This is a genomic window from Streptomyces sp. LN549 (assembly GCF_043203805.1).
In the GTDB taxonomy this organism is placed as follows: Bacteria; Actinomycetota; Actinomycetes; order Streptomycetales; family Streptomycetaceae; genus Streptomyces.
Window position 1 is genome coordinate 5200764 of sequence record NZ_JAZHRI010000002.1, and the last position, 56507, is coordinate 5257270.

Sequence of the window (56507 nt, forward strand, 5' to 3'; positions counted from 1 at the left end):
GGAGGCGATCCCGAGTGAACGACGTACTGGACGTCGCCCTTCGCCTCGTCATCGTCTTCGCCGTGTTCATGGTCGTCCCCCTCGTCGTGGGCCAGGCCGAGCACAAGGTGATGGCCCACATGCAGGGCCGCCTCGGCCCCATGTACGCCGGTGGCTTCCACGGCTGGGCCCAGCTCGTCGCGGACGGCGTGAAGTTCGCGCAGAAGGAAGACATCGTCCCGGCCGAGGCCGACCGCCGGGTCTTCCAGATCGCGCCCGCCGTCGCGCTGCTTCCGTACCTCCTCGTACTCGTCGTGATCCCGATCGGGCCCGGTGAGGGCGCGGTCGGCCAGGTCGTCGACGCGGGCATCTTCTTCGTGCTCGCCGTGATGGGCGTCGGCGTGCTCGGCTCCCTGATGGCGGGCTGGGCATCCGCCAACAAGTTCTCGCTGCTCGGCGGCCTCCGTACCGCCGCGCAACTGCTCGCGTACGAACTGCCGATGCTGCTCGCCGCCGCCTCCGTGGCGATGGCGGCCGGCACCGTCTCCCTCCCCGGCATCCTCAACGCCTTCGAGTGGTGGTGGCTGCCCTGGCAGATCGTCGGCGCCCTGGTCTTCTTCGTGGCCGGACTCGCCGAACTCCAGCGCCCGCCCTTCGACATGCCGGTCGCCGACTCGGAGATCATCTTCGGCGCGTACACCGAGTACACCGGCCTCCGCTTCGCGCTCTTCCTGCTCGCCGAGTACGCGGGCATCGTCGTGCTGTGCGGACTCACCACCGTCCTCTTCCTGGGCGGCTGGCACGGACCGCTGGGCGCCGACGGACTCGGCTGGGTCTGGACGCTCCTGAAGACCGGCATCCTCGCCTTCGTCGTCATCTGGCTGCGCGTGAGCTATCCGCGGCTGCGCGAGGACCAGCTCCAGAAGCTCGCCTGGACCACACTCATCCCGCTCGCTCTCGCGCAGATCGCGCTCACCGGCATCGTGAAGGTGGCGATCAACTAGTGCCCCCGATCCCCGGCTCAGGCCTGGCCAAGGGCCTCGCCGTCACCCTGCGGACGATGACGAAGAAGACCGTCACCGCGCAGTACCCGGACGTGCAGCCCGAACTCCCGCCCCGCTCCCGTGGCGTCATCGCGTTGTTCGAGGAGAACTGCACGGTCTGCATGCTCTGCGCACGCGAGTGCCCGGACTGGTGCATCTACATCGACTCCCACAAGGAGACCGTGCCCGCAGCGGTCCCGGGCGGCCGCGAGCGCAGCCGCAACGTACTGGACCGCTTCGCGATCGACTTCTCCCTCTGTATGTACTGCGGTATCTGCATCGAGGTGTGCCCGTTCGACGCGCTGTTCTGGTCGCCGGAGTTCGAGTACGCGGAGACGGACATCCTGGAACTCACCCATGAGCGCGACAAACTGCGCGACTGGATGTGGACGGTTCCGGAACCGCCGGCCCTCGACCCGGCCGCCGAGGAGCCGAAAGAGATCGCCGCCGCCCGCAAGACGGCGGACAAGCTCCGTACCCAGCGCGAACAGGAAGCAGCGGCCGAGGCCGCTCCGCCCGCCCCGACGGACCAGGAAGGACAGGCGTGATCACCGCCGCCGGCACCGCACTGGGCGCCAACTCCGGCCCCGTCCTCGCCGCCGTGAGCCACCCCGGCTTCCTCTCCCCGACGGGGGTCGAGATCGCCTTCGTCCTCGTCGGCATCGCCACCCTCGGCGCGGCCCTCGTGACTGTCACGACCAGGCAGCTGGTGCATGCCGCCCTCTGGCTCATCGTGGCGCTCGGCGGTCTCGCCGTCGAGTACCTCCTGCTCACCGCGGAGTTCATCGCCTGGGTGCAGGTACTGATCTACGTCGGTTCCGTGGTCGTCCTCCTCCTGTTCGGCCTGATGCTCACCCGGGCCCCCATCGGCCGCTCCCCGGACGCCGATTCGGAGAACCGGTGGGCCGCCCTCGCGGTCGCCGTAGCCGCGGCCGGCACCCTCGTCTGGGTCGTCGTGGACGCCTTCCGGACCACCTGGATCAAGCTTGACGGGCCGGCCCAGGGCTCCACCGAGGCCACCGGCTCCTTCCTCTTCCGGCACTGGGTGCTCCCCTTCGAAGCGCTCTCCGTTCTCCTGCTCGCCGCCCTCGTCGGCGCGATCGTCATGTCCCGCAAGGGCCGCGAGAACGCGGGCCGAGACAACACGAGCCCCGAAATCCCGAGCCGTGAAACCACGGGCCGCGAGACCACGAGCCGAGAGGACAAGAGCTGATGCACCTCGCCTATCCCGCCGTGCTCGCCGCCCTCCTCTTCTGCACCGGGCTGTACGGAGTGCTCGCCCGCCGCAACGCGATCCTCGTCCTGATGTCCGTCGAGCTGATGCTCAACGCCGTCAACCTCAACCTCGTCGCCTTCGACGTCTGGCTCCGCGACGCCCTGCACTCCGGCCAGGCCCTCACCCTGTTCACCATCGCCATCGCGGCGGCGGAGATCGGCATCGGCCTGGCGATCGTCCTCGCCGTGTACCGCAACCGCGGCAGCTCCGACATCGACCGCCTCCGCGACACCGCCGAGACCGACGACGCCGAGACGGTCCCGGCCGGCGACAGCGACGACCACACAGGCACCGGCAACGGCACCGCAGACCAGGCCACTGCTCCGGCAGGGAAGGCAAAGAAGGCAGAGGCCACCGCGTGACCACCACGACCCTCGCCGTCCTCGTCCCCCTTCTCCCGTTCCTGGGCGCGGCGGCCGGCCTTCTCCTCGGCCGCACCGCGCCGGGCTTCGTCCGGCCGCTGGCCGTGCTGCCCTCTCTCGTCTCCCTCGTCGCCGCCGCCGTCGTCGCCGCGCGCCAGGGCGGCGGGCCGGCCATCGACGCCGCGACCCAGCTCACCCCCACCGGCTCGGTCCCGATCGACCTCGCGCTGCACCTCGACGGCTTCGCCGTCCTCGTCGCCGTCCTGGTCGCCCTCGTCGCGAGCTGCGTGCAGATCTACTCGACCGCGTATCTGCGTGACGACCCGCGCTACCCCTCGTACGCGGCCCTCGTCTCCCTCTTCACCTCCGCGATGCTGCTCGTCGTCTACTCCGGCGACCTGATGGTGCTTCTGGTCGGCTGGGAGATCATGGGCATCTGCTCGTACTTCCTGGTCGGCCACTACTGGGAGACGCCCGAGGCACGCGCCGCCTCCCTCAAGGCCTTCCTGGTCACCAAGCTCGGCGACGTCCCCTTCCTCATCGGCCTGTTCGCCCTCGCCGCCGACACCGGCACCTTCCGGATCACCGGCATCCTGGGTGCCGTCGCCCACGGCGGCCTCGATCACCCCACCCTGATCGCCCTGCTCCTCCTCGCCGGTGTCGCCGGCAAGTCCGCGCAGTTCCCGCTCCACACCTGGCTGCCCGATGCCATGGCCGGCCCCACCCCCGTCTCCGCGCTGATCCACGCGGCGACGATGGTCGCCGCCGGTATCTACTTCGTGGCCCGGCTCCTCCCCGTCTTCGCCGAATCCGGCGCCGCCCTCGTCGTCCTCGCCGTGATGGCAGCCGTCACGATGATCGGCTCCGGACTCGCAGCCCTCGCCCAGGACGACATCAAACGCGTCCTCGCGTACTCGACCATCGGTCAGCTCGGCTACATGGCCGGCGCCCTGGCCGTAGGGGACCGCGGCGCCGCCGTCTTCCACCTCATCTCGCACGGTGCGTTCAAAGCCGTCCTCTTCCTCGCCGCGGGCGTCGTCATCCACGCCGCCGGCACCAACTCGCTGGCCGCCATGTCCCGTATGGGAGGCCTGGCCAAGCGCATCCCCGACGCCTACTGGACGATGACGGTCGCCCTGCTCGCGCTGGCCGCCATCCCGCCGTTCGCCGGCTTCTTCTCCAAGGAAGCCGTCCTCGTCGCCGCCGAGCACACCGCCCTCGGCGACCGGCACGTCGCCCCGGCCGCCGCCGGCTGGACGGTCCTCGTCGCCGGCCTCCTGGCCGCTGTGCTCACCGCCGCGTACGCCACCCGCCTGTGGCTTCTCGCCTTCCGCGGCCGCGGCGCCGAGGCCCCCGACCACGGCAGGCAGCCCGTCGCCATGACCTCGGTCCTGTGGGTGCTGGCCGTCCCCACCATGGCCTTCGGCCTGACCGTCGGCGTGATCACCGACTGGTTCGACGGCCACAGCCTCACCCCGTCGCTGACCACCGCCGTGCTGTCCACCGGTGTCGGACTCGTCGGCGGCCTCGTCACCTACGGAGCCTGGCGTCACACCACGGCACTCGCCGCCCGCACCCCCATGGGTTCGGTCGTCGCCCACCCCGACGCGGAACCCGCCCTCGTCGAGGTCGAAGCCATGGAGAGCCACACCGCCGCCTACGGAACCGCCGGTGACGCCCCCGACCCGGCCGACCCCGGCCGTCTGCTGCTCGGCCCGCTCCACCGCCACGCGGCCACCGGCTTCCACCTGGACGCCCTGTACGCGGCCCTGTTCGTCCGCCCCGTCCAGGCCGCGGCGAGCCTCGTCCGCTTCCTGGACCGCGAGGTCGTCGACACCTACGTACGTGGCTCCGCCACCGGCGCACGCTGGCTCGGCACAGCCGTCCGCCGCGCGCAGACCGGCAACGTGCAGACCTACCTCAGCGCACTGCTCGCCGGTTCGCTGGTCCTGGCGGTCGCCGCCGTCGTCTTCGCCAACGTCAACGCCGGGTCGTGAGCCGTGATCGATATCAGCGCATCCGTGATGCAGTTCCTTCTGGCGTTCATCGTCGTCGCCCCGCTCGTCGGGGCCGTCGCCGCCCTGCTCCCGGCCCCGCCCGGGCTGAAGGGCAGGAACCCGGACCAGGCCGTGCTCCGCCACGGCGTGACCGTCAGCGGCGTGATCCTCCTCGCCGCGATCGTGCTGGCCCTGGGCTTCGACCACGACCACCCGTCGAAGATGCAGGCCACCACCGACATCAGCTGGATCCCGGCGCTCGACGTCCGCATCCATCTCGGCATCGACGGCATCTCGCTCCCCCTCCTCGTGCTGACCGCGCTGCTGACCTTCCTCTGCGCGCTCTACAGCTACTTCAAAATGCCTGAGGGCCCCTCCCCGAAGGCCTTCGTCGCACTGATCCTCGTCCTCGAGTCCGGCACCCTCGCGACCTTCGCCGTCCTCGACCTGCTGCTGTTCTTCCTGGCGTTCGAGATGGTGCTCATCCCGATGTACTTCCTCATCGCCCGCTGGGGCGGTGCGCAGAAGCAGGCAGCCGCCTGGAAGTTCATCCTCTACACACTGCTCGGCTCGGTCGTCATGCTGCTGGGCCTGCTCCTCATCGGACTGAAGAGCGGCACCTTCGACATGGTGGCACTCGCCACTGACAACGGCCGCGGCCTCACCTCGTCCGTGCAGGTCATCGCCGTTCTCGCGATCGGCATCGGGCTCGCGGTGAAGACGCCGATGTGGCCGCTGCACAGCTGGCTCCCCGACGCCCACACCGCCGCCCCGACCGTCGGTTCCGTCCTCCTCGCGGGCGTCCTGCTGAAGATGGGCACGTACGGATTCGTCCGGATCCTGCTCCCCGTCGCCCCCGACGGCATGCACACCTTCGCGCCCTACCTCGCGGCGTTCGCGGTCGTCGGCATCATCTACGGATCGCTCGCCTGCCTGGCCCTCGCCCGGCCCGGCGCCAAGGGCGACCTGAAGCGGCTGATCGCGTACTCCTCCGTCGGCCACATGGGCTTCGTCCTCCTCGGCATCGCGAGCATGACCCCCACCGGCGTCAACGGCGCGCTCTTCGCCAACATCGCCCACGGACTCATCACCGGCCTGCTGTTCTTCCTGGTCGGCGCGGTCAAGGACCGGTACGGCACCGCAGACCTCGACACCCTCGCCGGAGCGACCGGCGCCGCCCTCTACGGCCGCGTGCCCCGCCTCGGCGGCCTGCTCGCGTTCGCCGCGGTCGCCTCGCTCGGCCTGCCCGGCCTGGCCGGCTTCTGGGGCGAGATGCTCGCCCTGTTCGGCGCCTTCGACCCCGCCGCAGGACTGAGCCGCCCGGCCTTCCTGACCTTCATGTCCATCGCCGCGTTCGGCACCCTGCTCACGGCCGCGTATCTGCTCATCGTGGTCCGCCGCGTCTGCATGGGCGCCAAGCGTGAGGACCCGCACCCGGTCGCCGACATCCAGAGCTACGAATTCGCCGCCTGGACCCCCCTCGCGGCCCTCACCGTCCTCGCCGGCCTGTGGCCCGCCGTCCTCCTCGGCCTCACCGACCCGGCCGTGCAGAAGCTCCTCGCAGGAGGCAAGTCGTGACCACAGCGGCCGAGAGCACCACCAGCCTCGTCCAGTCCGTCGACTGGCTCGCGATCGCGCCCCCGGTCACCGTCGCGGCCGTCGCCCTCGCCGTCCTGGTCGCCGACCTCTTCGTCCCCGCAGCGCGCAAGCCGCTCCTCGGCTACGGCGCCGTCGCCGGACTCGTCGCCGCGCTCGCGCTCATCATTCCGCTGCACGAAGGCGACCGCTCCACCTTCTGCCTCACCACCGGCACCCGCGCCTGCAGCTACACCGCCGACCACTTCACCCTGGTCATCCAGGCCCTCGTACTCGGCGGCGCTCTGCTCACCGCGCTGCTCTCGATCGGCGACACCCGCAAGCTGCCGGCCGGCGAGTTCTGGTTCCTGCTGCTGTCCTCCGCCGCAGGCGCCGCACTCCTGCCCGCGGCCCGCGACCTCGCCACGCTCGTCGTCGCCCTCGAAGTCGCCTCGCTGCCCGCCTTCGCCCTCGTCGGCATCAAGCGCGGCGACCGGCGCTCCTCCGAGGCCGCACTGAAGTTCTTCCTCTCCTCGGTCGTCGCGACCGCCGTGATGCTCCTCGGCGTCAGCTTCGTGTACGCGGCAACCGGCACCCTCCACCTCACGGAGATCGCCGCCCGCCTCGACGACGTGCCCGGACAGCTCTCCACCCTTGCCGAGGCGGGCGTCGCCCTCACCCTCGTCGGCTTCGCCTTCAAGACCGCCGCCGCACCGTTCCACTTCTGGGTCCCCGACACCTACGTCGGCGCCCCCCTGCCGATCGCCGCCTACCTCTCGGTCGTCGGCAAGGCGGTCGGCTTCTCCGGTCTCATCCTCGTCACCGTGGTCGCCTTCCCCTCGTACGCGGACGTCTGGGGCCCCGCCCTCGCCGTCCTCGCCGCACTGACCATGACCGTCGGCAACGTCGCAGCGCTGCGCCAGAGCGCCACCCGCGCCCGCAGCGCCGTACGCCTGCTCGCCTGGTCGTCCGTCGCTCAGGCCGGCTACCTCCTGGTGCCGATCGCCGCGGCCGCGTACGCCGGAGACCGCCAGATCGGCTCCACCGTCGCGTACGCCCTGATGTACGCCGTCGTGAACCTCGGCGCGTTCGCGGTGGCCGCACTGGTCGCCCGTACCCACCCCGGCAACCGCATCGCCGATTACCGGGGTCTGTACGCCACCCGCCCGCTCGCCGCCCTCGCGATGGGCTTCTTCCTGCTCTGCCTGGCCGGACTCCCGCCGGGCATCATCGGACTCTTCGCCAAGGTCACGGTCTTCTCCTCGGCCGTCGACGCCGGACTCGGCTGGCTCGCCGTGGTCATGGCAGTCAACGTCGTGATCGCGCTGTACTACTACCTCAAGTGGACCGCGGCCCTGTTCCGCAGCCCCGCCGAGGACGGTACGGAACAGCCCGTCACCCGCCACGGCACCCCGGCACCGCTCACCGTCGCGATCGTCCTCACCGCCGTCGCCGGCATCGCCCTGTCGGGCGCCCCGCAGACCGTGCTCAGGTTCGCCGGCGTCAACCTGTTCTGACGACCGGTTCCGACGACTTCAAGATCGGTTTGCCCCCGGCGGTCCGCACAGGGCAGGGTCATGCCCGCGCACGGCGCATACAACCTTCACATCACAACAGAGGAGCCAGAAGCAGTGCTGAACGGGTTCAAGGACTTCATCCTTCGCGGAAACGTGATCTCCATGGCGATCGGCCTCGCCGTCGGAGCGGCGTTCACCGCGGTCGTCACCGGGTTCAGCAACGCGTTCATCGTGCCGCTGATCGGCATCATCACCCGCGGTACGGGCGACTTCAGCAAGGCGCACTTCAAGTTCGACGGTGTGACGTTCCCCTACGGTCTCTTCGTCAGCGCCGCGATCGCCTTCCTCATCACGGCCGCGGTCCTCTACTTCTGTGTCGTCGTGCCCATGGCCAAGGTTCAGGACCGCTTCACCGCCAAGAAGGACCAGGAGCAGATCGACATCAAGGCCGCCCTGCGCGACTGCCCCCGCTGCTACACGGCGATCCCGGCCATCGCCTCCCGCTGCGGCCACTGCACCAGTGACGTCGAGCCCGAGCCCGCAGCCCTGGAGCTCGCGAAACTCCCCGTCCAGCGCTGACCCGGCGGCACGCCTCCACCCGTACGGCCCAGGGCCCACTCCGGTGCGAACACCCGGAGCGGGCCGGGCCCCGCGGCGGCAAGCACAAGGGAACTAGCTCTCCTCGCCTGGCGTTGACCAGTACGGGAGGCTCCACTGGGGAGTGGAGCACCACCAAGCAAGGGTTCCCCTGCTGCACCACTTGGAGGGCGTACCGTGCACCGCCGGCACAACGGGCTGAGAACTGCCGTCCTCCTGGGCGGCCTGTCCGCGCTCATCATCGTCATCGGCAGCTTCTTCGGACGTACGGGCCTGATCGTCGCGCTCCTCGTAGCCCTCGGCACCAACGCCTACGCCTACTGGAACAGCGACAAGCTGGCGCTGCGGGCCATGCGCGCCCGCCCGGTGAGCGAGTTCGAGGCGCCCCAGCTCTACCGCATGGTCCGTGAGCTCTCCACCGCGGCCCGCCAGCCCATGCCGCGGCTCTACATCTCCCCGACCCAGGCACCCAACGCCTTCGCGACCGGCCGCAACCCGCGCAACGCCGCGGTCTGCTGCACCGAAGGCATCCTCCAGATCCTGGACGAACGGGAACTGCGCGGCGTCCTCGGCCATGAGCTCAGCCATGTCTACAACCGCGACATCCTGATCTCGTCCGTCGCCGGGGCGCTCGCCTCCGTCGTCATGTTCCTGGTCAACTTCGCCTGGCTGATCCCGGTCGGCCGCTCCAACGACGACGAGGGCCCCGGCATCCTCGGCATGCTGCTGATCATGATCCTGGGCCCGCTCGCCGCATCCGTGATCCAATTGGCCGTGAGCCGCTCCCGTGAGTACGAGGCGGACGCCTCGGGCGCTCAGCTGACCGGCGACCCGCTGGCCCTGGCCAGCGCCCTGCGGAAGCTGGACGCCGGCACCAAACAGCTTCCGCTGCCCCCCGAGCCCCGGATCGAGACCGCGAGCCACATGATGATCGCGAACCCGTTCCGCCCCGGACAGGGCATGTCCAAGATGTTCTCGACCCATCCGCCCATGGCGGAGCGTATTGCCCGACTCGAGCAGATGGCAGGTCATCGCCCGTGAAGACGATTCTGAACGTCATTTGGCTGGTCCTGTGCGGCTTCTGGATGTTCCTCGGCTACATCCTCGCGGGACTCCTGCTGTGCATCACGATCATCGGTATCCCGTTCGGCCTGGCGGCCTTCCGCATCGGCCTCTACGCGCTGTGGCCCTTCGGCCACCGCGTCGTCGACCGCCGGGACGCGGGCGCGCCCTCCTGCGTGGGCAACGTGCTCTGGCTGGTCCTCGCGGGCTGGTGGCTGGCGCTCGGTCACATCACCACCGGCATCGCCCTGTGCCTCACGATCATCGGCATCCCCCTGGGCATCGCCAACTTCAAGCTGATCCCGGTCTCGCTCATGCCCTTCGGCAAGGAGATCGTCAGCACGGACGATCAGTTCGCCGGCTGGTGACGCACCCGTACGGCGGGCGGAGCACAGGCAGTTCACAGCCCGCGCTCCGCAACCGCCCGACCGCCACGAACGTCTTGGGTTCCAGGACCGAGTGACGGGTAGGTTGGCGCGCATGACCATTATTGGCTGGATCATTCTCGGACTTGTCGCCGGCGTCATCGCCAAGATCCTGCTGCCGGGCCGTGACCCGGGCGGCCTCGTGGGGACCACCCTCATCGGGATCGTGGGCGCCTTCCTGGGCGGCTGGATAGCGACGCGTTTCCTGGACCGCACGATCGACAACGAGGACTTCTTCGACCCGGCGACCTGGGTCTCCGCCATCGGCGGTTCCCTCGTCCTGCTGATCGGTTACCGGCTGCTGTTCGGGAACTCCCGCGAACGCCGCTGACGTCCGTCGTCCCCCGGGACGCCGAGCCCCGTCTCGCGCAGCGTCAGATTGAGCCGGCCACCGCGCATCCCCGTCCCGGGACCGGCCGTTCCGGGACGGATCCTCGGCACTCCGTGGAACGCGTGACGCGACGGCCCGCCGAAGACGAACAGATCCCCGGAGGACAGCTCCACGTCTGTGTAGGGCTGCCCCCGGCTCTCCGTGTTGCCGAAGCGGAAGACACAGGTGTCGCCGATGCTGAGTGACACGACGGGGGCACCGGACCGTTCCTCCTTGTCCTGGTGCATGCCCATCCGGGCCGCGTCGTCATAGAAGTTGATCAGCGCCGCGTCGGGCGCGTACGTCCGTACCGGGGACTCCGGCCCGTACGCCTCCGCCACCGCGGCCCGCCCCAACTCCGCGAGCCACTCCGGGAACGGGGCGACCGGTGCACCGTTCACGTCGTCCGCCGTGCGTGTGTACCGGTACGGCTGCCAGTGCCACCCCAGGCACACGGTCCGCACGGACATCACCCCGCCGCCCGGCAACGCCGTGTGCCGCAGCGGAACGGGCCCGCGCGCCCACTCACGGCACGCCGCCACCAACTCCCGCTGCTGTGCGACCGACAGCCACTCGGGTACGTGTACGGCGCCCGGTGCGACCACGGCCCGCGGCCTCGGGAACAGCCCGGTCATCAGCCTGCCGCCAGGGCACCCTCAAGCCCCAGGAGCTGCTCCTTGCGCTCCAGTCCGCCGGCGTAACCCCGCAGCGCCCCGTCCGCGCCGATCACCCGGTGGCACGGCCGCACGACGAGCAGCGGGTTGCGCCCGATCGCCGTACCCACGGCCCGGACCCCCGCCCCCGAGGAGCCGACCCGCTCGGCGATCTGTCCGTACGACACCGTCTCCCCGTACGGCACACCGTCCAGCGCGGCCCACACCCGGCGCTGGAAGTCCGTGCCGCGGCCGTCGGCGTACAGGAGATCGAAGCGGGTGCGCCGCCCCTCGAAGTACTCCCGCAGTTGCGTGGCGATCCCGTCGAAGGCCGCGGGCTCATGGACCCAGCCGTCCTGGACGACCGCCGCGCCCTTCTGGCCCGGTAGCGAGAGCGAGACGAGCGCGATCCCCGCCGAGGTTCCGGCCGGTCCCGCAACCTCTTCGCCGACCAGGAGCAGCTCACCCAGCGGGCTGTCGACCGTCGCGTACATGGTCATGGCTCGTCCCTCTCCTCGTCCGTCGGCCCGCCGGATCACCGGCTGCCACGGACCAGTCTGCGTCGCCCGAACCGCCACGACCGGCGGTATTCGGACATGCAGTCCGGGCGCGGAGCGGAGCATTCCGCCCTGCACCCGGACCGCCGTTTCCTGCCGGCAGTTCCCGGACCACCGGCAGTTCACGGACTACCGGTAGTTGGCGAACTGGACGTCGAAGTCGAAGTCCTGGCCCTTCAGCAGCGCCTGCACGGCCTGCAGGTCGTCCCGGCTCTTCGAGCTGACCCGCAGCTCGTCGCCCTGGACCTGCGCCTTGACGCCCTTGGGGCCCTCGTCGCGAATGATCTTGGCGACCTTCTTGGCGTTCTCCTGGGAGATGCCTTCCTCGATCGTGCAGAACAGCTTGTACTCCTTGCCGGACAGCTGCGGCTCGCCCGCGTCCAGCGACTTCAGGGAGATGCCGCGCTTGATCAGCTTGGACTGGAAGATGTCGAGGATCGCCTTGACCCGCTCCTCGCCGTTCGCCTCCATCAGGATCTTCTCGCCGGACCAGGAGATCGAGGCTCCCGTGCCCTTGAAGTCGTAACGCTGGGAGATCTCCTTGGCGGCCTGGTTGAGGGCGTTGTCGACCTCCTGCCGCTCGACCTTCGAGACGATGTCGAAACTGGAGTCGGCCATGACGTGTGGCTCCTTGTATCGGGGTGCTGGAAAGGAAGTGCTTGCAGGGGCGGTCACGGCGCCCGCAGGCACCACGCCGCCACCAAAGCCTAGCCACCCGCGCCCGTCCCGGCCGCTGGTCAATCCAGTGGCGTAGCACCCCCGGGCATCAGGTATCGTTTACGTCGTTGCCACAGAGCGCCGCCGCAAGGCGGATCTCACGGCAGCATCCCTTGGCGGTGTGCCCGAGTGGCCAAAGGGAGCAGACTGTAAATCTGCCGGCTCAGCCTACCCAGGTTCGAACCCTGGCGCCGCCACTGGAAAAGAAGGGCCCGTGAACAGCGGAAACGCTGATCGCGGGCCCTTTCTGCGTGCCCGGTCATGGCTAGCCGCAAATCGGCACTATGTGCCGGTATGTCTCACCCTGTTTCGCGTGCTGACCAGGTTGCCCTCAGCGTTGCTTCGATCCGAGCGTTAGCCGTCGCTGCGGCCCCCTCCAGGCATTTGGCGTAGACGCGGAAGAGAACGGCCACACTGTGGCCGGCACGTTGCGCAACCACCTGTGGCTCCACCCCTGAACTGAGCCAGGTTGAGACAGCCGCGTGACGCAAGTCATACGGACGCTTCGCAAGCTGGGAAGCGCGCTGGAGCGGCGTGAGGGCACGCGAGCGGGCTTCCGCCCACACCTCTCCGTATCCCGTGTCCTGGATGAGACCGCCACGCTGGGTGCGGAAGAGGCGGCCATCGTCGGCTGATCCGTAAGCGGTGACATGCCACCGGAGCAGGGCGACCAGGTCAGGCGGGATCGGGACCGTGCGGACGGCTTTCCGGGGGCGGTGCTTGAGCCCACGCTGATCGTGCGCCTCGCCACTGTCGGTCCACGCCGATCCGGACCGGGGGCGAGTCTCCCGCAACAGCAGCACGCCCCATCTGCGACGGGGCAGGTCGCAGTCCTGGATGCGCAACCCGATCACTTCGGCGGGGCGCGCTGCCGCGTAGTACATGCACCCGAAGAAGGCGACCAGCCGGCGGCCTCTGGCGCTCTGAGTGAGCTTGTTCCGCTTTGACGGACACCATTGGTGTGGTGGTCAGGCTGCGAGTGCGGTCTCGTACTCGGCGGGGCTGAGGTAGCCGAGGCTGCTGTGCAGTCGGTGCAAGTTGTACCAGCCCTCGATGAAATCGAAGATCGCGGTGCGGGCGGCGGCCCGGCTGGGCCAGGCGGAGGTGCCGAGCTGGCCGCACCCGGCACCCTCGCGCTTGAGCACGGCATGCACGCGCGGGGACCCGTAGGTTCCGCGTGATTTCGCATGAACCTCGGTGATCTGCTCGGTCAGCTCGGCATCCCGCACCGCACGAGGACCGGGCAGGCCGGAGCGACGGGTATAGAAGGCGGTCCGGGAGACCTTCATCAGCTCACACGCCCGTTTGACGCTGTGACCTGCGCGCTTCTCCGCCTCGATGAACGGTGCACCGTCACCGGGTCTCCTTCGCGAAGAAAGCTGTGGCCCGCTTGAGGACGTCGACATCCTCACGCAGTCGGCGGTTCTCCCGCCGCAACGCGGCCAGTTCCCCGCGCTCACTGCTGGTCAGCCCGTTGCGCTCGCCCGCGTCGACCTCGGCCTGCTTCACCCAGTCCCGCACCGCGGTCTCGGTCAGTTCGAAGTCTCTGGCGACCTGCCCGACCGAGCGGTCACCTCGTCGGCACAGACCTACGATCTCGGCCTTGAACACCGGCGTGAACGAACGACGAGGGCGGCGAGGCTTCTTCTTCCCCATGCTCTCCATGATGGACATCCTCCCGGGGCTGAACCCCAGATCTTGAATGTCCGTCAAAGCGGATCAAGCCAGACACCAACAGGTGACATCAACATCGGCGTACACGGGGACACTCCGACGCACATGAGTCGCATGGTCAACGGGTCGACACGGCCGCGGCAGGCCGAATGATTCGTGTGCGACCCGCCTGCAATCTGCCGTCATCTGGCGCCCTCCCAGCCTGGGAGGGCGCCAGATGAGCGAAGGCGGCGTACTCCGCCGGCCGATAGCTCGGTGCAGCACTCGTGGATCGGCTCTCCACTCCGCCGAGTAGAGGCAATCGACTGGGTCAGCAGCAGGATGGGGTGAATGAAAGTTTGGCTTCAGGCCAGCTCTCCCCGCAGAGGAGAGGGTGTGCCGTGTGCCTCCAAATGTTGACCTCGCTGCTCTGGAATTGATAGGGCGGGCTCGACGTGATGAATGATTAGGCCATCTGACAGTCCTGGCCTGCGGAGCAATGAAAGAAGATCAGGGAAAGCAGCGAAGAGCAGCTCTGACGCTGGATGTTGAGCCTGCCTGAGCATTGCCTGGCAAACATCTGAGAACGGTTGTTCACGAACGGCTGCGGTGAAGTCTTTCGCTCGACTTTCATCTCCGTTATCGATAGCGCATGCCCAGCCCTCTAGATGTAAGATAATATCTCGCCGCGCCCGCATTCGCGCATCTGGGAGTCGGCGTTCGTTCAGCCCGCACACCTTGATGGTGTACTCCCCGCGCGCAGTCAGCCCCTCGTAGAGGCCAGTATCGAGGTTTAAATGCAGATGGGTAAATGGGTCCTCGCGTGTCGGATCAACCAAACTCGGAGTCCCGAACGCGTTTTTCTCATACTTGTCCAACTTGTAGCGACTGTTGCAAGTGGAGCAGGCTAGAAGATGATTAGACCAACAGAAAGTGCGCACCGGGTTCTCGGAAACCGGCACATAGTGGTCAATGGTGTCTGCCATGTGATGCCCGCAATACATGCAGGACGAGATCCCGTGAGCCATATTCTGTAAAGCGGCAAAAATTCCATCGCGCACCGGTGAAGACTTCCAAAGTGAACGCGCGCGACTCGCTCGTGTTGCGGGGTCATGGTCGACGATCTTACGAGTCAGCTCGCCGGCGCGGCCGCTGAGCGACTCCGGAAGTGGAGGTCGATGGATTGGGATCATTCCGCCTGAGGGTCCTCGCCTAGGACTCGAGCCGATACCTCGTCAGCTCTGGATACGGGTGAACTGGATAGTTGCATTTTCAGCGTCCGAATGCGCTCCATGTCCTCCCTCTCGGCCGTGCCGCGCACCAGGCGTCTTTCCAGGGATGCCAATTCACTACGAAGCTCCTGGGCCGGTTCCGAGTACGCCGTATCCAGGCCAAAAAGTTCTGAAAGCACGGCATCGTCCCCCGTGCCGTACACGACCCGTCGGTACAACTCTCCAGTGATCCGCTCCGGAGGTTCAGGGTCGTACGGCCCGGGAAGCCTGATTAGCCCCCCCTCATCTGCGGCTTGACAAATGTACGGACTGTGGCTTGTGACAATAAATTGCACTTCAGGGAAATGTTCCTTAAGCCAGGGTCCAATCCTCTGTTGCCATGAAACATGCAAGTGCGCGTCGACTTCATCGATAAGGACTACTCCAGGATATGGAATGACCACCCTTCCCTCGCGCTGATCCATCCTCAACTCGCCGAAGGATGCATGCATTCGGCGAATGATATCCAGAACTAGTGCCACGACTGCGCGTTGCCCATGACTCATCTGTCGGAGATGGAAGACCATATCTGTCTGCCTGCCTTTTGCAAGCCAGAGACCCTCCGCGTCGATATCATGGACAGTGTAATCGTCAGGCAATAGTCCATCATCCATGATGGCCGTCACATTTTCCAGCAGATTCGAAGCTGCTGCATCTCCGTCCAGCTTGAAGTGATGCAGCTGCGTAATCCAGGCGACCGCCTCTGTTAGTGCGCCATCTTCCTGGAAAAGCGTTCGAACGCTCTCCACTCCGTTGAGGCGGCTAGTGAACCGGTGATCTCTACGGGCAGAGTTTCTACTGGGAGCCCATTCAGAGCCCGTCGTGGAGAGCCGACGGAACGGACCGTAGCCAATCAGAAACCAGCCACGCGGAGGCTTACTGCTATACAGGGAGCGTGCGATGGCGCTGCTATCAAATACGACTTCGGTAGCAGCCGTAGATTCTTTATAGTCATCATCGAACAAAGTGGGTTGTTCTGGCCGCCAATGCACGGAAATATCCGGCTGTTCGGCAAATAGGGACTCTTGACCGGTTTCCAACTCAAGCCACAGTGAAATCCGCCCATAGGTGCAGCCGAGCGACAGCCATTCCTCCAGTTGACCATCCAGTAGCGCTGCACGTTTCTCGCCGATTACGCCCAGCGCAATGGCCTGCAGCAAAGCTGTTTTGCCTGAGCCATTTCGTCCAGCGATAACAGTCCAGCCTGCGTGGCCACCGTCAGGCCTGGTGAAATCGAGATCGACTGCGCGAGAGTCGTGGAAGCTTCGCACGCCGTCAATACGCACTTTTTTAAGGTACATTCCCAAAACCCTTTCGGTGCGGAGCGTAAGCATCGTGTGTCTAGCTACCCGCTCTTGCCGCGCAGTTGTGACGAGCTCCATCCGCTGGCGCCGGGTTTACAGACACGGTCTCAACCTACGCAAGCGCCACGTCCAAGACAGGCCTATCGATCTGAACCGATGTGAGGGGAGGGCCTCCGCGGGCGGTTCTCTTTGGGGCAGCAGCTTCCCTCGCTGTCCTCACTCTTTGGCCAGTGCGCAGACGGCCGCTGTAGACCGCCGAGGCGTACGTTCCCCTCCAGCCACATCCGGTCGCGCCAGGACGTGCCCGTGCAGAGCGGCCCGAAGCAGACGACATTCCAGACGATCAGCAGTGCGATCGGCGGTTGCCGTTGAGAGCGGTCCGCGCCGCACGTCGACGGCACGACTCCGCTTCGGACCAGCTTGCGGGACCGAGCGAGCTCGCGAACATCCCGTGGCAGGTCGTCCGTGCCATCGGATCGGCACTGGCTGCGGGGGCTGGCGGGGGAAGTGGCAGGCGGACTGGCCTTGGCCGGGCCGCAGGCCGGATCAGTCGAACTGCATTCGTATGGGTGCCGGTTCGGTTGTAAAGCTGCTACCTATGCGCAGGAGTCACAGACGCCTGTCACCGGAAGCTCAACGAAGCAGCTAGTACACACAGGAGGTGGCGCCTCGCTATGGCCTCGCCGGCGCTCGATGGCAGCCTGGTGCTTCGGAGCGAGGGCGGCGATCCCTCCGCCAGCAGGAAGAGTTGCGCCGAAGTGCCGGTAGCAAGCGAGCCGTGCTTCGGCAGCATGCCGTTCGCGCTCCTCCACCCCGTCCACCGGCGGATGTCCTGCGGTCTCCAAAACTTCCTTGTAGCCCGCGCCCACCATGCCATCGTCGGTGTGCACGACTAGGGCGGTCAGTGGCGGATCTCCTCGTCGGTGCGCTTCATGGACCACCCTTCCGAGGACCGGGCCGATCCAGTTGTGGAGCAGGATCCGGGTGCGGATGCCTGACCGGTCCTGTATCTCCTCTGCTAGCTCCTTGTAGGTGATGACCGCGTGATATTTGCGAGCCACATCCACCAGCACCGAGTAAGCCTCTTCTGCCCATCTCTTGCGGGCGTCCTGTGCGTCGAGCTGTCCCACTGTGCCCCCATGCCCCTGCTCGCCCGACAGTCGGGCCGCCACGACACGCGCGCGGCGGCCTAATCTTGCCCGTTTGGATGGCCGGACGTCATGGGGCGGAGCAAGCATGCGAGACATGTACATACGCGCCAGCGTCGAGGTCTGTACTGGCGGGGCGCTGGGGTAGCTATGGGGCGTGGCCGTGCACACCGCGTGTTTGCCCAGGTCACCTAAGGCGCAGAGCGCAGACTGTAAATCTGCCGGCTCAGCCTACCCAGGTTCGAACCCTGGCGCCGCCACATAGCAAGGCCCCCGTTCTTTGGACGGGGGCCTTCTCTGTTGTGCCGTGACGAGGCGAGTGAACATGGAATCCGTACTGGTCAGCGCGTGCCTGCGGGGTGTTCCCTGCCGGTTCGACGGACGTGGCAAGGCATCCGCGGAGATGGCCGCCGCGCTCGGCGGGCGACGGCCGGTGGCCTTCTGCCCCGAGGTCGCCGCAGGGCTGCCCACGCCCCGCCGTCCTGCCGAGATCGTCGGCGGCGACGGCCACGACGTGCTGGACGGCCGGGCCCGCGTCGTGGACGACACCGGGCGCGACGTCACCGAGGCCTTCGTGGACGGCGCCGGACGGGCGCTGGAGGCGGCGCGCGGAGCGGGCTGCACCGAGGCACTGCTGATGGCCCGCAGCCCTTCGTGCGGGCGTGGGACGGTCCATGACGGTACGTTCGCCGGCGAGCTGCGCGAGGGCGACGGGGTCACCGCGGCGCTGCTGGAGCGGCACGGCATCACCGTCCGCCCCGCGACGGGGGACTGACGGGCGGGCCGGTGACGCGCAACGGGACCAGTCCCGGTCACGTCCGTCACCGGCGCACTGCCCGGGGTCAGTTCCCCGCGATGTCCTTCACCGCGACCGACACCGGCACATTGCCCGAGATCAGTTCCAGCGTCAGCCCCGCCGTGGCCGGGGTGTCCAGCAGCTCCAGGAGCGCCGCCGCCACGTCGTCGCGCGGCACCGGGCCGCGACCGGTCGACGCGGCGAGCAGGACCTGCCCGGTGCCCGCGTCATTGGTCAGCATCCCGGGGCGCAGGATCGTCCAGTCGAGGGCCGTGCGGGAGCGCACGTACGCGTCCGCTGCCCCCTTCGCCCGCAGGTAGACGTCGAACACCTCGTCGCCCGGGTGGTCCGGGTCGGCGCCCATGGCCGAGACCACGATGTAGCGCCGCACCCCCGCCCGCTGCGCCGCGTCCGCGAAGAGCACTGCGGCCCCCCGGTCCACGGTGTCCTTGCGGTCCGTGCCGCTGTTGGGGCCCGCACCGGCCGCGAAGACCGCGGCGTCGGCGCCGCGCAGCGCCTCGGCGGTCTCCTCCACGGAGGCCGATTCGAGGTCCAGGACCACGGGTTCGGCGCCCGCCGACCGGAGGTCCTCGGCCTGTTGCGGATTGCGGATGATGCCCGCCGCCTCATCGCCGCGTGCAGCGAGCAGCCGCTCCAGCCGCAGTGCGATCTGACCATGTCCACCTGCGATGACAATGCGCATGGTGTCGACGGTACGCCGGAGAGGGCCGCTGCGCTCAAGGCCCGCCGCCGGTCCCGGAATCCGGTCTCCCCTGGCGCGGCAGCCCGTACGCGCCGTCCGTCTCCGAGTCGCAGTACTCGCGCACCGCGCTCGTCCGGGCGACGACCCTGCCGCGGTGCACCACGATCCGGCTGTACGCCAGGGAGAGCACCCCGGCCAGCTGTTCCCCGCGTACGGCGAGCAACTCGGCGGGGAAGCCGGCCTCGACCCGCACCTCGGGCAGCCCCATGGCGCGTCTGGCCTCCGCGGAGACGGCCTCGTAGGCCTGCTCGGCCCGCAGCCCGCTCTGCGAGGCCAGCAGGAAGGCGGCCTCCAGCGGGTCGCCGCGTCCCACCGGGTTGGCGAGGTCGCGCAGCGCTCCGCTTCCCGCGGCGACCCGCACCCCGGCCGCGCGCAGCAGCCGTACGGGGGCCGTGCCCCGGTGCTCGGCCCCGGAGCAGCCGCCCTGGGGGAGGCAGATCACCGTCACACCGGCTGCGGCGAGCTGGTCGGCGGCACGGGTGGCGGCTTCCGCGGGAAGCCGGGAGAGGCCGGCGCAGGGGCCGATGGAGACCCCTTGCCGCATTCCGCCGGCCATCGCCGCGAAGCGGGCCAGCCGGGCGGGATCGTCACTGTCCGTGTGCAGGTCGACGGGGCAGCCGTGCTCGGCGGCGACCTCCAGGACGGCCTCCGCGTACCCGGTCGGGTCCGGATCCAGATCGGGGCAGCCGCCGACCGCTCCGGCCCCCATCTTGAGCGCGTCGCGGAGCATCGCCAGATTGCCGGCCCCCGCGACGCCGGTGAGCAGCCGGGGGACGGCGACCGCGGTCAGATCGGCGAGGCCGCGCAGCGAGCGGCGGGCCTGCAGAACGGCTTCGAGGGCGCCGAGGCCCTGTATGTCGCCGATCCGCACGTGCGAGCGCAGGGCGGTCGCGCCGTGGCCGAGCTGCAGCAACGCGGCCTCGGTGGCGCGCCGCTGGACGTCGTCGGGGTGCTGCGAGGGTGGCCCGGGGGTGCCGGGTCCGGCGTCCTCGGCGGTGAGCGCGGTGTCGCTGTGGGCGTGCGGTTCGGCGGGGGCGGGGAGCAGCAGGTGGCCGCGCAGGTCCACACGGGCGCCGGGCGCGACGAGGCTGCCGGCGGTGCCGACAGCCTCGATGCGGCCGCCGTCGAGCCGTACGTCCACGATGCGGCCGTCGGTGAGACGGGCGCCGCAGAGTGTCAGCGCGGAGCTCTCCGGGCAGCGGGTGGCGTCGGCCGCGTGGTCGTCCGGCTGCCGCGGCTGACTGTCGGGCATCGCGGCTCCTGGAAGGGGGGCAAGATCACACAGAGTGAGTCGAGCCTAGGTGTGCACCCGGTCAGGTTCGAGGAGGAGCGAAATAGTCGTACCGGTGCGGCCAACTGTGGTGCACGGGGGACGCCGCCGCACGCGGGGGGCCAGGGGTGGACGAGTGGGCTGATCAAGGGGCTCGGAGCGGTGCGGATCAAGGGCTCGGAGCGGCGCTGATCAAGGGCTCGGGATGGGGCTTCGAAACGGATTTGGGCGATCGGCGACCGACCGTGTAATGTCTTCATCGCTCGCCCCAATAGCTCAGTCGGTAGAGCGTCTCCATGGTAAGGAGAAGGTCTGCGGTTCGATTCCGCATTGGGGCTCTGGTGAAGGGGAAACCCCGCTTCGGCGGGGGGACTCAGTCATCAAAGCGGTGTAGCTCAGTCGGTAGAGCAAGCGGCTCATAATCGCTGTGTCACCGGTTCAAGTCCGGTCACCGCTACTAACAGTAGCCGATTGTGGGGTCGGTCCTCCGATCGGCTACTCTTTTTTTTGCGTTCATCCGTCCACCGTCCGTCCAAGGAGCACTCACGTGGCTGCCACCGACGTCCGCCCGAAGATCACGCTGGCCTGCGTGGAGTGCAAGGAGCGGAACTACATCACCAAGAAGAACCGGCGTAACAACCCGGACCGTCTTGAGATGAAGAAGCATTGCCCGCGCTGCAACTCGCACACTGCGCACCGCGAAACGCGCTGAATCAGGCTCGTACACGAGGCCGTCCCCATTGGGGGCGGCCTCGTGTCGTTGTACTGGGCTGTAGCTGTACTGCGGCCCCTTCGTCTTTCATCAGGAGGTTGCGAGCTCATGGCGCTCGACCAGTCCTTCGTGGGACGGACGTATCCGCCCACCCCGCCGTACGAGGTCGGCCGGGAGAAGATCCGTGAGTTCGCCGAGGCGGTGGGCGATGCCAATCCCGCGTACGTCGACCCCGAGGCGGCCAGGGCGCTCGGTCACAGTGATGTGATCGCGCCGCCGACGTTCGTGTTCTCGATCACCTTCAAGGCCGCCGGTCAGGTCGTGCAGGACCCTCAGCTGGGCCTGGACTACAGCCGGGTGGTGCACGGTGACCAGAAGTTCGTCTACGTGCGTCCGGTGCGGGCGGGGGACCGGCTGACGGTCACCTCGACCATCGAGTCGGTCAAGTCCATGGCGGGCAACGACATCCTGGACGTTCGTGGCGAGGTCCACGACGAGTCCGGTGAGCATGTCGTGACGGCGTGGACGAAGCTGGTGGCGCGCGCCGCCGAGGAGGCGTGATGACGGCGAAGGTGAGTTACGACTCGGTCGAGGTCGGTACGGAGCTGCCGCCGCAGTCCTTCCCGGTCACCCGGGCGGCGCTGGTGCAGTACGCGGGCGCATCGGGCGACTTCAACCCGATCCACTGGAACGAGAAGTTCGCCCGCGAGGTCGGGCTGGAGGACGTGATCGCCCACGGCATGTTCACCATGGCCGAGGCGATCCGCGTGGTCACGGACTGGGCCGGCGATCCGGGTTCGGTCGTCGAGTACGGGGTGCGGTTCACCAAGCCGGTCGTCGTGCCCAACGATGACAAGGGCGCGCTGATCGAGGTCAGCGGCAAGGTGGCCGCCCTGCTGGACGACAGGCGGGTACGGGTCGACCTGACGGCGATGAGCGACGGCAAGAAGGTGCTGGGCATGTCCCGCGCCGTGGTGCAGCTCGGCTGACGCCGCAACGAGCCGAATGACGTAAGGGGCACGGTCCATGGGGTCGTGCCCCTTACGCATGGGCGGTCACGGCGTCCCGGTTGACTAAGTTAGTGATTGAGTACTAACTTAGCTCGCATGGCAAGGATGAGTGCAGACGAGCGGCGCGAGAGCGTCATCCGTGCGGCGATCACCGAATTCGCCCGCGGTGGGTACAGCGCCACCTCCACCGAGGCGATCGCCAAGCGCGTGGGTGTCTCGCAGCCGTATCTCTTCCGCCTCTTCTCCAACAAGCAGGCGATGTTCCTGGCCGCTACCGAGCGGTGTCTGGAGGACACCCGCAAGGTGTTCATGGACGCTGCCGAGGGGCTGGAGGGGGAGGCGGCGCTCCATGCCATGGCAACGGCCTACCAGCGCCTGATCCTCCATGACCCCGACAAGCTGCTGATGCAGATGCAGCTGTATTCGGCCGTAGCGGCGGCCGAGGCGGCCGGCGATCACGAGTTCGGCGAGTCGGCGCGGGCCGGATGGCTCCGGCTCTGGGGCGACGTGCACCTCGCGCTCGGGGCCGACGTCGACGAGACGACGACCTTCCTCGCCTACGGAATGCTTGCCAACACTCTGACCTCGCTCGGCTTTCCGGCCGGCCACCGGGTCTGGTCCGGGTTCTACTCCTCGGCCAGGCCGGACGCCTGAACAGCGCCACCCGGGTTCGGCCCGGTTTTCTGTCCATGGAAGTTAGTCATCAATAACTAACCCTCAGGGGGAGCAGTGGACCAGCACACGAAAGGCCGCTCGGGAGCGGTCTGGGCCCTTGTCATCACCAGCGTGGCCGGCTTCATGGCGGCCCTCGACAACCTCGTCGTCACCACCGCCCTGCCGTCCATCCGCGAGAGCCTCGGCGGCGAACCGGAAGAGCTCGTGTGGACGGTGAACGCGTACACCCTCACCTTCGCCGTGCTGCTGATGTTCGGTGCCTCCCTCGGTGACCGGTTCGGCCGGCGCCGGCTCTTCACTGTCGGGCTCACGGTCTTCACCGGCGCATCCGCCGCAGCCGCCCTCTCGCCCGGGATCAATGAACTCATCGCCTTCCGCGCCGTCCAGGGCGTGGGCGCGGCGATCATGATGCCGTTGACGCTCACCCTGCTCACGGCCGCCGTTCCGGCCGCCCGCCGAGGAGCCGCGCTGGGCATCTTCGGCGCCGCGACCGGACTGGCGGTGGCCAGCGGCCCGCTGATCGGTGGCAGCCTCACCGAGCACATGTCCTGGCAGTGGATCTTCTGGCTCAACGTCCCGATCGGCCTGCTCCTGCTGCCGCTCGCCCGGCTGCGCCTGGCCGAGTCGTACGCCCCCGACTCCCGCCTCGACGTGCCCGGCACCCTCTTGGTCAGCGGTGGGCTCTTCGGAATCGTCTACGGCCTGGTCAACGCCAACGCCGACGGATGGACCAGCCCCGCCGTCCTGACCGCCCTGATCGCCGGTTCCGCGCTCATAGGCGGATTCGTCCGCCACGGCTTCCAGGCGAAGAATCCGATGCTGCCCATGCGTCTCTTCAAGGACCGGGCGTTCTTCGGGATCAACATGGCCAGCCTGCTGATGTTCTTCGGCATGTTCGGTTCGATCTTCCTGCTCAGCCAGTACTTCCAGGGAGTCCTGGGCTACTCGCCCACCGAGGCAGGTCTGCGCATGCTGCCCTGGACCGGGATGCCGATGCTGGTGGCGCCCATTGCCGGGGTGCTCGCCGACCGGTTCGGCGGCCGCCCGGTGGTCGTGACCGGGCTCGCCCTCCAGGCCGTCGGTCTCGGGCTGTTCGCCATGTCCCTCGCCTCCGACGCCTCCTACGTCTCGCAGCTGCCCGCGATGATCGTCGGCGGCGTCGGAATGGCCCTGTACTTCGCACCCGCCGCCAGCCTCGTGATGTCCAGCGTTCGCCCCGGCGAACAGGGCATCGCCTCCGGCGCCAACAACGCGCTCCGCGAGGTCGGCGGTGCCCTCGGGATCGCGGTGCTCGCCACGGTCTTCTCCTCGCAGGGGGGCTACGGCTCCCCGCAGTCCTTCACCGACGGGACCGTTCCCGCGGTCTGGATCGGCGCCGGAGTGGTGGCGCTCGCCGCGCTGGTCGCGCTGCTGATCCCGCGTCGCCGCAGCACCCCGGCGCAGGCGCCCGACCAGACCGAGGCCCGGGTCCCGGTCCCCGCCTGAGAATTTGTCACGCCGATACGGTCCGCGGCCCCGCCCCGACGGCGGGGGAGCGGACCGTACTCTTGTCCCCGTGCAGGAACTCCACGACGCGCCCCTCGCCCCCCTGACCACCTTCCGGCTCGGTGGCCCCGCCACCCGCCTCCTCACCGCGACGACCGACGCCGAAGTGGTCGAGGCCGTGCGCGAGGCCGACGACAGCGGCACCCCGCTCCTGGTCATCGGCGGCGGCAGCAATCTGGTCATCGGCGACAAGGGCTTCGAAGGCACCGCCCTGCGCATCGCGACCAAGGGCTTCGTGCTGGACGGGGCGACGCTCGAACTGGCCGCGGGAGAGATCTGGACGGACGCCGTCACCCGCAGCGTGGAGGCCGGACTGGCCGGCCTCGAATGCCTGGCCGGCATCCCCGGCTCGGCGGGGGCGACGCCGATCCAGAACGTCGGGGCGTACGGGCAGGAGGTGTCGTCCACCATCACGGAGGTCGTCGCCTACGACCGGCACACCCGGGAAACCGTCACCATCCCGAACTCCGAGTGCGCCTTCGCGTACCGGCACAGCCGATTCAAGGCCGAACCCGACCGGTTCGTGGTGCTGCGGGTCCGCTTCGGGCTTGAAGAGGCGGGCGGCCTGTCCGCGCCCCTCAAGTACCCCGAAACGGCTCGCGCCATGGGTGTCGAGCAAGGGGAACGCGTTCCCGCCGCGGCCGCCCGCGAAACCGTGCTCAGGCTCCGCGCCGGCAAGGGCATGGTGCTCGACCCCGAGGACCACGACACCTGGTCGGCCGGGTCCTTCTTCACCAACCCGATCCTGGACCCGGCACAGTACGAGGCGTTCCTCGCCCGCGTGGCGCAGCGCCTCGGACCGGACGTGACGCCCCCCGCCTTCCCCGCGGGCGAGGGACGCACCAAGACCTCGGCGGCCTGGCTCATCGACCGGGCCGGTTTCACCAAGGGATACGGCTCCGGCCCGGCCCGTATCTCCACCAAGCACACCCTCGCCCTCACCAACCGGGGCGCGGCGAGCACCGAGGACCTGCTGGCCCTGGCGCGCGAGGTCGTCGCCGGGGTCCACGAGACCTTCGGCGTCACGCTCGTCAACGAACCGGTGACCGTCGGCGTGAGCCTCTAGCGGAGCCCGTACGGGCCCGCCCCTCAGTACGCCACGCCCACCCCCTGCTTCACCGCCGCGGGGTCGTCGATCAGCGTCAGCATCGCGTGCGCCACGTCGGCCCGGGAGATGGACCGGCCGCTGCGCGGATTGCTGCCGACGACCGTCCGGTAGACGCCCGTCAACGGCCCGTTCGTGAGCTTCGGGGGACGCACCGACGTCCAGTCCGTGGCGGAGGAGGCCAGTGCGGCCTCCATGGCGGTGAGGTCCGCGTAGACCTCTTTCAGGATCGCGCCGATCGTTGCGAGCATCATCCGGTCGAGCAGCGGGTCGTCCGCGGGCTTCGGGGCGACCGGGGCCGCGCTCACCACGAGCAGCCGCCGTGTCCCCTCCACCTCCATGGCCGTCAGGACGCTGCGGGTCAGCCGTTCGGCGATCCCGCCGGCCTTCCGGCCCCGTGAACCCAGCCCGGAGAGCACCGCGTCACGGCCTGCGACCGCCTCGCGCAGCGTCTCCGGGTCGTCCACGCGGGCTGCCGTGTGGACCGTGACATCGGAGAGCGGCACCGGCAGCCGCGCGGGATCACGGACCACCGCCGTCACCTCGTGCCCCGCCGCCACTGCCTGGCGGACGATCTCCTGTCCGATACCGCCTGTCGCGCCGAACACCGTGAGCTTCATTGCGCACCCTCCTCGGGTGGGTAAGTATTCACTCACCCCTAGAGTGAGCGGATACTCACCACTCGTCAAGCTTCATCGGAGTGCACATGGAGCAGAAGCCGGCCCGCGCCCGCATCATCGACGCCGCCCATCAGCTGATGCTCACCATCGGGCTGGCCCGGGCCACCACCAAGGAGATCGCCAGGGCCGCCGGCTGCTCGGAGGCCGCGCTCTACAAGCACTTCCCGAGCAAGGAGGAGCTCTTCGTGGTGGTGCTGAAGGAGCGGCTGCCCAGGCTCGGCGGAATCCTGAAGCGTCTGGCCACCGACGCGGGGGAGGGGGAGGGGACGGTCGAGCAGAACCTCACCGAGATCGCCCGCGAGGCCGCCCTCTTCTACGAGCAGAGCTTCCCGATCGCCGCGTCCCTGTACGCCGAGCCGAGGCTCAAGGAGCGCCACAACGCGGCGATGCGCGAACTGGGAACCGGCCCCCACATACCCATCCGCGGAGTCGACGCGTATCTGCGCGCCGAACAGTCCGCAGGACGGGTACGGGCCGGCGCCGACACGTACGCCGCCGCCTCCCTGCTGCTGGGGGCCTGCGCCCAGCGGGCCTTCGCCTACGAGGCCACGGAGACCGGCGGGCCTCCGCAGCCGCTCGACGTCTTCGCCGCCTCGATCGCCCGGATGCTGCTGAGCGGGCTCACGGGGTAGTCCGCACCGGGGCGGTTCAGCCCGCCGGCTTGGCCAGCCACTCGTCGACGCCCGCCAGAAGCTCGGCCCGCACCGCGTCGGGCGCCGCCGAACCCCGTACCGACTGACGCGCCAGCTCCGCCAGCTCCTCGTCCGTGAACGCGTGATGGCGCCGCACGAGGTCGTACTGCGCGGCCAGCCGGGAGCCGAAGAGCAGCGGGTCGTCCGCGCCGAGCGCCATCGGCACACCGGCGTCGAACAGAGTGCGCAGGGGTACGTCGGACGGCTTCTCGTAGACGCCGAGCGCCACGTTCGACGCCGGGCACACCTCGCAGGTCACGCCGCGCTCCGCCAGCCTGCGCAGCAGCCGCGGGTCCTCGGCGGCCCGCACGCCGTGCCCGACCCGGGACGCGTCGAGGTCGTCAAGGCAGTCGCGGACGCTGGACGGGCCCGACAGCTCACCGCCGTGCGGGGCCGCCAGCAGGCCGCCCTCCCGGGCGATGGCGAAGGCCCGGTCGAAGTCACGGGCCATGCCGCGCCGCTCGTCGTTGGAAAGGCCGAACCCGACGACGCCCCGGTCCGCGTACCGCACGGCGAGCCGTGCCAGGGTCCTGGCGTCCAGCGGATGCTTCATCCGGTTGGCCGCGATCACCACCCGGATCGGCAGCCCGGTCTCGCGCGATGCGCTGTCCACCGCGTCCAGGATGATCTCGATCGCCGGAATGAGCCCGCCGAGCAGGGGTGCGTACGAGGTGGGGTCGACCTGGATCTCCAGCCAGCCGGAGCCGTCCGCCACGTCCTCCTGGGCGGCCTCGCGCACCAGTCGCTGGATGTCGCCGGGCGTCCGGAGGCAGGACCGGGCGATGTCGTAGAGCCGCTGGAAACGGAACCAGCCGCGCTCGTCCGTCGCCCGCAGGCTGGGGGGCTCGCCGCCGGTCAGGGCCTCGGGCAGCCGTACGCCGTACTTGTCGGCGAGTTCGAGCAGTGTCGTGGGCCGCATCGACCCGGTGAAATGCAAGTGCAGGTGGGCCTTGGGCAACAGCCGTACATCACGCTCCATTCAAAGATCCTGCCGCACGGACGGGGTGTCGCGGTACCCGGTTTCCCCATCGAGTTGTCACTCGAACGGGTGAGCGAACAAGAAAGCGACCCCCGGCCGGAGCCGGGGGTCGCCACTGAAATGCGGGAGGTGCTACGCCTTGGCCTCGCCGAGCAGCTTCTGGAGCCGCGAGACACCTTCGACGAGGTCGTCGTCACCCAGTGCGTAGGAGAGGCGCAGGTAGCCCGGGGTGCCGAAGGCCTCGCCCGGAACGACCGCGACCTCGGCCTCGTCCAGGATCAGCGCCGCCAGCTCGACCGAGGTGGCCGGGCGCTTGCCGCGGATCTCCTTGCCGAGCAGCGCCTTCACCGAGGGGTACGCGTAGAACGCGCCCTCGGGCACCGGGCACAGGACGCCGTCGATCTCGTTGAGCATCCGCACGATGGTCTGCCGGCGCCGGTCGAAGGCGGTGCGCATCTCGGCGACCGCGTCCAGGTTCCCCGAGACGGCTGCCAGCGCGGCGATCTGGGCGACGTTGGAGACGTTGGAGGTGGCGTGCGACTGCAGGTTGGTCGCGGCCTTCACCACGTCCTTGGGGCCGACGATCCACCCCACGCGCCAGCCGGTCATCGCGTACGTCTTGGCGACACCGTTGACCACGATGCACTTGTCGCGCAGCTCGGGCACGATCGCCGGCAGCGAGGTGAACTTCGCGTCGCCGTAGACCAGGTGCTCGTAGATCTCGTCGGTCAGCACCCACAGGCCGTGCTCGACGGCCCACTTGCCGATCGCCTCGGCGTCCGCCTCGCTGTAGACCGCGCCGGTCGGGTTCGAGGGAGAGACGAACAGGACGACCTTCGTACGCTCCGTGCGTGCCGCCTCCAGCTGCTCGACGGAGACCCGGTAACCGGTGGTCTCGTCGGCGACGACCTCCACCGGGACACCGCCGGCGAGGCGGATCGACTCGGGGTAGGTGGTCCAGTACGGCGCCGGGACGATGACCTCGTCGCCCGGGTCGAGGATCGCGGCGAAGGCCTCGTAGATGGCCTGCTTGCCGCCGTTGGTCACCAGGATCTGGGAGGCGTCGACCTGGTAGCCGGAGTCGCGCAGCGTCTTCTCTGCAATGGCGGCCTTGAGCTCGGGGAGCCCGCCCGCCGGGGTGTAGCGGTGGTACTTCGGGTTGCGGCAGGCCTCGACCGCGGCCTCGACGATGTAGCCGGGGGTCGGGAAGTCGGGCTCGCCCGCACCGAAGCCGATCACCGGACGGCCGGCGGCCTTGAGGGCCTTGGCCTTGGCGTCGACGGCGAGGGTGGCGGACTCGGAGATGGCACCGATGCGGGCGGATACCCGGCGCTCGGAGGGAGAAGTTGCAGCGCTCATGCCTCCATGCTCCCAGACCGTATTCCCCGTCGGCACAGGGGTTTCAGGGACCGGACAGCAGTCGGACACCATGCGGACAGGCAAGCGGGCAGCATCGGACAGGAACGGTCGGGAGCTATCTGTTCGACGCCGGGCCGCTGAGCACGTACACTCACCTGTCGTTGGCCTTCACCAGCCGCACCGTTCCTGCACCCGAAGCATTCGGGGACATGCGGTAGGTTGGTGGAAACCACAAAGGGTCGTAGCTCAATTGGTAGAGCACTGGTCTCCAAAACCAGCGGTTGGGGGTTCAAGTCCCTCCGGCCCTGCTACACACTCCTTCGCCAGGATGTGTGCGCATGTACGTACTTCAATGCACTGCCGTGCGGCTTCACCGGGCGCGGCACGGCCATGACCCGGAATCAGGTGAGAAGCGTGACGGACGCCGTGGGCTCCATCGACATGCCTGATGCCGAGGATGAAGTCCCCGAGTCGAAGAAGAAGACCCGGAAGGGCGGCAAGCGCGGCAAGAAGGGCCCTCTGGGCCGTCTCGCGCTCTTCTACCGCCAGATCGTCGCCGAGCTTCGCAAGGTTGTCTGGCCGACTCGCAACCAGCTGACGACATACACCTCAGTGGTGATTGTGTTCGTAGTCGTCATGATTGGTCTTGTTACCGTGATTGACTTCGGTTTCCAGCGGGTCATCAAGTACGTCTTCGGCTGATCCCGCGGAGGGCGCCTCATGGGCGCCCCTTTCGCATGTTCCACCCATTTGTATCCAGGAAGAAGCAGCCACCGTGTCTGACCCGAACCTGAACGACGCCGTCGAGCCGACGGCGGGCGCCTTCGAGTCCGCCGAGGACGAGCTCGACATCGTCGAGGCGGCGGACGCTGAGGAGCCGGACCAGGCTGAAGCTGCCGACGCCGCCGCGGGCGAGCCCGCCGAGCAGGCCGCAGTGCACGTCGAGTCCGCCGACGAGGCCCTTGAGGCCGAGTCCGGTGACGACGAGGACGAGAGCGACGAGGACGAGGCCTCCGACGAGGAAGCCGCGGACGAGGACGCCGACGAGGCCACGGACGAGGCCGACGAGGAAGAGGCCGAGCCCGTCGACGCCGTCACCGCCCTGCGCGAGGAGCTCCGCGGCCTCCCGGGCGAGTGGTACGTCATTCACACGTACGCCGGTTACGAGAAGCGTGTGAAGGCCAACCTGGAGCAGCGCGCCGTCTCGCTGAACGTGGAGGAGTTCGTCTATCAGGCCGAGGTGCCTGAGGAGGAAATCGTCCAGATCAAGAACGGCGAGCGCAAGAACGTCCGTCAGAACAAGCTCCCGGGTTACGTCCTGGTGCGCATGGACCTGACGAACGAGTCCTGGGGCGTCGTCCGCAACACTCCCGGCGTCACCGGCTTCGTGGGCAACGCCTACGACCCGTACCCGCTGACCCTGGACGAGATCGTCAAGATGCTCGCCCCCGAGGCCGAGGAGAAGGCAGCCCGCGAGGCAGCCGAGGCCGAGGGCAAGCCGGCTCCGTCCCGCAAGGTCGAGGTCCAGGTGCTGGACTTCGAGGTGGGCGACTCGGTCACCGTCACCGACGGCCCGTTCGCGACCCTGCAGGCGACGATCAACGAGATCAACGCCGACTCGAAGAAGGTCAAGGGTCTCGTCGAGATCTTCGGCCGCGAGACCCCGGTCGAGCTCAGCTTCGACCAGATCCAGAAGAACTAGCGCTTCCCGCCAGCTTCTGGACACATGCCTACCGAGCAGGTCAGACCGGCTGTCACAGCCTGTCTGACCTGCTCGGTTTTTGGTCGCGCAGCTATACCCGTTATCGTTGTGCGGTATGCCTGCATCCGGATGACCGGATGACGGCGAAAACTCTCACTAGGACCCGGAGAGAGCACATGCCTCCCAAGAAGAAGAAGGTCACGGGGCTTATCAAGCTCCAGATCAACGCCGGTGCGGCCAACCCGGCACCGCCGGTCGGCCCCGCACTGGGCCAGCACGGCGTCAACATCATGGAGTTCTGCAAGGCCTACAACGCCGCGACCGAGTCGCAGCGTGGCATGGTCGTGCCGGTGGAGATCACGGTCTACGAGGACCGTTCCTTCACCTTCATCACCAAGACTCCGCCGGCCGCCAAGCTGATCCTCAAGGCCGCGGGTGTGGACAAGGGCTCCGGCGAGCCTCACAAGACCAAGGTTGCCAAGCTGACGGCTGCCCAGGTCCGCGAGATCGCCACGACGAAGCTCCCCGACCTGAACGCCAATGACCTCGACGCCGCGTCGAAGATCATCGCCGGCACCGCCCGTTCCATGGGCATCACGGTCGAAGGCTGATTCAGCCCCACCCCCTCAGTGGTAGGACCAAGCGCTGGTCCGCACCACGACTCCACACTCTGAAACCACAGGAGTAGAAGTGAAGCGCAGCAAGAACCTCCGCGCTGCGGACGCCAAGATCGACCGGGCGCGCAACTACGCCCCGCTCGAGGCCGTCCGTATCGCCAAGGACACCGCCTCCACGAAGTTCGACAGCACCGTCGAGGTCGCGTTTGCCCTGGGTGTTGACCCTCGCAAGGCCGACCAGATGGTCCGTGGCACCGTGAACCTCCCGCACGGCACCGGCAAGACCGCCCGGGTCCTGGTCTTCGCGACCGGTGACCGTGCTGCGGCCGCGGAAGCCGCGGGCGCCGACATCGTCGGCGCCGACGAGCTCATCGACGAGGTGGCGAAGGGCCGTCTGGACTTCGACGCCGTCGTCGCGACCCCGGACCTCATGGGCAAGGTCGGCCGCCTCGGCCGCGTGCTCGGTCCGCGTGGTCTGATGCCGAACCCGAAGACCGGCACCGTCACCCCCGACGTCGTGAAGGCTGTCAACGACATCAAGGGCGGCAAGATCGAGTTCCGCGTCGACAAGCACTCGAACCTGCACTTCATCATCGGCAAGACCTCGTTCGACGAGACCAAGCTGGTGGAGAACTACGCAGCGGCGCTGGAGGAGATCCTCCGTCTGAAGCCGTCCGCCGCCAAGGGCCGCTACATCAAGAAGGCCACGCTGGCCACCACGATGGGCCCCGGCATCCCGCTGGACGCCAACCGCACCCGTAACCTCCTCGTCGAGGAGGACCCGGCCGCCGTCTGAGCCACCGCGCTCGTACGACCGCCGTGTCACGTGTGACATTGACGGGCCCCGCAACCTTTCGAGGTGCGGGGCCCGTCCTCGTATGTACGTACCAGAGGCTGTCGGAGCCGTGCGTTAGCGTGCAGGGCACCGAGAGCGAACGAGGGGTGGAAGCGGATATGAGGACCAGTACCGTACGGCGCGTGGGTATGGCTGTGGCTGTGGCGGCGGCGTTGACGTCGGTCGCGGCCTGCGGCGGATCGGACGACGGCGGCTCGGCCAAGGCCAAGGGCAAGGAAGCGAGCAGCGGCGGCGTCGTGAAGGTCGACGCGATCGCCGCGCTGCTCGACGTGCAGAAGAAGACCGGTGCGGCGAACTCGGCGAAGGTCGAGGGCACCACGGTCATGGGCAGTGCCATGTCCATGAAGCAGTCCGGGGCGCTCGACTGGAGCGACGGCGTCACCGGCACCATGGAGATCACCTACACCGGCGGCGCCATGGCCGACACCATGAAGAAGGCCGGCGGCACCGGCACGATGCAGGCCCGCTACTTCAAGGACGGCTACGCGGCGGACATGGGCGCTGCCCTGGCCCAGCAGACCGGTGGCAAGCGCTGGATCAGCTACTCCTACGACGACCTCGCCGAGCTCGGGGGCGCCTCCGGGGCGGCGATGAAGGACCAGATGCAGAACACCACTCCCGACCAGGGAGTGAAGTCGCTGCTGGCCTCCGGCGACGTGAAGGAGGTCGGCAAGGAGCAGGTCCGCGGTGTCGCCACCACGCACTACTCCGGCACGGTCGACGTCGCCGAGCTGACCGCCAAGACCTCGAAGCTGGACCCCGCTCAGCTGACCGCTCTCAAGAAGCAGCTCAACGACGCCGGGATCACCACGGAGAAGGTCGACATCTGGGTCGACGAGAACGACCTCCTGGTGAAGAAGACCGAGCGCGGGCAGATGAAGACCGGCGAACTCAACTCGACGGTGTTCTACAGCGACTACGGGACCAAGGTCTCGGTCGAGCAGCCGCCGGCCGGCGAGACCATCGGGTTCAAGGAGCTGCTCCAGCAGCAGCAGGGAGCGACCGCGGGAGCGTCCTAAACCTTCCGGACCACCCGAACCGGGACGGATTTGCTCGGCGCGACCTCGGTCGCGTACTCTTCTGCAGAAGCCAAAGACCGCTGGTCGTTGCTGAAACCCGCAAGGGGGACGGCAACCGAAGGATCCGTTGAATGCGGACGACCTGCGCAGGTGACTGTGGAAAAGCTCCCGGACTTGTTCGGTCGAGCTTCGCCCTGGCGCCTGCGCCGGGGCGTTTCGTCTTTTCCGGCCCCTTTTGAGCGGTCCTCATCACCCGGAAGGAGGCCGACGCTCATGGCAAGGCCCGACAAGGCTGCAGCGGTAGCCGAGCTCGCGGACCAGTTCCGCAGCTCGAACGCCGCCGTGCTGACCGAGTACCGGGGTCTCACCGTGGCACAGCTCAAGCAGCTGCGCCGTTCGCTCGGTGAGAACGCCCAGTACGCCGTGGTGAAGAACACGCTGACCAAGATTGCGGCCAACGAGGCCGGGATCGACACGCTGGACGACCTGTTCGCAGGTCCGACGGCGGTTGCCTTCGTCACCGGTGACCCGGTGGAGTCGGCGAAGGGTCTTCGTGACTTCGCCAAGGACAACCCCAACCTCATCATCAAGGGCGGTGTCCTTGACGGTAAGGCGCTGTCCGCCGATGAGATCAAGAAGCTCGCGGACCTCGAGTCCCGCGAGGTTCTGCTCGCCAAGCTGGCCGGCGCCATGAAGGGCAAGCAGACTCAGGCTGCGCAGCTCTTCCAGGCTCTGCCGTCGAAGTTCGTCCGCACTGCGGAAGCTCTTCGTGCCAAGCGGGAAGAGCAGGGCGGTGCCGGTACTCCGGCTCCCGCCGAGGCCGCCGAGTAATTTCGCTCAGCGGTCCAGCGGGCTCCACGTACGCCCGCCGACATATACATCCGGCACCTGCCGAATAGTGGAAGGACGCCATCATGGCGAAGCTCAGCCAGGAAGACCTGCTCGCCCAGTTCGAGGAGCTCACCCTCATCGAGCTCTCCGAGTTCGTCAAGGCCTTCGAGGAGAAGTTCGACGTCACCGCCGCCGCCGCGGTCGCCGTTGCCGGCCCCGCCGGCCCGGGTGCCGTCGCTGACGCTCCGGAGGAGAAGGACGAGTTCGACGTCATCCTCACCGCCGCCGGTGACAAGAAGATCCAGGTCATCAAGGTCGTGCGTGAGCTGACCTCCCTCGGCCTGAAGGAGGCCAAGGACCTCGTCGACGGCGCCCCGAAGCCCGTCGTCGAGAAGGTCGCCAAGGAGGCCGCCGAGAAGGCTGCCGAGTCCCTCAAGGCCGCCGGCGCCTCCGTCGAGGTCAAGTGACCCAGCGAGTCTTCTGACTCCTCTGGACCCCCGTGCCGCGAGGCGTGGGCGTCACTTCGCGAAAGGCGATCACCCGTATGGGTGGTCGCCTTTCGGCGTACCCGCGGTGGGTGCCTTGCTCTTCCCGCGGCGACGAGTATGGTGATCTTCGCCGTGCGCCTCTCGTGGGGGGTACGGGCGGCGCCGAGGGGCGGCGGGTGCGGGTCTCGGGGCCTGTCCCGGCTGGGGGGCCTTGACGAACCGCACGAGGCGCGCAATTCTCAAGGCGCGTCGTCACATCGATCCGAATCCGAGGCATGGATCGATGGCGAAGAGGGCAGTAAAGAAGAGCGCACCCCGCGCAGGGCTAGACATAGGTGTTGAGAACAGCTGTTGAGAGCAACGTGGGTCTCTGAGAACCCCGACTGGACATCAGTGTGCCGCTTGGCTACACTGACCCTTTGCGCTGCCTGTTAGCTGCCTCCTGCCCGTCACCAGGGGCATACCCATCTTGTGCACCGTGGACCGTGCCTCCCTCACCTGGGATATCTGTCCACCTGTCCAGTTTGGGACCGGTACGCGCGTAGTGAGTCCGAGCCCTCGGAAGGACCCCCTCTTGGCCGCCTCGCGCAACGCCTCGACCGCGAATACGAACAACGGTGCCAGCACCGCCCCGCTGCGCATCTCTTTTGCAAAGATCAAGGAGCCCCTCGAGGTTCCGAACCTCCTCGCGCTGCAGACCGAGAGCTTTGACTGGCTCCTCGGTAATGCCGCCTGGAAGGCTCGCGTCGAGGCTGCTCTGGACAGTGGACAAGACGTCCCCACCAAGTCCGGCCTGGAGGAGATCTTCGAGGAGATCTCACCGATCGAGGACTTCTCCGGGTCGATGTCGCTTACGTTCCGCGACCACCGCTTCGAGCCCCCGAAGAACTCGATCGACGAGTGCAAGGAGCGCGACTTCACGTTCGCCGCCCCGCTCTTCGTCACGGCCGAGTTCACCAACAACGAGACCGGCGAGATCAAGTCCCAGACGGTCTTCATGGGCGATTTCCCGCTCATGACCAACAAGGGCACCTTCGTCATCAACGGCACCGAGCGTGTCGTCGTGTCGCAGCTGGTCCGCTCGCCGGGTGTCTACTTCGACTCCTCGATCGACAAGACGTCCGACAAGGACATCTTCTCCGCCAAGATCATCCCGTCCCGGGGTGCCTGGCTGGAGATGGAGATCGACAAGCGCGACATGGTCGGTGTCCGCATCGACCGCAAGCGCAAGCAGTCCGTCACCGTCCTCCTGAAGGCTCTCGGCTGGAGCACCGAGCAGATCCTCGAGGAGTTCGGCGAGTACGAGTCCATGCGCGCCACCCTGGAGAAGGACCACACCCAGGGCCAGGACGACGCGCTGCTCGACATCTACCGCAAGCTCCGCCCGGGCGAGCCGCCCACCCGCGAAGCCGCTCAGACGCTGCTCGAGAACCTCTACTTCAACCCGAAGCGTTACGACCTCGCGAAGGTCGGCCGCTACAAGGTGAACAAGAAGCTCGGCGCCGATGAGCCGCTGGACGCCGGGGTGCTCACCACCGACGACGTCATCGCGACCATCAAGTACCTGGTCAAGCTGCACGCCGGTGAGACCGAGACGACCGGCGAGTCGGGCCGGGAGATCGTCGTCGAGACCGACGACATCGACCACTTCGGCAACCGTCGTCTGCGTAACGTCGGCGAGCTCATCCAGAACCAGGTCCGTACGGGCCTGGCGCGGATGGAGCGCGTCGTGCGTGAGCGCATGACGACTCAGGACGTCGAGGCGATCACGCCGCAGACCCTGATCAACATCCGGCCGGTCGTCGCCTCCATCAAGGAGTTCTTCGGCACCAGCCAGCTGTCGCAGTTCATGGACCAGAACAACCCGCTGTCGGGTCTCACCCACAAGCGCCGTCTGTCGGCGCTTGGCCCGGGTGGTCTCTCCCGTGAGCGGGCCGGCTTCGAGGTCCGTGACGTGCACCCGTCCCACTACGGACGCATGTGCCCGATCGAGACCCCTGAAGGCCCGAACATCGGTCTGATCGGTTCGCTCGCCTCGTACGGCCGCGTCAACGCGTTCGGCTTCATCGAGACGCCGTACCGCAAGGTCGTCGACGGCCAGGTCACCGACGAGGTCGACTACGTCACGGCCGACGAGGAAGACCGTTACGTCATCGCCCAGGCGAACGCGACGCTCTCCGACGAGCTGCGCTTCACCGAGCCCCGCGTCCTGGTCCGCCGTCGTGGCGGAGAGGTCGACTACGTGCCCGGCACCGAAGTCGACTACATGGACGTCTCGCCGCGCCAGATGGTGTCCGTCGCAACCGCGATGATCCCGTTCCTGGAGCACGACGACGCCAACCGTGCCCTCATGGGCGCGAACATGATGCGTCAGGCGGTGCCGCTGATCAAGTCGGAGGCCCCGCTCGTCGGCACCGGCATGGAGTACCGCTGCGCCACCGACGCCGGTGACGTGCTGAAGGCCGAGAAGGACGGTGTGGTCCAGGAGGTCTCCGCGGACTACATCACCGTGACCAACGACGACGGCACGTACACCACGTACCGCATCGCGAAGTTCATGCGCTCGAACCAGGGCACCTCGGTCAACCAGAAGGTCGTCGTCTCCGAGGGCGACCGGATCGTCGCCGACCAGGTACTCGCCGACGGACCGGCCACCGAGAACGGTGAGATGGCCCTCGGCAAGAACCTGCTCGTGGCGTTCATGCCGTGGGAAGGTCACAACTACGAGGACGCGATCATCCTGTCGCAGCGCCTCGTGCAGGACGACGTCCTCTCCTCGATCCACATCGAGGAGCACGAGGTCGACGCCCGTGACACCAAGCTCGGTCCGGAGGAGATCACCCGGGACATCCCGAACGTCTCCGAAGAGGTCCTCGCGGACCTCGACGAGCGCGGCATCATCCGGATCGGTGCCGAGGTCACGGCCGGTGACATCCTCGTCGGCAAGGTCACGCCCAAGGGCGAGACCGAGCTGACCCCCGAGGAGCGCCTGCTCCGCGCGATCTTCGGTGAGAAGGCGCGCGAGGTGCGCGACACCTCGCTGAAGGTGCCGCACGGCGAGATCGGCAAGATCATCGGCGTCCGCGTCTTCGACCGCGAAGAGGGCGACGAGCTGCCGCCGGGCGTGAACCAGCTGGTCCGCGTCTACGTCGCGCAGAAGCGCAAGATCACCGATGGTGACAAGCTCGCCGGCCGTCACGGCAACAAGGGCGTCATCTCGAAGATCCTCCCGATCGAGGACATGCCGTTCCTGGAGGACGGCACCCCGGTTCGACATCATCCTCAACCCGCTGGGTGTCCCGTCCCGAATGAACCCGGGACAGGTCCTGGAGATCCACCTCGGCTGGCTCGCCAGCCGCGGCTGGGACGTCTCCGGCCTCGGTGACGAGTGGGCCAAGCGCCTGCAGTCCATCGGTGCCGACCAGGTCGCCCCCGGCACCAACGTCGCCACGCCCGTCTTCGACGGTGCGCGCGAGGACGAGATCACCGGCCTCTTCCAGGCCACGATCCCGAACCGCGACGGCGACCGCCTGGTGCAGCCCTCCGGCAAGGCCCAGCTGTTCGACGGCCGCTCCGGCGAGCCGTTCCCGGAGCCGGTCTCGGTCGGCTTCATGTACATCCTCAAGCTCCACCACCTCGTCGACGACAAGCTGCACGCTCGTTCGACGGGTCCGTACTCCATGATCACCCAGCAGCCGCTGGGTGGTAAGGCTCAGTTCGGTGGACAGCGCTTCGGTGAAATGGAGGTGTGGGCCCTTGAAGCTTATGGCGCCGCTTACGCCCTCCAGGAGCTGCTGACGATCAAGTCCGATGACGTGACCGGCCGCGTGAAGGTCTACGAGGCCATCGTCAAGGGCGAGAACATCCCCGAGCCCGGCATTCCCGAGTCCTTCAAGGTGCTCATCAAGGAGATGCAGTCGCTCTGCCTCAACGTGGAGGTGCTGTCCTCGGACGGCATGTCCATCGAGATGCGCGACACGGACGAGGACGTCTTCCGCGCGGCGGAGGAGCTCGGTATCGACCTGTCCCGGCGAGAGCCGAGCAGCGTCGAAGAGGTCTGACGGGTTGGCCGGCCGGATCCCAGTGATCCGGCCGGCTCTCCCCGGACCCGTTCAGACCATTGCTGAAGTGCCCCGATTTCTCGCGTGACGCGAGGGGGCTCGAACCCCCGAAAGAGGGATTGACGACAAGTGCTCGACGTCAACTTCTTCGACGAGCTGCGGATCGGCCTTGCCACCGCGGACGACATCCGGACCTGGTCCCACGGCGAAGTGAAGAAGCCGGAGACCATCAACTACCGCACGCTCAAGCCCGAAAAGGACGGACTCTTCTGCGAGAAGATCTTCGGTCCGACCCGGGACTGGGAGTGCTACTGCGGCAAGTACAAGCGTGTCCGCTTCAAGGGCATCATCTGTGAGCGCTGTGGCGTCGAGGTCACTCGCGCCAAGGTGCGCCGTGAGCGCATGGGCCACATCGAGCTTGCCGCTCCCGTCACCCACATCTGGTACTTCAAGGGCGTCCCGTCGCGCCTGGGCTACCTGCTGGACCTCGCGCCGAAGGACCTCGAGAAGGTCATCTACTTCGCCGCGTACATGATCACGTTCGTCGACGAGGAGCGCCGCACCCGCGACCTTCCGTCGCTGGAGGCTCACGTCTCCGTCGAGCGCCAGCAGGTCGAGAACCGTCGCGACTCGGACCTCGAGAACCGCGCCAAGAAGCTCGAGACCGACCTCGGCGAGCTCGAGGCCGAGGGCGCCAAGGCCGACGTGCGCCGCAAGGTGCGCGAAGGCGCCGAGCGTGAGATGAAGCAGCTGCGCGACCGTGCGCAGCGCGAGATCGACCGCCTCGACGAGGTGTGGAGCCGCTTCAAGAACCTCAAGGTCCAGGACCTCGAGGGCGACGAGCTGCTCTACCGCGAGCTGCGTGACCGCTTCGGCACGTACTTCGACGGCTGCATGGGTGCCGCTGCTCTGCAGAAGCGCCTGGAGTCGTTCGACCTCGACGAGGAGGCCGAGCGCCTCCGCGAGATCATCCGTACCGGCAAGGGCCAGAAGAAGACCCGTGCGCTCAAGCGCCTCAAGGTCGTCTCCGCGTTCCTGCAGACCAGCAACAAGCCCAAGGGCATGGTGCTCGACTGCGTGCCGGTCATCCCGCCGGACCTGCGTCCGATGGTGCAGCTGGACGGTGGCCGCTTCGCGACCTCCGACCTGAACGACCTGTACCGCCGTGTGATCAACCGCAACAACCGCCTCAAGCGTCTCCTTGACCTCGGTGCCCCCGAGATCATCGTGAACAACGAGAAGCGGATGCTGCAGGAGGCCGTCGACGCGCTGTTCGACAACGGTCGCCGTGGTCGCCCGGTCACCGGTCCCGGTAACCGCCCGCTCAAGTCCCTCAGCGACATGCTGAAGGGCAAGCAGGGTCGTTTCCGTCAGAACCTTCTCGGTAAGCGTGTGGACTACTCCGCGCGTTCCGTGATCGTCGTCGGTCCGCAGCTGAAGCTGCACCAGTGCGGTCTGCCGAAGGCCATGGCGCTGGAGCTCTTCAAGCCGTTCGTGATGAAGCGCCTGGTTGACCTGAACCACGCGCAGAACATCAAGTCGGCCAAGCGCATGGTCGAGCGCGGCCGCACCGTGGTGTACGACGTCCTCGAAGAGGTCATCGCCGAGCACCCGGTGCTGCTGAACCGTGCACCGACCCTGCACCGCCTCGGCATCCAGGCCTTCGAGCCGCAGCTGGTCGAGGGCAAGGCCATCCAGATCCACCCGCTCGTCTGCACCGCGTTCAACGCGGACTTCGACGGTGACCAGATGGCCGTGCACCTGCCGCTCTCCGCGGAGGCGCAGGCCGAGGCCCGCATCCTGATGCTGTCCTCGAACAACATCCTGAAGCCGGCCGACGGTCGTCCCGTCACCATGCCTACGCAGGACATGGTGCTGGGTCTGTTCTTCCTGACCACCGACGGCGAGCTCCGTGACACCAAGGGCGAGGGCCGCGCGTTCGGCTCCACGGCCGAGGCGATCATGGCGTTCGACGCCGGCGAGCTGGCGCTCCAGTCGTCCGTCGACATCCGCTTCCCGGTGGGCACCATCCCGCCGCGTGGCTGGGTGCCGCCGGTCGCCGAGGAGGGCGAGCCCGAGTACCAGCCGGGTGACACCTTCCGGCTGCGGACGAGCCTGGGCCGCGCGCTCTTCAACGAGCTGCTGCCCGAGGACTACCCGTTCGTCGACTACTCGGTCGGCAAGAAGCAGCTCTCCGAGATCGTCAACGACCTCGCCGAGCGCTACCCCAAGGTCATCGTGGCGGCGACGCTCGACAACCTGAAGGCGGCGGGCTTCCACTGGGCGACCCGTTCCGGCGTCACCGTGGCCGTCTCCGACATCGTCGTGCCCGAGGCCAAGAAGGCCATCGTCAAGGGCTACGAGGACCAGGACGAGAAGGTCCAGAAGCAGTACGAGCGCGGTCTGATCACCAAGGACGAGCGCACGCAGGAGCTCATCGCGATCTGGACCAAGGCGACCAACGAGGTTGCCGAGGCGATGAACGCGAACTTCCCCAAGACGAACCCCATCTTCATGATGGTTGACTCGGGTGCCCGAGGAAACATGATGCAGATGCGTCAGATCGCCGGTATGCGTGGTCTGGTGTCCAACGCCAAGAACGAGACGATTCCTCGTCCCATCAAGGCGTCCTTCCGTGAGGGCCTCACCGTTCTGGAGTACTTCATCTCCACGCACGGTGCCCGTAAGGGTCTGGCGGACACCGCCCTGCGTACCGCCGACTCGGGTTACCTGACCCGTCGTCTGGTGGACGTCTCGCAGGACGTGATCATTCGCGAGGAGGACTGCGGCACCGACCGTGGCCTCAAGCTGAAGATCGCGGTCAAGGGTGCCGACGGCGTGCTCCGCAAGACGGACGACGTCGAGACCTCTGTGTACGCCCGCATGCTCGCCGAGGACGTCGTCGTCGACGGCAAGGTCATCGCGCCTGCCAACGTCGACCTCGGTGACGTCCTGATCGACGCCCTGGTGGGCGCCGGCGTCGAGGAGGTCAAGACCCGCTCGGTCCTGACCTGTGAGTCCGCGGTCGGCACCTGTGCCTTCTGCTACGGACGCTCGCTCGCCACCGGCAAGCTGGTCGACATCGGTGAGGCGGTCGGCATCATCGCCGCCCAGTCCATCGGTGAGCCCGGTACCCAGCTGACGATGCGTACCTTCCACACCGGTGGTGTGGCCGGTGACGACATCACCCAGGGTCTGCCCCGAGTCGTCGAGCTCTTCGAAGCCCGTACGCCGAAGGGTGTCGCCCCGATCTCGGAGTCCGCAGGCCGGGTCCGGATCGAGGAGACCGAGAAGACCAAGAAGCTCGTGGTCACGCCGGACGACGGCAGCGACGAGATTCCCTTCCCGATCTCCAAGCGCGCCCGTCTGCTGGTGGGCGAGGGCGACCACGTCGAGGTGGGCCAGAAGCTCACCGTGGGTGCCACCAACCCGCACGACGTGCTGCGGATCCTCGGTCAGCGCGCGGTCCAGGTCCACCTGGTCGGCGAGGTCCAGAAGGTCTACAACTCGCAGGGTGTGTCGATCCACGACAAGCACATCGAGATCATCATCCGGCAGATGCTCCGCCGCGTGACGATCATCGAGTCCGGCGACGCGGAACTGCTGCCGGGCGAGCTCGTCGAGCGTTCGAAGTTCGAGACCGAGAACCGTCGTGTGGTCCAGGAGAGCGGTCACCCCGCCTCCGGTCGTCCGCAGCTGATGGGTATCACCAAGGCCTCGCTGGCGACGGAGTCGTGGCTGTCCGCGGCTTCCTTCCAGGAGACGACCAGGGTTCTGACGGACGCGGCGATCAACGCCAAGTCCGACTCCCTGATCGGCCTCAAGGAGAACGTCATCATCGGTAAGCTCATCCCGGCCGGTACGGGTCTGTCCCGCTACCGCAACATCCGGGTCGAGCCGACCGAAGAGGCCAAGGCCGCGATGTACTCGGCCGTCGGCTACGACGACATCGACTACTCGCCGTTCGGCACGGGCTCCGGCCAGGCCGTTCCGCTGGAGGACTACGACTACGGTCCGTACAACCAGTAAGCGAGTCGCTTGATACGACCGAAGGGCGGTCATCCCGTGCACACGGGGTGGCCGCCCTTCGGCGTGCGATGCGTCACTCCGGCCGGCCCGGGCGTACGGTGGATGCAGGCCGGGAGGGCGCTGAGGGGCCCGTGAGCGGCCTTGTGGCATCCCGTACGGGTCGGGGACAAGCCGGGCGGCCGCCCCGCGTGTCGGGGCGGACAGCATTTGTTTTGACCGGAGTCCATGAGGTAGGTACGCTCAGACCTTGTGCCTGGGGTGTGCCTGGGTTTGTGTGCGTGTCCTCAACCGCACGGCGAACCCGTCTTTGGCCACCGCAATCTGTGCTTCCACTGCTCCAGGGGAGTGGCCCGCAGTATTCGACACACCCGACCGCGTGGGTCGGTGAGTGTTCCAGGTTAGTTTCACCGACGGCACACAGAAACCGGAGAAGTAGTGCCTACGATTCAGCAGCTGGTCCGGAAGGGCCGGCAGGACAAGGTCGAGAAGAACAAGACGCCCGCGCTCGAGGGTTCGCCCCAGCGTCGCGGCGTCTGCACGCGTGTCTTCACGACCACCCCGAAGAAGCCGAACTCGGCCCTCCGTAAGGTCGCGCGTGTGCGTCTGACCTCCGGCATCGAGGTCACGGCCTACATTCCGGGTGAGGGACACAACCTGCAGGAGCACTCGATCGTGCTCGTGCGTGGTGGCCGTGTGAAGGACCTGCCGGGTGTTCGCTACAAGATCATCCGCGGCTCGCTCGACACCCAGGGTGTCAAGAACCGCAAGCAGGCCCGCAGCCGCTACGGCGCCAAGAAGGAGAAGTAAGAATGCCTCGTAAGGGCCCCGCCCCGAAGCGCCCGGTCATCATTGACCCGGTCTACAGCTCTCCTCTTGTCACCTCGCTGATCAACAAGATCCTGCTCGACGGCAAGCGTTCCACCGCCGAGCGGATCGTGTACGGCGCCATGGAAGGCCTCCGCGAGAAGACCGGCGCAGACCCGGTCATCACGCTGAAGCGCGCGCTTGAGAACGTCAAGCCCTCGCTCGAGGTCAAGTCCCGCCGTGTCGGTGGCGCCACCTACCAGGTGCCGATCGAGGTCAAGCCCGGTCGTGCCGCCACCCTCTCGCTGCGCTGGATCGTGGGTTACTCCCGCGCCCGTCGCGAGAAGACGATGACCGAGCGCCTCATGAACGAGCTGCTCGACGCCTCCAACGGTCTTGGCGCTGCCGTCAAGAAGCGCGAGGACACCCACAAGATGGCCGAGTCCAACAAGGCCTTCGCGCACTACCGCTGGTAGTCGCTTACCCCATCGAGACCGAGAGAAGATTGAGCCTTATGGCCACCACTTCGCTTGACCTGGCCAAGGTCCGCAACATTGGGATCATGGCCCACATCGACGCGGGCAAGACGACCACCACTGAGCGGATCCTCTTCTACACCGGCGTCTCGTACAAGATCGGTGAAGTCCACGACGGCGCTGCCACGATGGACTGGATGGAGCAGGAGCAGGAGCGCGGCATCACGATCACGTCCGCCGCGACGACCTGTCACTGGCCGCTCAATGATGTTGACCACACCATCAACATCATCGACACCCCGGGTCACGTCGACTTCACCGTCGAGGTGGAGCGTTCGCTCCGCGTCCTCGACGGTGCCGTCACCGTGTTCGACGGTGTGGCCGGCGTCGAGCCGCAGTCCGAGACCGTGTGGCGTCAGGCGGACCGCTACGGCGTGCCGCGTATCTGCTTCGTCAACAAGCTCGACCGCACCGGTGCCGACTTCTTCCGTTGTGTCGACATGATCGTCCAGCGCCTTGGCGCTGTCCCGATCGTCATGCAGCTCCCCATCGGCGCCGAGGCCGACTTCACGGGTGTCGTCGACCTCGTGTCGATGAAGGCCTTCGTGTACCCCGAAGAGGCCGCCAAGGGCGAGATGTACAACGTCATCGACATCCCGGACAACCTCAAGGAGGCCGCCGAGGAATGGCGCGGCAAGCTCCTCGAGGCCGTGTCCGAGAACGATGACGCGATGATGGAGCTGTACCTGGAGGGCGTCGAGCCCACCCAGGACCAGCTGCACGAGGCGATCCGTCGGATCACCCTCGCATCGAAGGGCACCGCCGACTCGGTCACCGTCACCCCGGTGTTCTGTGGCACCGCGTTCAAGAACAAGGGCGTTCAGCCCCTGCTCGACGCGGTCGTCCGCTACCTGCCTTCCCCCCTGGACGTCGAGGCCATCGAGGGCCACGACGTCAAGGACCCGGAGAAGGTCATCCAGCGGAAGCCCTCGGACGACGAGCCGTTCTCCGGCCTGGCGTTCAAGATCGCGAGCGACCCGCACCTCGGCAAGCTCACCTTCGTCCGGATCTACTCCGGTCGCCTCGAGGCCGGCACTGCGGTGCTGAACTCGGTCAAGGGCAAGAAGGAGCGCATCGGCAAGATCTACCGCATGCACGCGAACAAGCGTGAGGAGATCGCGTCGGTGGGCGCCGGTGACATCATCGCCGTCATGGGCCTGAAGCAGACCACCACCGGTGAGACGCTGTGTGACGACAAGAACCCGGTCATCCTGGAGTCCATGGACTTCCCGGCGCCGGTCATTCAGGTCGCCATCGAGCCCAAGTCCAAGGGTGACCAGGAGAAGCTGGGTGTCGCCATCCAGCGCCTCTCCGAGGAGGACCCGTCCTTCCAGGTGCACTCCGACGAGGAGACCGGCCAGACCATCATCGGTGGTATGGGCGAGCTTCACCTCGAGGTGCTCGTCGACCGCATGAAGCGCGAGTTCCGCGTCGAGGCGAACGTCGGCAAGCCGCAGGTCGCGTACCGCGAGACGATCCGCAAGGCCGTCGAGCGCATCGACTACACGCACAAGAAGCAGACTGGTGGTACCGGCCAGTTCGCGAAGGTGCAGATCGCCATCGAGCCCATCGAGGGTGGCGACGCGTCCTACGAGTTCGTCAACAAGGTCACCGGTGGCCGCATCCCCCGTGAGTACATTCCCTCGGTGGACGCGGGCGCCCAGGAAGCCATGCAGTTCGGCATCCTGGCCGGTTACGAGATGGTCGGCGTCCGCGTCACCCTTCTCGACGGTGGTTACCACGAGGTCGACTCCTCGGAGCTCGCCTTCAAGATCGCCGGTTCGCAGGCGTTCAAGGAGGGTGCCCGCAAGGCGTCCCCCGTGCTCCTTGAGCCGATGATGGCCGTCGAGGTCACCACGCCCGAGGACTACATGGGCGATGTCATCGGCGACCTCAACTCCCGCCGTGGCCAGATCCAGGCCATGGAGGAGCGCAGCGGCGCTCGCGTCGTGAAGGGCCTCGTGCCCCTCTCGGAGATGTTCGGCTATGTCGGAGACCTCCGCAGCAAGACCTCGGGTCGCGCAAGCTACTCGATGCAGTTCGACTCCTACGCCGAGGTTCCGCGGAACGTCGCCGAGGAGATCATCGCGAAGGCCAAGGGCGAGTAACTCCCCGAGTTGACGCTTTAGGCTTATCACCGGAGCCTGGTGGGGCATTTGACGCAGCGCGTATGCAATGTGTCGAATGCCCCCGGCCCCGGCATCCCAGCAAAGATCACCTGGCGCCGATGAAGCAAGGCGTACAGAACCACTCCGCAGGAGGACCCAGTGGCGAAGGCAAAGTTCGAGCGGACTAAGCCGCACGTCAACATCGGCACCATCGGTCACATTGACCACGGTAAGACGACCCTTACGGCCGCCATTACCAAGGTGCTGCACGACGCGTACCCGGACCTGAACGAGGCCTCGGCCTTCGACCAGATCGACAAGGCTCCTGAGGAGCGCCAGCGCGGTATCACCATCTCGATCGCGCACGTCGAGTACCAGACGGAGTCGCGTCACTACGCGCACGTCGACTGCCCCGGGCACGCCGACTACATCAAGAACATGATCACGGGTGCGGCGCAGATGGACGGCGCCATCCTCGTTGTCGCCGCGACCGACGGCCCGATGCCGCAGACCAAGGAGCACGTGCTCCTGGCCCGCCAGGTCGGCGTTCCGTACATCGTCGTCGCCCTGAACAAGGCCGACATGGTGGACGACGAGGAGATCCTGGAGCTCGTCGAGCTCGAGGTCCGTGAGCTCCTCTCCGAGTACGAGTTCCCGGGCGACGACCTTCCGGTCGTCAAGGTCTCGGCGCTCAAGGCTCTTGAGGGTGACAAGGAGTGGGGCCAGACCGTCCTCGACCTGATGAAGGCCGTCGACGAGTCCATCCCGCAGCCCGAGCGTGACGTCGAGAAGCCGTTCCTGATGCCGATCGAGGACGTCTTCACGATCACCGGTCGTGGCACCGTCGTCACCGGTCGTATCGAGCGTGGTGTCCTCAAGGTCAACGAGACCGTCGACATCGTCGGTATCAAGACCGAGAAGACCACCACCACGGTCACCGGCATCGAGATGTTCCGCAAGCTGCTCGACGAGGGCCAGGCCGGTGAGAACGTCGGTCTGCTCCTCCGTGGCATCAAGCGCGAGGACGTCGAGCGCGGCCAGGTCATCATCAAGCCGGGTTCGGTCACGCCGCACACCGAGTTCGAGGCGCAGTCCTACATCCTGTCGAAGGACGAGGGTGGCCGTCACACCCCGTTCTTCAACAACTACCGCCCGCAGTTCTACTTCCGTACCACGGACGTGACGGGCGTTGTGACCCTTCCCGAGGGCACCGAGATGGTCATGCCGGGTGACAACACCCTCATGAACGTCGCGCTGATCCAGCCGGTCGCCATGGAAGAGGGCCTGAAGTTCGCCATCCGTGAGGGTGGCCGGACCGTGGGCGCCGGCCAGGTCACCAAGATCCTCAAGTAATTACTTGAGCGTCTGACCTGGTAGCTCCGCACAAGAGCACCAAGAAGGGCCCCGTCCCGCCGCGCAAGCGGTGGGACGGGGCCCTTCGTCTTGTCTCAGGCGGTGGGTACGGGCGGTCGGCGCACCATGAAGACGTCGACCGGGTCCTCGCGCTCCAGGACGAACCCGTGCCGCTCGTACAGCCGCCGGGCCGCGCTGCCCTGGAGCACGTTGAGGCGGACCGGGACCCCTTCGGCGTCCGTACGGGCCAGCAGGACGCTCAGGACGGCCGAGCCGATGCCCTGCCCCTGGAGCTTCTCGGCGAGGAGGAAGTTCTCCAGGCAGTGGCCGTCCTCGAAGGGGCGCAGCGTGACGCTGCCGCCGAAGCGGCCGTCGGCGGTGATCACCGAGGTGTACTCGGGCAGGTAGGAGTCCCGCAGCCGCCGGCGCACCCGGTGTTCGTCGAAGCGTCCGAGGCGGACCAGATCCGGGCGCATCACGACGGCCCGGAGCTCGACGATGGCTTCGAGGTCCCCGGGGGTGGCGGGACGCAGGGCCCAGCTTTGAGTGGTACGTACAGGCATGACGGGAGTCTGCCAGAGGGCGGGCGACGTGAGCCGACCACTCGTGGAGCGCGCGTCTGCGGAGCCGCGGTCCAGCCGGTAATGCTCCGGGATCGAACCCTGAGGAATGATCTCGATCTCCCGCCGGTGGTGGAGGTGGTCGGTTTCGCCGGATGCGCGTCCGGCGGGCCGTCACGGCCCGGGGGGCAGCCGCCCGGGACCCGGACGGTGTTCAGTGGTGACCCCGTCCGAACGTCGGGCGCAGACGGCTCACCTCGGCAGATCGGGGGAGAGGAAGGGGGCAAGGAGCGCGAACAATGCGTCGGGGCGGTCGAGGGGAATGATGTGGCCACAGTCCTGGAGATGGTGTCCGACCAGGTCATCGGCGATGGGGCGGAGTTGGCGTTCGAGCCCGGGGCCCACGGGCTGAGAGCCGACGGACATGGTGGGCATGGTCAGCCGAGCCGTCGCGACGGCGTCCTGGATCTGCTGTGCGCTGGTGGGCAGGGCCCGGTAATAGGAGAACGCGCAGCGCAGGGCCTCGCTCCCGGTGTACGCGTGGACGAAGGCCGCCCGGATGTCGTCCGGTACTCCTCGCCCGAGCGTCCCCGAGTTGAGGAAGAAGTCGATGTACGAGGCCTCGTTGCCTGCCAGGACGGTCTCGGCAAGGCCGGGGACGGCGTGGAAGCCGAACCACCACGGGGCGCCGCTTGCGACGAGGTGGTCTGCTCCGGGCAGGCGGCCGAGCAGTCCCTCCATCACGACCAGGCGCCGGACGAGGCCGGGCCGGCGGAGCGCGAGCAGGACGGCGGGGGCGGTGCCCGCGTCGATGCCGACCACTGCTGCCGAGGGCTCGCCCAGTGCGTCCAGCAGCGCTTCGGCGTCGGCGGCGAGGGTGCCTGCGTCGTAACCCTCGACGGCACGGGCACTGGCACCGAAGCCCCGCAGGTCCGGGGCGATGACCCGGTAGTGCCCGGCCAGTCGGCCCATGATGCCGCTCCAGACCTGCCAGGTGTGCGGGAAGCCGTGCAGCAGGAGTACCGCAGGTCCGTCCCCGGCGACTGCGACGTTGAGCTGGACGCCGTTCGTCGCGATGCGGTGCAGTCGGTGTGCGGCAGTGGCCGGCATGATGGCTCCTCGGCTGGTTACCATGGGTGACCACCAAACGATAGGTAACCGCCCGGCCGCTTTCCAGACGGCACTTTCAGGGAACGTGGTGAGCCACAAGTGACCACTCGAGGAGACCGGGCTGCCGGTCGCGGGGTGCGGGGTGATCTGTTCGATCCCCAGTGCCCTACGCGGCAGTTGCTGGACCGCATCGGTACGAAATGGACATCCATGGCAGTCAAGACGCTCGCCGATGCCGCACCGGACGAGGTGCGGTTCGCGGAACTGAGGCGCCGGATGCCCGGCGTTTCGCAGAAGATGCTGTCCGTGACGCTGCGGAGTCTGACCCGCGACGGGCTGGTGTCGCGCCGGGTCGAACCGACCGTGCCGCCGCGAGTCTTCTACCGGCTCACCGGACTCGGACTGTCCCTGGAAGCCGCGCTTGCGGGGCTGCGAACGTGGGCGGAGGAGCACATGGCTGAGATCGACTGCGCCAACGAAACCGCCGACCAGGAGGGCGGCGGGGGGTAGGGCGCCTGTGTGCGGTACCCCTTCATAACTTGCCGCGTTCCTCGGCCGGGTCGATCTGAGCCGCGCCGAGGACGTCGTACGGCTGCGCGAGGCGGCCGACGAGCTGTACCGGCACATCGACAAGGAGGAGGACGGCCTGTTCCCGGCCTCGCTCACCGTGCTGTCCGGGGACGATTGGGACCGCTCGATGACGGCTTGGCGCGTGGCGCATCCGGAGGCGGGCGGGGACCTCTGAGGTATCACACGGCGGCCAGGGCCGCACGGGCCGCCGCACACAGGGCTTCGTCGTCGCGGACGGAACGCCAGTCGTCGTGGCGCACAGGGCGTTCGTCCGCGTCGAGGAGGGCGTGCAGGAGCGGTGCGGCCTGCCGGGGGTCCGAGGGGAGCTGACACAGGCTCCGGACGGTGGCCATCGCGTCGGAGCGGTGGTCGTGCGCGATCTGTTCCCCCGCCGCGGGCTCTCCGGGAGGGCGGAGCAGGGCGTGCGCGGAGACCGTCAACATCACGTCGTCATCGAGGAGTTCGAACAGGCGCGGGACGACGTCGGCCCCGTCCCGGTGCCACTGTTGCAGGATCGAGAAGTACGGATGCCATTGCTTCGCCGTCCTCTTGATGTGGGCCACCAGTGGGGCGAGGAGTACGTCGGTGTGTGCGGCGAAAGGGGCGAGCGCCTCGGCGAAGCTGAGGTCGCTGCGGTTCCAGCGACGGTCGGCCGAACCCGTGGGGCGGTGGGCGAAATCGCCGCGGGTGCGAAGCAGTTCGGCGAGGTACGGCACGCAGCGGTCGTCACCCATCCGGCTCAGCGCCCAGAGGGCGTGCTCCCACGTGAGTTCGTCGGGCTCGCCGGCCGGGGTGAGCTGCGTGGCGACGAGGTCGGCCCAAGGGCGAGCGGCGGCTCCGCACATGGCGAGGACCTGCAGAGCGAAGACACGGTTCTCCGCACGTGCATCGCCCACGCGCTCGGCCACGGCAGGCAGGAGTGCGGGTACGGCGGAGCGCCATCGGGACATCAGGGACGCGGCGATCCTGAGGCCACCCGCGCGCTCATCGGTGCCGCCGTGGCGCAGCAGGGCGTGCGCGAGGGCGAGCCGTCCGGGCAGGTCGGCTCCGAGCCGTCGGTCGGCTGCGGTGATGACGTCGATCGGCGAGGAGAAGCACTCCGCGGGCGGGTAGGCCGTCGCGGCCGAGGAGGCGAGCAGTGCGGCGGTGGTGACGGGGGCGTAGAGGGGATCGGCGTGCCCGGGCAGGGCGCGGCACAGAGCCTCCACCGCCTGGAGCCGGACGTCGTGGCGGATCTCCTCGTCCCACGCGAGCCAGGCGTCGACGTCCTCGTCGATGTCGGGTTCCTCGCTCTTCCCCTCGACGGTCATACGGTGCCGTAGCCACGCGAGGGCCTCGTCGCGTCGCCGGGTGGCGTGACGGGCGAGCTCGCCGACGCCCAGTACGAGGCACCCGGCCGACCAGAGGTCCGGCTCGTCGTCGAAGCGTGTACGGAAACGGGTGATCAGGGAGTCCGCGTGGGCCGCGGACTGCGCGAGTGCACGGACCGCCCCGGCCCGGACGGCGTAGTCGCTGTCGTCGAGCAGCGGCAGCAGCTCCTCGGCGGCCCGCTCCCAGGCGGCCGGCCACCTCGTGTCGACGGTGGGCCGCCACCTGCCTTCGAGGATCCGGTCGACCTTCGCCGTCGGGGCGGTGTTGCCCGTGCCGGCGATGTCGGCGATCGTCAGCAGGATCTCGAAGCGCACCGTCACGTCCGGATCCCGGGCCGCCTCGACGAGAAACGGCAGTATCTCGGCGGCCGCCCCGCTCACCGAGCTGCCGTCGCCGATGGCCGCGAAGCGGAGATCCGTACAGGTTCTGTCGGCGGTGACGCGGTCGGTCGCCCAGAGGCCTGCCAGCACCTCGGGGCCGTACCGCTCGCCGGTGTAGAGATCGGCCACCTTCGACCAGTCGACCTGTGCGGCGAGCCGCGCCAGCCGCTGTGCTCGCGTGTCCTGTGCGGACATGCCGCCGCTCGCCGCCCCTCGTCAGCCTTTCGGGTCGAGGCCCAGCAGGGGTAGGACGAGGTCGCGATTGCCTCTGCGCCCGTCCCACGCCTCGTACACCAGTGCCTCCGGGCCGGTGATCCGCAGGCCGTCGCGCAGGCCGGTCACCGTCATCCCCGCCAGATTGCGGTACGCGCCCGACGGCGACGGCCAGGGCAGCTCGGCCCACCAGTTGTGGCCGTAGGCGGTGTCCTGGGGCGGCTTCCAGCCCGCGTCGACGATCATTCGGTAGCCCGCCTCTCCCGCGCGCAGCGCCGGGTCGAGACCGTGATCACCGACCAGTTCGGCCTCCATCCCTTCGTCGCTCTGCAGGAACTGCGCGTACCGGCCCGTCCCTCCGCCCTCGCGGATGATCAGCACCGATCCGGCGCTCAGCAGGGTCAGCTGCTCGGCGAGCCTTTCACCGAACCCGTCCCATCCCGTCACAGCACCCCCTCCTCGTCCATCCGCAGAAGTTCCTCGTCGAGGGACAGTCGCTTGTTGGTCACCAGTTCCAAGTACACCGCGTCTCCCGTGTGTTCGAGGACCAGGGTGGTGTCGGGGTCGGCCCAGTGAACCGCAGCGGGGGCGCCCGGCCTGCGGTCCGTCGGCGCGCCCAACGACGTGTGCAGCGCGGCGGCCATCCTCGCGAACGCGTCCTGGGACAGGGCCCAGTCAGCCGCGTAGTCGGTCAGACGCAGCCGCACGCGTTCGACCATTCCCTCGTCCTGCGCCCGTCTGCTGCGGGACGAGGCGCGGCCGGGCCGCTTGAACCCGGTGTCGAGGAGATCCCAACGCGGCCGGATCATCAGCGCCTGGCGCGTGAACTGTGCGGACCGTCTGGAGCTCGGCGTGGCCCCCAGCTCCCAGGTGCAGTCCAACGACCGCAAGCGCGCGGCAAGTTCGATGACCTCGGTATCGCTCAACGCACGCCATTGGGTCATTGCCCGCCCCTGTCCTCTCCGCCCTCGTACGGCTCGGATTTCGCCGATCATGACACACCGTCGCTCGGGCGTGACCGGGGCTGTCGGGGACGAGTGGGGCCGCTCGATGACGGCTTGGCGCGAGGCGCACCCGGAGGCGGGTGGGGACCTCGGGCGGTAGCGGGGGAGCCGGGCTCCCCCGCGAGGCGTGGCCGATCAGTGGGCGTTGTCGAAGACTTCCTCGACGGTGGTGGCGGTGGCGGCGCGTTCGAGCCACTGGTGGAGGAGGTGAGTGTCGGTGCAGGCGGTGATTTTCTCGCGGGCCTCTTCGGTAAGCGCGATGCCGCGCACGTCCAGGACCAGCAGGAGGCTGTCGGCTTGGCCTTGGGCTCGGCCCTGGGCTCGGCCTTCGTCCCGGATTTCTTCGGACATGAAGGATTTGTAGAAAGAGGTATCCACGGCCACCAGGTTCCTCCATTGTTGTGCGGCCTGGCGGTTGCCGAGGCCTTGTGCGACGAGTTCGGCGATGGGGTCGGCGAGGGTTTCGGGTGTGTCGCGCAATGCGGCGGAGAGTGTTTTCAGTATGGCATCGACGTCCGGATTGTCGGCGTGTGTGATGGCGGCGAGGGTGGCGAGTGCGAGGTCTTTGCGGGCTTCGGCGACGTTCTTGATGATGGGCATGTTGTGGGGTCCGGCGACGAGTGGGGTGAGGGTGAGGGTGGGCCATTGGGGAAGGCCGATGGTGATGGGGGTGGCGGCCCATTGGGCGGTGGCGTGGTCCTGGCAAACGACCAGGAGGAGGACGGGCAGGGCGCCGTATCGGTTGTGGAGGTAGGTGACGTAATAGGGCCAGCTGGTGGTTTTGCGGGGGTCTTTCTTGCCTTGGGCTTCGACGGCGAGGAGGAAGGGGCCGTCGGCTTGCGTCTCGATGCGCAGGAGGGTGTCTACGCGGCGTTCGATGGGGCTGTTCTCGGTGAGGTCGTTGGGCAGGACGGTCGCGGATGTGGGTGGCGGGATGTCGATGCCGAGGACTTCGGAGACGCGGGAGAAGAGGCCGGGGTACTCCTGGAAGATGCGGTGCATTGCTTCGTGGGGTGAGCTGACCATGCGGGTCCGTTCGGGGTGAGGGTGGGCGTCAGGCGGCTGTGTGCCGGTCTGGGTGTGTGGCGGTTCGGCAGTCGCGGCAGTGGCCGGGGTTGGTGGCGCGGAAGGCGCGGTCGCAGGTGTCGCAGTTCTGGAGCGGGATGGCGGTGGTTTTGCGGCGGGGTGGGGGTGTGAGGTCGGTGGTGCCGGGGAGTGGGGGTGGCAGGAGGGTGGTGATGCGGCTGCGGACGAGCTTCGCCGGGTGTTTGACGGGGATGGGGAGTTGGTCGGTGAGGGCGTGGCGGATGGTGTCGGGGTGAACGTCGCGTTCGAGCCAGGCGGCTACGCCGGGGGTGAGTGCGGGGATGTCTTTTTCTTTGAGGGTGAGTTGGGGTGCGTGGCGGCGGAGGTCGGTGAGGACGGCTTCGGCGATTCGGAGTAGTTCCGGCGTGGGTGTGTGGGGCTGGGGGAGTGGCGGGGGCTGCTTCCTGGGGGCCGTTGGAGCCGGTACGTGGACGGGTGCGGGGAGCGGCGGTGCGACGGGTGCCGCGACCGGGGGAGGGGGTGGTGCGGGTGCGGGCTCAGGCGCGGTGGGCGCCTGCCGTCGGGGTTCTCGTTGTGGAGTGGGCGCGGTGGCTCCGGGCTTGTTGTACGAGATCGTGCGGGTGACGACGCGGCCGCTGGGGAGGCGTACGCGGCTGCGGTGGAGGTAGCCCTCCGCTTCCAGTTCGTGGAGGGCGGCGGTGATGCGGGCTTCGCTCTCCGGGAAGCGTTCCGTGAGCACCTTGATGCCGACCTTGGCCCCGGCGGGCAGTGACTGGATGTGGACGGCGAGCCCGATCGCGATGAGGGAGAGTTCGTGGTGCTGGGCGAGGTGGTTGCCGATGATCACGAAGCCGGAGCTGTGGCGGGAGTTGACGTGGATGACGCCGGATGTCGGCGTGACGTCACGAGTGCCGGGCTGGGCGCACGGGGGCGCGATAACCTGCGGGGTAGCCATTCGGGAAGCCCTAACTTCCTCGTGGTCAGGCCCCCGGTTGAGATTGTCAGTCTCGGCGGGGGCCGTCTCAGTTCTGTGGTTGTCGCGGCGAGCATATGCCGACCAACCGGCCTCGAATCCAGCCCAGTTGCCCAGGTTCACTCGCGCGAGTGATGCAGGTCAGGACGGGGGTGGGGTCGGGTTTGGTGGGGTTATTTCTCTGAGTTCTTTAAAAGTCTTTAGACGTCGTGGGTGGCCGCGTCGTGGTTCACCGGGTCGTGGCCGCGTAGGTCGTGGGCATCCACGACCTGGTGGAGTCGGTCACGGTACGAGGTCTAGTTCCGCCCACACCGTCTTGCGCGGGACCGGCCCCGGGATGATGCCCCAGCGGTCGGCGAGTGCCTCGACGATGAGCAGGCCGCGCCCGCTCTCCGCGAGTGGGTCGGGGGCCGAAGTCGCGGGCAGGCGGTCGCCCCGGGTGTCGGTGACCTCGATCCGCAGCCGGCTGCCCGGGCCGACGGTGAGGCGCAGTTGGAAGTCCCGGCCCGATACCCGGCCGTGGACCGTGGCGTTGGTGGCGAGCTCCGCGACGATGTGCGCGGCCGTCTCCGAGGGCAGCCCCCAGAGGTCGAGATGGGCCACGGCGAGGAGACGGGCGAGCCGGGCGCCCCGGCGGGTGGGGGAGAGCAGCACCGTGAACGTGCGTTCGGTGGTGCGGAGTTGAGGGGTGGCGGTTTGTTGGTTCACGTCACTCAGCGTGGCTGCGTCTGCGTACCGTGCCCAGTGACATGGCCCTTGCGTACGGTGATTGTCCCGGGCTTGTCCAGCGCTGTCCCGGCTGTCCGGAGTGACGTGCGGGGAACAGAGGCGGTTGAGCAGAAACGGCACGCGCGTCGGAAGTGGGGCACGGATGAGTGTGGACGGGGTCGGTACGGAGCAGGGCGGCGGCGGGGCGGACGAGCCCGGTTGGGACGTCGATCCGGATGACGAGTCGGGTGTTGCGGTGGTTGCCGCGGTGGGGCGCCAGATCAAGGCCTGGCGGGATGCGGCCGGGATGCGCGCCGGCGAGTTCGGGGCCGCGATCGGGTACGGGGAGGACCTGGTCCGCAAGGTGGAGGGCGGGCGGCGCATCCCCCGGCCGGAGTTCCTGGACAGGTCGGACGAGGTGCTGGGCGCGGGCGGCAAGATCGCCGCGATGAAGCGGGATGTGGCCCAGGTCCGGTACCCGAAGAAGATCCGGGAGCTGGCGAAGATGGAAGAGCGAGCGGTCGAGATGGGGTTGTACAGCAACCACAACATCCACGGTCTCCTGCAGACACCAGAGTATGCGCGGGCTCTGTTTGAGATGAGGCGGCCCGCATACTCGGAGGACGAAGTGGAGAGGGTGTTGGCCGGGCGCATGGCCAGGCGGTGCGTATTCGAGAGATCACCCGCTCCCGCGCTCAGCTTCGTGCAGGAGGAAGTGACCCTGCGCCGCCCCATCGGTGGTGCCGCAGTGCTGCACCGACAGCTCGAACGGCTGCTGGAAGTAGGGCAGTTGCGAAACGTTGAGATTCAGGTGATGCCGACCAGCCGCGAGGACCACGCAGGAATGGATGGCGGCGTCGAGGTATTGAAGTTTGAGGACGGCACTGCGGTGGGGCGTTCGGACGGAGCGTTTGCCGGACGTCCGGTGTCCGATCTGAAGCAGCTCAGGATCCTTGAACTGCGCTATGGGATGATCCGGGCCCAGGCTCTCGCGCCACGGGAGTCGCTGGCCTTCATCGAGCAACTGCTGGGAGAGACATGATCCGCGAGACCTCTGCCGGAGACGCTTCAGGGC

At 67.8% G+C, this 56507-nt stretch carries 55 protein-coding genes, 5 tRNA genes and 4 pseudogenes (2 of these 64 cut by a window edge); 41 read left to right on the forward strand and 23 right to left on the reverse strand.

Annotation, left to right across the window (positions count from 1 at the left end; genetic code table 11):
* The 12 genes from SH922_RS23600 to SH922_RS23655 all read left to right on the forward strand — a co-directional run.
* On the forward strand, positions 1 to 18 hold the final stretch of the coding sequence (locus tag SH922_RS23600) for an NADH-quinone oxidoreductase subunit C (RefSeq protein WP_393059880.1). The gene continues 1128 nt to the left of window position 1, outside the view; the window shows 18 of its 1146 coding nt (coding positions 1129-1146); its start codon lies off the left edge, out of view; it ends in the stop codon at positions 16 to 18.
* Positions 15 to 983 carry an NADH-quinone oxidoreductase subunit H gene (locus tag SH922_RS23605; RefSeq protein WP_393059881.1) on the forward strand — a complete coding sequence of 323 codons (969 nt, stop codon included), beginning with the start codon at positions 15 to 17 and terminating at the stop codon, positions 981 to 983. The genes SH922_RS23600 and SH922_RS23605 overlap by 4 nt, the downstream gene beginning before the upstream one ends.
* Entirely contained in the window at positions 983 to 1570 is a 588-nt protein-coding gene (locus SH922_RS23610) for a NuoI/complex I 23 kDa subunit family protein (protein WP_393059882.1), read from the forward strand. The genes SH922_RS23605 and SH922_RS23610 overlap by 1 nt, the downstream gene beginning before the upstream one ends.
* A complete protein-coding gene (locus tag SH922_RS23615) occupies positions 1570 to 2235 on the forward strand; it encodes an NADH-quinone oxidoreductase subunit J (protein ID WP_393063670.1) in 666 nt (221 codons plus the stop codon). The genes SH922_RS23610 and SH922_RS23615 overlap by 1 nt, the downstream gene beginning before the upstream one ends.
* Positions 2235 to 2660 (forward strand): NADH-quinone oxidoreductase subunit NuoK, encoded by a 426-nt coding sequence (gene nuoK / locus SH922_RS23620; protein ID WP_393059883.1) that lies wholly within the window; start codon positions 2235 to 2237, stop codon positions 2658 to 2660. The genes SH922_RS23615 and nuoK overlap by 1 nt, the downstream gene beginning before the upstream one ends.
* A complete protein-coding gene (locus tag SH922_RS23625) occupies positions 2657 to 4657 on the forward strand; it encodes an NADH-quinone oxidoreductase subunit L (protein ID WP_393059884.1) in 2001 nt (666 codons plus the stop codon). The genes nuoK and SH922_RS23625 overlap by 4 nt, the downstream gene beginning before the upstream one ends.
* Before the next feature lie 27 nt (positions 4658 to 4684).
* Complete coding sequence (locus SH922_RS23630; protein WP_393063671.1) at positions 4685 to 6235, forward strand: NuoM family protein; 1551 nt, start codon at positions 4685 to 4687, stop codon at positions 6233 to 6235.
* Positions 6232 to 7749: an NADH-quinone oxidoreductase subunit N gene (locus tag SH922_RS23635; protein WP_393059885.1), complete on the forward strand. Its 1518-nt coding sequence runs from the start codon at positions 6232 to 6234 to the stop codon at positions 7747 to 7749. The genes SH922_RS23630 and SH922_RS23635 overlap by 4 nt, the downstream gene beginning before the upstream one ends.
* A gap of 114 nt (positions 7750 to 7863) precedes the next feature.
* Positions 7864 to 8328, forward strand: a complete 465-nt coding sequence (gene mscL / locus SH922_RS23640) for a large conductance mechanosensitive channel protein MscL (RefSeq protein ID WP_393059886.1) — start codon at positions 7864 to 7866, stop codon at positions 8326 to 8328.
* Between the two features lie 195 nt (positions 8329 to 8523).
* Positions 8524 to 9387, forward strand: coding sequence for a zinc metalloprotease HtpX (gene htpX / locus SH922_RS23645; RefSeq protein ID WP_393059887.1), 864 nt, complete (start codon positions 8524 to 8526; stop codon positions 9385 to 9387).
* Positions 9384 to 9776: a YccF domain-containing protein gene (locus SH922_RS23650; RefSeq protein ID WP_148020197.1), complete on the forward strand. Its 393-nt coding sequence runs from the start codon at positions 9384 to 9386 to the stop codon at positions 9774 to 9776. Before htpX ends, SH922_RS23650 begins: the two co-directional genes overlap by 4 nt.
* Positions 9777 to 9888: 112 nt before the next feature.
* Positions 9889 to 10164: a GlsB/YeaQ/YmgE family stress response membrane protein gene (locus tag SH922_RS23655; RefSeq protein ID WP_148020198.1), complete on the forward strand. Its 276-nt coding sequence runs from the start codon at positions 9889 to 9891 to the stop codon at positions 10162 to 10164.
* Here the strand turns inward: SH922_RS23655 and SH922_RS23660 are convergent.
* The 3 genes from SH922_RS23660 to SH922_RS23670 form a co-directional block, all read right to left on the reverse strand.
* Positions 10125 to 10838 carry an alpha-ketoglutarate-dependent dioxygenase AlkB family protein gene (locus SH922_RS23660; RefSeq protein WP_393059888.1) on the reverse strand — a complete coding sequence of 238 codons (714 nt, stop codon included), beginning with the start codon at positions 10836 to 10838 and terminating at the stop codon, positions 10125 to 10127. The two genes, SH922_RS23655 and SH922_RS23660, sit on opposite strands and share 40 nt — an antisense overlap.
* Positions 10838 to 11356 (reverse strand): methylated-DNA--[protein]-cysteine S-methyltransferase, encoded by a 519-nt coding sequence (locus SH922_RS23665; protein ID WP_393059889.1) that lies wholly within the window; start codon positions 11354 to 11356, stop codon positions 10838 to 10840. The genes SH922_RS23660 and SH922_RS23665 overlap by 1 nt, the downstream gene beginning before the upstream one ends.
* A gap of 186 nt (positions 11357 to 11542) precedes the next feature.
* Positions 11543 to 12031: a YajQ family cyclic di-GMP-binding protein gene (locus tag SH922_RS23670; RefSeq protein ID WP_352123418.1), complete on the reverse strand. Its 489-nt coding sequence runs from the start codon at positions 12029 to 12031 to the stop codon at positions 11543 to 11545.
* Between the two features lie 214 nt (positions 12032 to 12245).
* On the opposite strand from SH922_RS23670, the gene SH922_RS23675 reads away from it, so the two are divergent.
* Positions 12246 to 12327 (forward strand) — tRNA-Tyr (locus SH922_RS23675).
* Between the two features lie 102 nt (positions 12328 to 12429).
* On the opposite strand, the pseudogene SH922_RS23680 reads toward SH922_RS23675, so the two are convergent.
* The 7 genes and pseudogenes from SH922_RS23680 to SH922_RS23710 form a co-directional block, all read right to left on the reverse strand.
* A pseudogene (locus tag SH922_RS23680) lies at positions 12430 to 13059 on the reverse strand (tyrosine-type recombinase/integrase); the annotation flags it as partial.
* Positions 13060 to 13098: 39 nt separating this feature from the next.
* A pseudogene (locus SH922_RS23685) lies at positions 13099 to 13227 on the reverse strand (IS3 family transposase); the annotation flags it as partial.
* A gap of 33 nt (positions 13228 to 13260) precedes the next feature.
* Positions 13261 to 13536: pseudogene (locus SH922_RS23690) on the reverse strand (IS3 family transposase); the annotation flags it as partial.
* Positions 13484 to 13795 carry a transposase gene (locus SH922_RS23695; protein WP_393059890.1) on the reverse strand — a complete coding sequence of 104 codons (312 nt, stop codon included), beginning with the start codon at positions 13793 to 13795 and terminating at the stop codon, positions 13484 to 13486. The pseudogene SH922_RS23690 and the gene SH922_RS23695, both read right to left, overlap by 53 nt.
* A gap of 353 nt (positions 13796 to 14148) precedes the next feature.
* Positions 14149 to 14844, reverse strand: a complete 696-nt coding sequence (locus SH922_RS23700) for an HNH endonuclease (RefSeq protein WP_393059891.1) — start codon at positions 14842 to 14844, stop codon at positions 14149 to 14151.
* 128 nt (positions 14845 to 14972) lie between these two features.
* Positions 14973 to 16340 carry an AAA family ATPase gene (locus SH922_RS23705; RefSeq protein WP_393059892.1) on the reverse strand — a complete coding sequence of 456 codons (1368 nt, stop codon included), beginning with the start codon at positions 16338 to 16340 and terminating at the stop codon, positions 14973 to 14975.
* Positions 16341 to 16954: 614 nt separating this feature from the next.
* A complete protein-coding gene (locus tag SH922_RS23710) occupies positions 16955 to 17488 on the reverse strand; it encodes a hypothetical protein (protein ID WP_393059893.1) in 534 nt (177 codons plus the stop codon).
* Between the two features lie 202 nt (positions 17489 to 17690).
* Here SH922_RS23710 and SH922_RS23715 point away from each other — a divergent pair.
* Positions 17691 to 17766 (forward strand) — tRNA-Tyr (locus tag SH922_RS23715).
* 65 nt (positions 17767 to 17831) lie between these two features.
* The gene (locus SH922_RS23720; RefSeq protein WP_393059894.1) at positions 17832 to 18281 is read left to right on the forward strand and encodes a DUF523 domain-containing protein; all 450 of its coding nucleotides are present in this window, start codon (positions 17832 to 17834) and stop codon (positions 18279 to 18281) included.
* Between the two features lie 67 nt (positions 18282 to 18348).
* Here SH922_RS23720 and SH922_RS23725 read toward each other — a convergent pair whose 3' ends face one another.
* Positions 18349 to 19005 (reverse strand): SDR family oxidoreductase, encoded by a 657-nt coding sequence (locus SH922_RS23725; protein WP_393059895.1) that lies wholly within the window; start codon positions 19003 to 19005, stop codon positions 18349 to 18351.
* A gap of 34 nt (positions 19006 to 19039) precedes the next feature.
* Positions 19040 to 20317, reverse strand: coding sequence for an amidohydrolase family protein (locus tag SH922_RS23730; RefSeq protein ID WP_393059896.1), 1278 nt, complete (start codon positions 20315 to 20317; stop codon positions 19040 to 19042).
* 283 nt (positions 20318 to 20600) lie between these two features.
* On the opposite strand from SH922_RS23730, the gene SH922_RS23735 reads away from it, so the two are divergent.
* The 8 genes from SH922_RS23735 (at position 20601) to SH922_RS23770 (ending at position 25343) form a co-directional block, all read left to right on the forward strand.
* Positions 20601 to 20673, forward strand: a tRNA-Thr gene (locus SH922_RS23735).
* A 46-nt stretch (positions 20674 to 20719) separates the two neighbouring features.
* A tRNA-Met gene (locus tag SH922_RS23740) sits at positions 20720 to 20792 on the forward strand.
* A 90-nt stretch (positions 20793 to 20882) separates the two neighbouring features.
* A complete protein-coding gene (gene rpmG, locus SH922_RS23745) occupies positions 20883 to 21047 on the forward strand; it encodes a 50S ribosomal protein L33 (RefSeq protein ID WP_003956487.1) in 165 nt (54 codons plus the stop codon).
* A gap of 108 nt (positions 21048 to 21155) precedes the next feature.
* Positions 21156 to 21608, forward strand: a complete 453-nt coding sequence (locus SH922_RS23750; protein ID WP_393059897.1) for a MaoC family dehydratase N-terminal domain-containing protein — start codon at positions 21156 to 21158, stop codon at positions 21606 to 21608.
* Complete coding sequence (locus tag SH922_RS23755) at positions 21608 to 22036, forward strand: MaoC family dehydratase (protein ID WP_393059898.1); 429 nt, start codon at positions 21608 to 21610, stop codon at positions 22034 to 22036. The genes SH922_RS23750 and SH922_RS23755 overlap by 1 nt, the downstream gene beginning before the upstream one ends.
* A 126-nt stretch (positions 22037 to 22162) precedes the next feature.
* Complete coding sequence (locus SH922_RS23760; protein ID WP_393059899.1) at positions 22163 to 22711, forward strand: TetR/AcrR family transcriptional regulator; 549 nt, start codon at positions 22163 to 22165, stop codon at positions 22709 to 22711.
* A 75-nt stretch (positions 22712 to 22786) separates the two neighbouring features.
* Positions 22787 to 24217: an MFS transporter gene (locus SH922_RS23765; RefSeq protein WP_393059900.1), complete on the forward strand. Its 1431-nt coding sequence runs from the start codon at positions 22787 to 22789 to the stop codon at positions 24215 to 24217.
* Positions 24218 to 24287: 70 nt separating this feature from the next.
* Complete coding sequence (locus SH922_RS23770) at positions 24288 to 25343, forward strand: UDP-N-acetylmuramate dehydrogenase (RefSeq protein WP_393059901.1); 1056 nt, start codon at positions 24288 to 24290, stop codon at positions 25341 to 25343.
* A 23-nt stretch (positions 25344 to 25366) separates the two neighbouring features.
* Here SH922_RS23770 and SH922_RS23775 read toward each other — a convergent pair whose 3' ends face one another.
* Entirely contained in the window at positions 25367 to 26002 is a 636-nt protein-coding gene (locus tag SH922_RS23775) for an NAD(P)-dependent oxidoreductase (protein ID WP_393059902.1), read from the reverse strand.
* 86 nt (positions 26003 to 26088) lie between these two features.
* Here SH922_RS23775 and SH922_RS23780 point away from each other — a divergent pair, with 86 nt between their 5' ends.
* Positions 26089 to 26694, forward strand: a complete 606-nt coding sequence (locus SH922_RS23780; protein WP_393059903.1) for a TetR/AcrR family transcriptional regulator — start codon at positions 26089 to 26091, stop codon at positions 26692 to 26694.
* Positions 26695 to 26710: 16 nt separating this feature from the next.
* On the opposite strand, the gene SH922_RS23785 is transcribed toward SH922_RS23780, so the two are convergent.
* A complete protein-coding gene (locus SH922_RS23785; protein WP_393059904.1) occupies positions 26711 to 27733 on the reverse strand; it encodes an adenosine deaminase in 1023 nt (340 codons plus the stop codon).
* A 132-nt stretch (positions 27734 to 27865) separates the two neighbouring features.
* Positions 27866 to 29092: a pyridoxal phosphate-dependent aminotransferase gene (locus SH922_RS23790; RefSeq protein WP_393059905.1), complete on the reverse strand. Its 1227-nt coding sequence runs from the start codon at positions 29090 to 29092 to the stop codon at positions 27866 to 27868.
* Positions 29093 to 29327: 235 nt separating this feature from the next.
* Between SH922_RS23790 and SH922_RS23795 the strand changes: the two genes are divergently transcribed.
* The 14 genes and pseudogenes from SH922_RS23795 to tuf all read left to right on the forward strand — a co-directional run bounded on the left by SH922_RS23795 (position 29328) and on the right by tuf (position 47496).
* Positions 29328 to 29400, forward strand: a tRNA-Trp gene (locus SH922_RS23795).
* 106 nt (positions 29401 to 29506) lie between these two features.
* Entirely contained in the window at positions 29507 to 29794 is a 288-nt protein-coding gene (gene secE / locus SH922_RS23800) for a preprotein translocase subunit SecE (RefSeq protein ID WP_073732696.1), read from the forward strand.
* A gap of 73 nt (positions 29795 to 29867) precedes the next feature.
* Positions 29868 to 30794, forward strand: coding sequence for a transcription termination/antitermination protein NusG (nusG, locus tag SH922_RS23805; protein ID WP_393059906.1), 927 nt, complete (start codon positions 29868 to 29870; stop codon positions 30792 to 30794).
* A 176-nt stretch (positions 30795 to 30970) separates the two neighbouring features.
* Positions 30971 to 31405, forward strand: coding sequence for a 50S ribosomal protein L11 (gene rplK / locus SH922_RS23810; protein WP_010058817.1), 435 nt, complete (start codon positions 30971 to 30973; stop codon positions 31403 to 31405).
* A gap of 79 nt (positions 31406 to 31484) precedes the next feature.
* Positions 31485 to 32207 carry a 50S ribosomal protein L1 gene (gene rplA, locus SH922_RS23815; protein WP_356322386.1) on the forward strand — a complete coding sequence of 241 codons (723 nt, stop codon included), beginning with the start codon at positions 31485 to 31487 and terminating at the stop codon, positions 32205 to 32207.
* 158 nt (positions 32208 to 32365) lie between these two features.
* Entirely contained in the window at positions 32366 to 33286 is a 921-nt protein-coding gene (locus SH922_RS23820) for a hypothetical protein (protein ID WP_393059907.1), read from the forward strand.
* A gap of 273 nt (positions 33287 to 33559) precedes the next feature.
* On the forward strand, positions 33560 to 34117 hold the full coding sequence (gene rplJ, locus SH922_RS23825) for a 50S ribosomal protein L10 (RefSeq protein WP_148020214.1): 558 nt from the start codon (positions 33560 to 33562) through the stop codon (positions 34115 to 34117).
* 83 nt (positions 34118 to 34200) lie between these two features.
* Complete coding sequence (rplL, locus tag SH922_RS23830) at positions 34201 to 34584, forward strand: 50S ribosomal protein L7/L12 (RefSeq protein WP_393059908.1); 384 nt, start codon at positions 34201 to 34203, stop codon at positions 34582 to 34584.
* Positions 34585 to 35179: 595 nt separating this feature from the next.
* Positions 35180 to 38666 (forward strand): annotated as a pseudogene (gene rpoB, locus SH922_RS23835) (DNA-directed RNA polymerase subunit beta).
* 129 nt (positions 38667 to 38795) lie between these two features.
* Positions 38796 to 42695 carry a DNA-directed RNA polymerase subunit beta' gene (locus SH922_RS23840; protein ID WP_393059909.1) on the forward strand — a complete coding sequence of 1300 codons (3900 nt, stop codon included), beginning with the start codon at positions 38796 to 38798 and terminating at the stop codon, positions 42693 to 42695.
* Between the two features lie 435 nt (positions 42696 to 43130).
* Positions 43131 to 43502, forward strand: a complete 372-nt coding sequence (gene rpsL, locus SH922_RS23845; protein WP_003948652.1) for a 30S ribosomal protein S12 — start codon at positions 43131 to 43133, stop codon at positions 43500 to 43502.
* Positions 43503 to 43504: 2 nt separating this feature from the next.
* On the forward strand, positions 43505 to 43975 hold the full coding sequence (rpsG, locus tag SH922_RS23850; RefSeq protein WP_014154599.1) for a 30S ribosomal protein S7: 471 nt from the start codon (positions 43505 to 43507) through the stop codon (positions 43973 to 43975).
* Positions 43976 to 44013: 38 nt separating this feature from the next.
* Positions 44014 to 46143, forward strand: coding sequence for an elongation factor G (gene fusA, locus SH922_RS23855; RefSeq protein WP_393059910.1), 2130 nt, complete (start codon positions 44014 to 44016; stop codon positions 46141 to 46143).
* A gap of 159 nt (positions 46144 to 46302) precedes the next feature.
* The gene (gene tuf, locus SH922_RS23860) at positions 46303 to 47496 is read left to right on the forward strand and encodes an elongation factor Tu (protein WP_073732686.1); all 1194 of its coding nucleotides are present in this window, start codon (positions 46303 to 46305) and stop codon (positions 47494 to 47496) included.
* A gap of 95 nt (positions 47497 to 47591) precedes the next feature.
* Here the strand turns inward: tuf and SH922_RS23865 are convergent, their stop codons facing one another.
* Both SH922_RS23865 and SH922_RS23870 read right to left on the reverse strand, forming a co-directional pair.
* On the reverse strand, positions 47592 to 48059 hold the full coding sequence (locus SH922_RS23865) for a GNAT family N-acetyltransferase (RefSeq protein ID WP_393059911.1): 468 nt from the start codon (positions 48057 to 48059) through the stop codon (positions 47592 to 47594).
* Positions 48060 to 48308: 249 nt separating this feature from the next.
* A complete protein-coding gene (locus tag SH922_RS23870) occupies positions 48309 to 49166 on the reverse strand; it encodes an alpha/beta fold hydrolase (RefSeq protein ID WP_393059912.1) in 858 nt (285 codons plus the stop codon).
* Positions 49167 to 49265: 99 nt separating this feature from the next.
* Here SH922_RS23870 and SH922_RS23875 point away from each other — a divergent pair, with 99 nt between their 5' ends.
* Entirely contained in the window at positions 49266 to 49676 is a 411-nt protein-coding gene (locus SH922_RS23875) for a winged helix-turn-helix transcriptional regulator (protein ID WP_393059913.1), read from the forward strand.
* Between the two features lie 239 nt (positions 49677 to 49915).
* On the opposite strand, the gene SH922_RS23880 is transcribed toward SH922_RS23875, so the two are convergent.
* The 6 genes from SH922_RS23880 to SH922_RS23905 form a co-directional block, all read right to left on the reverse strand.
* Entirely contained in the window at positions 49916 to 51682 is a 1767-nt protein-coding gene (locus SH922_RS23880; RefSeq protein ID WP_393059914.1) for a HEAT repeat domain-containing protein, read from the reverse strand.
* Positions 51683 to 51703: 21 nt separating this feature from the next.
* Positions 51704 to 52147: a hypothetical protein gene (locus SH922_RS23885; RefSeq protein WP_393059915.1), complete on the reverse strand. Its 444-nt coding sequence runs from the start codon at positions 52145 to 52147 to the stop codon at positions 51704 to 51706.
* Positions 52144 to 52644, reverse strand: coding sequence for a DUF6301 family protein (locus tag SH922_RS23890; protein WP_393059916.1), 501 nt, complete (start codon positions 52642 to 52644; stop codon positions 52144 to 52146). The genes SH922_RS23885 and SH922_RS23890 overlap by 4 nt, the downstream gene beginning before the upstream one ends.
* A gap of 195 nt (positions 52645 to 52839) precedes the next feature.
* Positions 52840 to 53730 (reverse strand): hypothetical protein, encoded by an 891-nt coding sequence (locus SH922_RS23895; protein ID WP_393059917.1) that lies wholly within the window; start codon positions 53728 to 53730, stop codon positions 52840 to 52842.
* 28 nt (positions 53731 to 53758) lie between these two features.
* A complete protein-coding gene (locus SH922_RS23900) occupies positions 53759 to 54706 on the reverse strand; it encodes a helix-turn-helix domain-containing protein (RefSeq protein WP_393059918.1) in 948 nt (315 codons plus the stop codon).
* A gap of 300 nt (positions 54707 to 55006) precedes the next feature.
* Entirely contained in the window at positions 55007 to 55432 is a 426-nt protein-coding gene (locus tag SH922_RS23905; protein ID WP_393059919.1) for an ATP-binding protein, read from the reverse strand.
* Between the two features lie 163 nt (positions 55433 to 55595).
* Between SH922_RS23905 and SH922_RS23910 the strand changes: the two genes are divergently transcribed.
* Positions 55596 to 56474 carry a helix-turn-helix domain-containing protein gene (locus tag SH922_RS23910; protein ID WP_393059920.1) on the forward strand — a complete coding sequence of 293 codons (879 nt, stop codon included), beginning with the start codon at positions 55596 to 55598 and terminating at the stop codon, positions 56472 to 56474.
* Positions 56471 to 56507, forward strand: partial view of a DUF397 domain-containing protein gene (locus tag SH922_RS23915; protein WP_393059921.1) — the start only. The gene runs 173 nt beyond the window's last position; the window shows 37 of its 210 coding nt (coding positions 1-37); its start codon is at positions 56471 to 56473; the stop codon falls past the right edge of the window. Before SH922_RS23910 ends, SH922_RS23915 begins: the two co-directional genes overlap by 4 nt.

Bases quoted from the DNA above. Each gene is read 5' to 3' on its own strand.
- nuoK (WP_393059883.1), top strand. From the start codon at position 2,235: ATGCACCTCGCCTATCCCGCCGTGCTCGCCGCCCTCCTCTTCTGCACC.
- SH922_RS23630 (WP_393063671.1), top strand. From the start codon at position 4,685: ATGCAGTTCCTTCTGGCGTTCATCGTCGTCGCCCCGCTCGTCGGGGCC.
- SH922_RS23655 (WP_148020198.1), top strand. From the start codon at position 9,889: ATGACCATTATTGGCTGGATCATTCTCGGACTTGTCGCCGGCGTCATC.
- SH922_RS23660 (WP_393059888.1), bottom strand. From the start codon at position 10,838: ATGACCGGGCTGTTCCCGAGGCCGCGGGCCGTGGTCGCACCGGGCGCC.
- SH922_RS23665 (WP_393059889.1), bottom strand. From the start codon at position 11,356: ATGACCATGTACGCGACGGTCGACAGCCCGCTGGGTGAGCTGCTCCTG.
- SH922_RS23670 (WP_352123418.1), bottom strand. From the start codon at position 12,031: ATGGCCGACTCCAGTTTCGACATCGTCTCGAAGGTCGAGCGGCAGGAG.
- SH922_RS23695 (WP_393059890.1), bottom strand. From the start codon at position 13,795: ATGGAGAGCATGGGGAAGAAGAAGCCTCGCCGCCCTCGTCGTTCGTTC.
- SH922_RS23720 (WP_393059894.1), top strand. From the start codon at position 17,832: ATGGAATCCGTACTGGTCAGCGCGTGCCTGCGGGGTGTTCCCTGCCGG.
- SH922_RS23725 (WP_393059895.1), bottom strand. From the start codon at position 19,005: ATGCGCATTGTCATCGCAGGTGGACATGGTCAGATCGCACTGCGGCTG.
- SH922_RS23730 (WP_393059896.1), bottom strand. From the start codon at position 20,317: ATGCCCGACAGTCAGCCGCGGCAGCCGGACGACCACGCGGCCGACGCC.
- SH922_RS23750 (WP_393059897.1), top strand. From the start codon at position 21,156: ATGGCGCTCGACCAGTCCTTCGTGGGACGGACGTATCCGCCCACCCCG.
- SH922_RS23755 (WP_393059898.1), top strand. From the start codon at position 21,608: ATGACGGCGAAGGTGAGTTACGACTCGGTCGAGGTCGGTACGGAGCTG.
- SH922_RS23760 (WP_393059899.1), top strand. From the start codon at position 22,163: ATGAGTGCAGACGAGCGGCGCGAGAGCGTCATCCGTGCGGCGATCACC.
- SH922_RS23775 (WP_393059902.1), bottom strand. From the start codon at position 26,002: ATGAAGCTCACGGTGTTCGGCGCGACAGGCGGTATCGGACAGGAGATC.
- SH922_RS23780 (WP_393059903.1), top strand. From the start codon at position 26,089: ATGGAGCAGAAGCCGGCCCGCGCCCGCATCATCGACGCCGCCCATCAG.
- SH922_RS23785 (WP_393059904.1), bottom strand. From the start codon at position 27,733: ATGGAGCGTGATGTACGGCTGTTGCCCAAGGCCCACCTGCACTTGCAT.
- SH922_RS23790 (WP_393059905.1), bottom strand. From the start codon at position 29,092: ATGAGCGCTGCAACTTCTCCCTCCGAGCGCCGGGTATCCGCCCGCATC.
- rplK (WP_010058817.1), top strand. From the start codon at position 30,971: ATGCCTCCCAAGAAGAAGAAGGTCACGGGGCTTATCAAGCTCCAGATC.
- SH922_RS23820 (WP_393059907.1), top strand. From the start codon at position 32,366: ATGAGGACCAGTACCGTACGGCGCGTGGGTATGGCTGTGGCTGTGGCG.
- rplJ (WP_148020214.1), top strand. From the start codon at position 33,560: ATGGCAAGGCCCGACAAGGCTGCAGCGGTAGCCGAGCTCGCGGACCAG.
- rplL (WP_393059908.1), top strand. From the start codon at position 34,201: ATGGCGAAGCTCAGCCAGGAAGACCTGCTCGCCCAGTTCGAGGAGCTC.
- rpsG (WP_014154599.1), top strand. From the start codon at position 43,505: ATGCCTCGTAAGGGCCCCGCCCCGAAGCGCCCGGTCATCATTGACCCG.
- fusA (WP_393059910.1), top strand. From the start codon at position 44,014: ATGGCCACCACTTCGCTTGACCTGGCCAAGGTCCGCAACATTGGGATC.
- SH922_RS23865 (WP_393059911.1), bottom strand. From the start codon at position 48,059: ATGCCTGTACGTACCACTCAAAGCTGGGCCCTGCGTCCCGCCACCCCC.
- SH922_RS23870 (WP_393059912.1), bottom strand. From the start codon at position 49,166: ATGCCGGCCACTGCCGCACACCGACTGCACCGCATCGCGACGAACGGC.
- SH922_RS23880 (WP_393059914.1), bottom strand. From the start codon at position 51,682: ATGTCCGCACAGGACACGCGAGCACAGCGGCTGGCGCGGCTCGCCGCA.
- SH922_RS23890 (WP_393059916.1), bottom strand. From the start codon at position 52,644: ATGACCCAATGGCGTGCGTTGAGCGATACCGAGGTCATCGAACTTGCC.
- SH922_RS23895 (WP_393059917.1), bottom strand. From the start codon at position 53,730: ATGGTCAGCTCACCCCACGAAGCAATGCACCGCATCTTCCAGGAGTAC.
- SH922_RS23900 (WP_393059918.1), bottom strand. From the start codon at position 54,706: ATGGCTACCCCGCAGGTTATCGCGCCCCCGTGCGCCCAGCCCGGCACT.
- SH922_RS23910 (WP_393059920.1), top strand. From the start codon at position 55,596: ATGAGTGTGGACGGGGTCGGTACGGAGCAGGGCGGCGGCGGGGCGGAC.